The sequence below is a fragment of the Vreelandella maris genome (assembly GCF_013371085.1).
GTDB lineage: Bacteria > Pseudomonadota > Gammaproteobacteria > Pseudomonadales > Halomonadaceae > Vreelandella > Vreelandella maris.
Genome location: NZ_JABWCV010000024.1, coordinates 1 through 57671 on the forward strand (window position 1 = coordinate 1; position 57671 = coordinate 57671).

Sequence of the window (57671 nt, forward strand, 5' to 3'; positions counted from 1 at the left end):
CGATTCCTTTTGTGGAAGATACCGCCGTACCGCCGGAGCACTTGGCGGACTTTATTGCCGAATTTCGTGCCGCGCTGGATGCCAGAGGGCTCTCCTACGGGATGTTTGGCCATGTAGACGCGGGCGTACTCCATGTGCGCCCCGCCATCGATATGAAGGATCCCGAGCAGGAAAAACTGATTCGCGCGGTATCCGATGAGGTCGCGGCACTCACCCAAAAATATGGCGGGCTGCTTTGGGGCGAACACGGCAAGGGCGTGCGCTCTGAATACGCACCGACGTTTTTCGGCGAGCTCTACCCTAGCCTACAGCGGGTAAAAGCGGCGTTTGACCCATACAACCAGTTGAATCCGGGGAAGATCGCGACCCCTGCTGAAGAAGACAAGCTAATTGCCAAAGATAGCGATCCTGATTTATTAACAGTCGATGGCGTGCCCATGCGCGGCCAGTTTGATCGCACCATCGACGAGCGCGCATGGCAAGCCTACGACGCCGCGGTTTACTGCAACGGCAACGGCGCCTGCTACAACTACGATCTTGATGACCCCATGTGCCCTTCCTGGAAGGCAACGCGGGATCGTCGCCACTCGCCCAAAGGCCGCGCCAGCCTGATCCGCGAATGGCTGCGTCTTCAGACCCAGGCGGGCATTGACGTCGTCGAGGAGTCGCGCAAGAAGAAAGCCGAGGGCGGCTGGGGGTTTATTAAAAGCTTTCCGCTACGGGTGGCGAACACCCTCAGCCGCAAGCAGCACCACGACTACTCCCATGAAGTGTATGACGCCATGGCGGGCTGTTTGGCGTGTAAGTCCTGCGCGGGGCAGTGCCCGGTTAAGGTCAACGTCCCTCAGTTTCGTTCGCAGTTCTTGGAGGTCTACCACGGCCGCTACCTGCGCCCGCTGCGCGACTATGTGATTGGCGGCACCGAATTTATGCTGCCCACCCTGGCCAAGGCGGCGCCGCTGTATAACGCGGTAATTGGCCAACGTTGGGTAGAGCAGCTAATGCGCCGTACACTGGGCATGAGCGATTCCCCGGCGCTCTCGCGGGCCAGTGTGAAAAAGCAGTTGAAGGCCTGGGACGTCGCCGAGGCAACACCGCTCTCGCTGGCCCTGTTAACCGAACAGCAGCGCGCCAACAGCGTGATACTTGTGCAGGACGCCTTCACCACCCACTTTGAAGCCAAGCTGGTGATGGACGTGGTGGAGCTACTCTCGCGCCTCAATCTACGTGTGTTTGTGATGCCTTATTCGGCTAACGGCAAACCCCTCCAGGTACAGGGCTTCTTGGGCGCCTTCGAGCGCACCGCCGCCAAGCAGGCCGAGCGGCTACGCACCTTGGCCCGCTTTGATATCCCGCTGGTGGGCATCGATCCGGCGATGACGCTCACCTATCGCCAGGAGTACGTCAAAGCGTTAGGCCATGAAGCCGTGCCGGAGGTGCTGATGCTGCAGGAGTGGCTGGCGACCCGCATCAATACGCTAGCGCCCACCCCGCTTAAGCTAACCGACCCCGGCTTTAAGCTGCTCTCCCACTGCACCGAGAAAACCAACGCGCCGGGCAGCCCTAAAGCATGGCAGCAAGTGTTCTCGGCGTTTGGGTTAGAGCTTGAGCTGATGGCCACCGGCTGCTGCGGTATGTCAGGCACCTACGGCCACGAAACACGCAACGCCGCTACCTCCAAAACGATCTACGCCCAGTCGTGGCAGCCCCAGGTGGAAACCAAAGAAAACGCAGGCAAGCTACTGGCTACTGGATACTCCTGCCGCAGCCAGGTGAAGCGCTATTCGGCACAAAAACTACCTCACCCACTTCAAGCCCTATTGAAAGCCCTGAAGCAGCAGTGATGAGATTCCGGTAGTCAGGCTTGGTGCTGCTTGAGTTCAGCAATCAGAAAAAGAGCCTTTTCAGCGCCAAACCCGGATCGCTTTCGCGCATAAAGGCTTCGCCAACCAGGAACCCGTTAACGTTGTGGTCACGCATCAGCTCAACGTCATCGCGGGTATGAATACCCGATTCGGTAATCACCGTGACGCCTTCAGGAAAGCGTGGCAGCAGATCCAGCGTGGTATTGAGGCTGGTGTCAAAGGTGTGCAAATTGCGGTTGTTGATACCCACCAACTTTAGCTCCAGCGCCAAGGCGCGCTCCAGCTCGTCTGCATCGTGCACCTCTACCAACACATCCATTCCCAGTTGATTGGCCTGCTGGTGTAGATCACGCAGCTGTGAGTCATCCAAGGCGGCGACAATCAATAGGATGCAGTCGGCACCAATAGCTCGCGCTTCACTGACCTGATAACCGTGGGTGATAAAGTCTTTACGAATCACCGGTAGCGTACACACATCCCGCGCGGCAATCAGGTAGTCTTCGTGGCCCTGGAAGAAGTCGGCATCGGTGAGCACCGATAGACAGGCAGCGCCCCCTTGCGTATAGCTTTTGGCGATATCGGACGGGTGAAACTCTTCACGAATAACGCCTTTCGAGGGAGAGGCTTTTTTCACCTCGGCGATAATCGCCGGATCACCCGTTGCGATGCGCGTATTAAGCGCTTCAATAAAGCCACGCGGGGCGCTCTGCTTCTCTCCTAGCGCGAGCAGGTCTGATTCTGAGACCGCTTGGCGACGCTCAGCCACTTCTTGATCTTTGCGAGCCAGAATGCGCGTTAAAATAGTTGGCGTTGCCTGTTGAGTCATGTTGATCTCTTTTTTTAAAACTTATCTTGTTTAAGAACCTACTGCTTAAAAACGCTGGTGAAGTGCGAAAGCTCTTTCAATTTTTCGAGCGGCAGCTTGGAGGCTTGCGCGTCCTGGGCCACCATCACCCCCTCTTTTAAGGTATCCGCCACGCCCGAACAATAAAGTGCGGCCCCGGCGTTTAGCGCGACCATATCGGCGGCGGCGCCTTCACCGGAAAGCGCTGCCTTGACCAAGCGCAGGCTATCTTCGGCGCTATTGGCTTTCAGTGTTGCCAAGCTCTGGCGCTCAATGCCCAGCTCTTCGGGTGTAATGGTGTACTGGGTAATCTCACCCTCTTTTAGCTCGGCGACTAAGGTGGGGCCTGCCAGGGAGATTTCATCCAAACCATCGTCTGAATGGACCACCATCACATGACGGCTACCCAAGGTTTTAAGCACTTCGGCCATGAGCGGCACCAATTCTGCGGCGTAAACACCCAGCACCTGATTGGGGGCGCCAGCGGGATTAGTTAACGGCCCTAGAATATTAAACAGCGTGCGCACGCCCATTTCACGGCGGGGCCCAATCGCATAGCGCATGGCCGGGTGATGATTAGGGGCAAACATAAAGCCAACGCCCACCTGCTCGATGCAGCGCGCTACCTGGTCAGGCTTAAGATCCAGGTAAATACCCGCCACATCAAATAAGTCTGCACTACCGGATGACGACGAAACGCTGCGGTTACCGTGCTTGGCCACGTGTGCGCCAGCGGCAGCGGCAACAAAACTGGCAGCGGTGGAAACATTGAACAGGTTCGCGCCATCGCCACCGGTGCCGACAATATCGACAACGTTTTCAGCATGCAGCTCAACGCGCTTCATCAGCTCGCGCATGACCTGGGCAGCAGCGCTGATTTCAACGGCGCTTTCGCCCTTCATGGCAAGGCCCACCAGCAGGCCACCGATTTGCGCATCACTAGCATCGCCGGTCATGATTTGGCGCATCAAGGCGTGCATGGCATCGAAAGAGAGGTCTTCGCGGCGCATCACCGCATTAATCGCGTCTCGCATTTGCATGAGCAGAGGGGCCCCTAAAAAAGCGTGTGAAACCGGCCATCAGCCGCGTTTTAAAAAATTGGCCAATAGCTCATGGCCTTGGCGGGTAAGAATCGACTCGGGGTGAAACTGCACCCCTTCAATATCCAGCTCGCAGTGACGAAACCCCATGACTAAGCCGGGAGTAACGTCGTCATCGCCTGTCCAGGCAGTGACTTCCAAACAGTCAGGCAGGCTCGCTTTATCGACGACCAGAGAGTGATACCGGGTAACCTCAACAGGGTTATCCAACCCTTCAAATACACCTTGGTTCGCGTGTAGTACAGCAGAGGTTTTGCCGTGCATGACCTGTGGGGCGCGCACGACCTTGCCACCAAAGACCTGCCCAATCGCCTGATGGCCCAGGCAGACACCTAAAATAGGTAGCTTGCCAGCAAAATGTTCGATGGCGGCCATGGAGATACCTGCCTCGTTAGGCGTGCACGGCCCCGGCGATACCACCAAGTGCGTCGGCGCCAGTGCTTCAATCTGCTCAATAGTGATGTCGTCATTAAGGTAAGTGATTACTTTCGCGCCCAGCTCGCCTAGGTACTGGACGATGTTAAACGTGAAACTGTCGTAATTGTCTATCATCACCACTTTACGCGCTGGCTGATTCTGCGCTGACAGTTTCTGCCCCGACTGAGCTTGCGCCATTGCCCCACTTACTCCGTTGCGTCATTCAGATCACAGATGAAACCACTAATGACTTGATGATACCGCAACCGGGCGCTGCGTTGCAGGGGTTAAGTGCCGCGCCGGGCAGTAATGATCAGAAGCTCCCCCAGCGAGCTTACGAACCGCCCCATAAATGGGACTCACCAGCGGCGCACAGAAGAAACCGTTCGTTCAGTCATCAGGCACGCTATGCTTAGGAGTGTAAGACTATTAAGCATAGTGGCACTTTCCTTTAGAGGAAATCCAACCTTATACCTTACCTCGCTCGACCTGCCCGAAGATTGGTACTAGCAACGAACCACCGCAGTCTTTATTATCTACCGACATTTACGTTAGTTTACAATTAAGTTAGGAGCGTAAGATGACAAAGCGGGTTACCTGGATGTGTACGCTCTTATTTGTCGCATTGATCAGCACTGCGCCAGCCTATGCCAACACAACGCTACGCGTTATTGCCTCGTTTTCAGTCATGGAGGAGTTGGTCAAACGGGTGGCAGGAGACGCGGTCAGCGTCAATGTAATTGTTCCTGTGGGTGAAGACGTTCACCGCTGGGAGTTAACACCCCCCAATGTGCTTGCGTTAGAAGAGACCCATATCGTCTTTTATAACGGGTTGGGCTTAGAGCCTTGGATTCGTCATATTGAAGCGATGTCAGACGATCAGTTAACCCTCGTGGAAGTGGCGAAAAAGGCCGACTACGCGCCGCTGATGATCTCGACCGGGCAATATAAAGGCGAACCAGATCCGCACATGTGGATGGACCCCGCCGGCGCCGCCGCTTACATTGATGTGATTGCCGCCACGCTGGCCGAGCACCTGCCCAAGCAGGCAGATGTGTTTTATGCGCGCGCCGAAGAAGCTCGCAAAGCGCTGACTACTCTGAGCTCAGAGGTGAAAGAGCGGCTCGATGGTATCCCTCAAACCAACCGCACACTAATCACTAGTGAAGCAAGCTTTGGTTATTTCGCACGTGCTTTCTCATTTCAAGCCCAGGGAATATGGGGCGTTAATCATGAGACCCAAGGCAGTGCCCAGGCAATGGCCAAAATGAGCGAGCAACTTGCTGCAAAACGTCCCTCGGCACTCTTTTTTGAAAGCACGACACCCAGTATTCATATGGATGCTTTAGCTCGGGAGACTTCAATTCCACTCGCAGGGCCGCTGTATGTTGATTCACTGAGTCGCGCAGATGGCCCAGCTGCCAACTATTCGACCATGCTGCGTCATAACGCGGAGGTACTGCATACCGCTTTAGGTGGTGCAACGGCCGAGTAATCAGCCCTTTGCCATTACTCAATCGCTTTTGTCGTCTGGGAGGTGGTTGTCAGCAATTCTGTTAACGAAGAGAGCACTAGATCAGGGTGACTCTCTTCGATTGGCTCGCCGTGGTTGTAGCCGTACGGTAACGCTACGGTAGTAAAGCCTGCCGCTTTACCAGCAGCAATATCATGCCGGGAATCACCCACCATCACACACTCAGCGGCTGGAATCTGGCACATGTGGGCAGCATGCAACAGCGGCAGTGGATGAGGCTTTTTTTCAGCCAGTGAATCACCGCCCACCCAGAGTGCAAAATAGTCCAACAGTTCAAAGTGCTGTAAAAGCGGCTCAATAAAACGCTCAGGCTTATTGGTGATCAGTACCAGTGTCATTCCTTGCTGGTGCAGCCCCTGAAGCGCTTGCTGAACGCCTGGATAGAGCGTTGTGAGAGCATGGGGCGCGGCGCCATAGTAGTCCATAAAAGTATCATAGCCGCGCTGCTGGAGTGCGGGCGTGGGCGGTGTCTGTAACGCCCAGGTTAGGGCTCTTTCGACTAATACCGGCGCCCCATTGCCGACCCAATCACGCACCTCGGCTTCGCTTGGCTGGCGTAGATCAAGCGCCTTTAGAGCATGCGCCACCGCAGCGGCAAGATCAGGTACCGAATCAATCAACGTGCCATCCAAGTCGAACGCAATCAGCCGTTTACCCTGCAGTACTGAATGTAGTCCTGAATATCGTTCTGTAAATCGTATGGAATGCACCGTCACTGCCCTCTGCCTCATCGTGTTTAGAAAACTATCTTACCTGTTCAAGGTAAACCTTCGCATTAGTCAGAAGCGTAAGAAGCTTCTATGCTGGAGCTAACTTAGCCAAGGAGATAATGATGGCCATACCCAGGATTGTGATTGTCGGCGGTGGCGCGGGTGGGCTAGCTCTCGCTACGCGGCTAGGGCATACATTAGGCAAGCGTAAACGCGCAGAGATTGTGTTGCTGGATCGTAACACCACCCACGTTTGGAAGCCTTTGCTCCATGAACTGGCGACCGGTGTGCTTAATTCCAGTATGGACGAGGTGGATTATCGCGGACATTCGTCTGCTCACTTCTACCGTTATCAACGTGGTTCGCTGACGGGCGTGGACCGCCAGCAGCAAGTCCTACGTTTAGCCCCCGTTAAAGACGAAGATGGCGCTGAGGTACTGCCTGCACGCGAGTTAACCTATGACTACTTAGTGATGGCGTTGGGTAGTGTCTCCAATGACTTCGGCACGCCCGGCGTCGCCGAGCACTGCCACTTTATTGATTCGCCCCAGCAGGCCAAAGCGTTTCAGCGCGATATGATCAATACCTTCCTGCGCTATACCGACCCCACCCTGCGCCAGCATACCCAGTTGACTATTGGCATTGTGGGCGGTGGAGCCACAGGGGTAGAGCTTGCCGCCGAGCTATTTGATGCCTCGCGTATGCTCAATGCCTATGGCGTAACGGCGATAGATCATCAGCACATTAGCGTGCACTTGCTAGAAGCTGCGCCGCGCTTGCTGCCTGGGCTTTCTGAACGGGTCAGCCAGACCGTTAAAACAGAGCTTGAGAAAATGGGCGTCACTGTTCATACCGATACGGCGATCAAGGAAGCACAAGCGCATCGGCTGATTACCGACAACGGTGAGGAGATCCAGACGGATATTAATGTGTGGGCAGCGGGTATTAAAGCGCCGCCATTTCTAACCGAACTTGGCCTGACGACTAACAAGAAAAATCAGATCGAAGTGAAACGTAGCCTGCAAAGTGTCGACGATGAAAAAATATTCGCACTTGGCGACTGCGCCAGTTGCCCGATGGGAGACGAGGGTACCGTGCCGCCTCGCGCTCAAGCGGCGCATCAACAAGCCAAGTTATTAGCCAAAAACCTGGTTAACCTACTCGACGATAAGCCACTGCAGGATTTTCGCTACCGTGATCATGGCTCACTGGTCTCACTGGCGCGCTACGATGCAGTGGGTAATTTGATGCGTAGCGGAGCCTCCAAAGGTCTGTTTTTGGAAGGCTGGCTGGCACGCCAAGCGTACGCTTCGTTATATCGCACGCATCAGCTCTCTATTCATGGGGCGACAAAAACGGGGCTGTCATGGCTGGTGGATAAACTTAATAAGTATTTAAAACCGCGCATGAAATTACACTAAACAAACACCCCGTTAATTTTTTCTTGAAACGCAGTATTAAGCCGTCGCTAGCGCCGCCCGCAGTTGTTTGAGTACTGTGTCGTAACCGTGCGGGTCGCTGGCTTGGTGGGCACTGAAAATAGCAGAGCCTGCTACAAAGGTATCGGCGCCAGCGGCGGCAATCTCAGCAATGTTATCCACTTTTACCCCGCCGTCGATTTCCAAGCGGATATCATAGTGTGATGCATCAATGCGCGCCCGTGCCTCGCGCAACTTGTTCAGCGTACCAGGAATAAATGACTGGCCACCAAAGCCTGGGTTAACGCTCATCAGCAGTACCATATCGACTTTATCCATCACGTAGTCAAGATAAGAGAGCGGCGTCGCGGGATTAAACACTAAACCAGCCTTACAGCCACCATCGCGGATCAACTGCAGCGAACGGTCAACGTGCTCAGAGGCTTCAGGGTGAAAGGTGATGTAGCTGGCGCCCGCCTCAATAAAGTCGCTGATCATGCGGTCGACCGGTTTGACCATCAAATGCACATCAATGGGCGCCGTTACGCCGTGTTTACGCAGCGCTTTGCACACCATGGGGCCAATCGTGAGGTTAGGCACATAGTGATTATCCATTACATCGAAGTGCACCACATCGGCGCCTGCAGCCAGCACGTTATCCACCTCTTCACCCAACCGGGCAAAATCAGCTGATAAAATAGAGGGGGCAATGAGAAAATCATGCGCAGCGGTCATATTCCATTCCTGCTTATTAATCAGACGATGAGAGTAGCCACCCTCTATGCCGTTGAGCACTGGCGAGAGAGCAAAGCCAAACACCTATCTTATCAGAGCCGCTTATCAGAACCACACATCCGCAGCCTAACAGCGGCTGAGCTTAGTCATCACACGCATATTCTTAAATAGAATATAAAACATGATTGTAATTCCACATTGATCGTTTTAACCTTGCCGATATTGCGACATCCCTATTTGGCGATATTTTGCGCTTACTGATTGAAGGAGTTTCTCTATGGCCCTGCCCACCATTTTCCGCCGCAGCCTGATTGCCATTGCCCTTGGCGTTACGGTTAGTGGTTCCGCCGTTGCCCAGGAGCGTGAACTGCTCAATTCGTCCTACGATATCGCTCGTGAGCTGTTTGCCGCGATTAACCCTGAGTTTCAGGCGTGGTGGCAGGAAGAGCACGGTGAAGAGATTGCCATTAGCCAGTCACATGGCGGTTCTTCTGCACAGGCGCGTGCCATCCTGCAGGGCCTACGAGCCGATGTGGTGACCTTTAACCAGGTGACTGACGTACAAGTACTCGCGGATGCTGGGCTGGTAGCAGAAGATTGGCAAGACGCATTTGAGAACAATGCCTCGCCCTACTACTCCACTACCGCTTTCCTGGTGCGTAAAGGCAACCCAAAAGGCATCGAAAGCTGGGACGATCTAGTCCAAGAAGACGTAGAAATGGTCTTCCCTAACCCGAAAACCTCGGGTAATGGCCGCTACACCTACTTAGCTGCCTGGGGCTTTGCCGAGAACGAATTTGATGGCGATGAAGAGCAAATCGAAGAGTTCATGAGCACCTTCTTAGCCAACGTGGCGGTATTTGATACCGGCGGCCGTGGCGCGACGACCAGCTTTATTGAGCGAGAAATTGGCGATGTACTGATTAGCTTCGAGTCTGAAGTTAACAATATTCGTAGCGAGTACGGCAGCGACGATTACGAAGTGATCGTGCCCCCGGTCAGCATCCTGGCCGAGTTCCCCGTTGCCGTTGTCGGCGAAAACGCTGAGCGCAACGGCAACAGCGACTTGGCCCAAAGCTACCTTGAGTACCTCTACACCGAAGAGACTCAGCGCCTGCTGGCAGGCTTTAACTACCGGGTGCATAACGAAGCCGTGGTCGAAGAGTTTGCCGACCAGTTCCCGGAGACCGAATTACTCGAAGTAGACGACGTGTTTGGTAGCTGGGACGAGGTAATGGAGACTCACTTTGGCAGTGGCGGCCGACTCGACCAGTTACAGCGCCGCTAATATTCACCTATGAGCCAGCCTGAACTATGAGTCAACTCGCAACTTGGCGAACCGGCAGCACACGTGTGCTGCCGGGTTTTGGCCTTTCTATGGGTATCAGCGTGCTGTTTATCTCGCTGGTACTGCTCTTACCGATTACCGGCCTGTTCGGTCAGTTAGCGGGGCTTAGCTTCGCCGAATACTGGGCGATTATCACCGAAGGCCGGGTGGTCGCAAGCTATATGGTGACCATTGGCGCGGCAGCCGTCGCGGCCATTATCAATGCCATCTTTGGCCTGTTATTGGCCTGGGTGCTGGTGCGCTACGAGTTCCCTGGCAAGCGCTTACTGGATGCCTTGATGGATTTGCCCTTTGCGTTGCCCACCGCGGTGGCGGGCATTACCTTGGCAACGCTTTACGCCAGCAGCGGCTGGATGGGCCAGCTACTTGAACCGCTTGGTTTTCAGGTCGCCTATACCTGGGTGGGCATTGCGCTAGCCATGGCCTTTACCAGTATTCCGTTTGTAGTGCGTACCGTTCAACCAGTGCTTGAAGACTTGCCCGCTGAAGTCGATGAAGCCGCCATGTCGCTAGGGGCAACTGACGGTGTCGCCTTTCGTCGCGTGATCTTGCCGCATATCTGGCCTGCCTTAGTCACCGGAACCGGGCTTGCGTTTGTGCGCTCGTTAGGCGAGTTCGGGGCGATCATTTTTATCGCTGGCAATATGCCTTATGAAACAGAGATTACCGCGCTGATGATCTTCGTCAAGCTGCAAGAGTACGACTATGCGGGCGCATCGGCGATCGCTTCGGTCGTACTGTTCGTATCACTGGCGCTGCTACTGGCAATTAATGTTTGGCAGGGACGTTTTGTACGCCGCCTGCATGGAGGTAAGGGCTAATGCGCCGAATTGGTGATGCACCGGTTGTCCGGCGCCTGCTGATAGGAGCCGCCCTGGTACTGTCAGCACTTTTTTTGCTGCTGCCATTGGTGGCCATTTTTGCTCAGGCGTTTTCTGAGGGCGTCATGGTCTTCTGGGCCAATGTTAGCAATACCTTCACGCTGCATGCGATTGGCTTAACGCTGATGATTGCGCTACTCACTATCCCGGTGTGCTTGGTGTTTGGTGTGGCGCTGGCGTGGCTGGTAACACGCTTCAGTTTTCCCGGGCGACGCATTTTACAGACCCTGATCGATATTCCCTTTGCGGTCTCCCCCGTGGTGGCGGGTCTGATTTACTTGCTGCTGTATGGCCGCAACGGCTGGATCGGCACGTGGCTGGATGGCCACGATATTCAGCTGATGTTTGCCTGGCCGGGTATTCTGATGGTGACTATTTTTGTGACCTGCCCCTTTGTGGCTCGCGAACTTATCCCGTTGATGCAGGCCCAAGGCTCGCGTGAAGAAGAAGCGGCCGTGACGCTTGGCGCTTCCGGTTGGACGACATTTCGTCGCGTCACGCTACCCAACATTCGCTGGGCACTACTGTATGGCGTCATCCTCACCAATGCTCGTGCAGTCGGCGAATTCGGTGCCGTTTCGGTGGTCTCAGGTGCCATTCGCGGCCAGACCAATACACTGCCACTGCACCTTGAGCAGCTTTATCAGGATTACAACGCCGTAGGGGCTTTTGCCTGCGCGGCCTTACTCGCATTCATTGCCCTATTGACGCTCGCCGCGAAGGCTGGGCTGGAATGGCGCGCAGCGCGCCGGGAGGCATTTGCATGAGCATTCGCTTACACAACATCGCTAAGCACTTCGGCAATACCCAGGCATTAGAGCCAATCAATCTGGATATTCATGAAGGTGAGCTGGTCGGCCTGCTCGGCCCTTCGGGTTCAGGCAAAACCACCCTGCTGCGGATTATCGCCGGATTGGAAAATGCCGACCGTACCACCCAACCGGGTAAAATTCTGTTTGGCGACCGCGACGTGACCAACGTGCATGTACGCGACCGGCGGATTGGCTTTGTCTTCCAGCACTATGCGCTGTTCCGCCATATGAGCGTTTACGACAACGTGGCGTTTGGCCTGACCGTGCTCTCGCGCAAACGCCGCCCCAGCAGCGGTGAGATTCGTGCACGGGTGTTCAGGCTGCTTGAAATGGTCAAGCTGGAACATCTTGCCAACCGCTACCCCGCCCAACTTTCGGGCGGCCAGCAGCAGCGCGTGTCGTTGGCCCGCGCCTTAGCGGTGGAGCCTGAAGTATTGCTCTTGGACGAACCGTTTGGTGCCCTTGATGCCAAAGTACGCCAGGAGCTTCGCCGCTGGCTGCGTCATCTGCATGATGAGCTCAATTTCACCAGCGTCTTTGTAACTCACGATCAGGAAGAGGCACTGGAGCTTTCCGACCGCGTCGTGGTAATGAGCAATGGCCGTATAGAGCAGATCGACACCCCCGACGAGCTCTACCGCACGCCAGCAAATCGCTTTGTGTTTGAATTTTTAGGCGATGTCAACCACCTGGAAGGCAAAGTGAGTAACGGCGTATTGACCTGCGGCGATGCCTATTGGCACGTTGATCTGCCCGATGGTCATGAAGAGCTGTTGCTGCGCCCTCATGAAGTACGCCTGACCGAGCAGCCCACCTCGGAAAGCCATCTGCCGGTTACCATCACAGCGATTTCCCCGGTGGGCGCCGAAGTACGCGTGGAGCTAGAAGCCGACTGGCTGGCCCAGCCGTGGCTGGCAACCGTGCGCCACACTGACTTTGAACACTTGGCACTACGCCGGGGGCAACGCTTATTCGCCCATCCCCGTCACTGGCGCCGCTTCCCCAAAGTCACTGAGAAAACGACGGAGCAGACACGCGTCGCGTAACGTTTCAATAGCCGCCCCGTCCCGGGGCGGCTTGCGTAAATAACTACTCGGATTAGCTCAAAAGCGCATTTGCCTAAACGTGAGGCTCACCCGCGGCTCGATATCTTTCTTGGTTTTGGGCAGGCTATGTAACCAGTTCTTTTGCGTGGCGCCTTTCATAATCAACAGACTACCGTGCTCTAACGTAAGAGAGACACTCTCGCCTGTTACCTTATGTTTAAATGAAAACTTTCTTTCGCCGCCAAGCGTGAGCGCCCCGATTGATCCCTTTTCAACCAGATCCTTCTCGGCATCACTGTGCCAACTCATACCCTCATCCCCTGAGCTATAAAAATTACACAGGCATGAGTTAAAGGCATCTCCACAGTGGCTTTCCACCAACTGGTTCATATCGCGTAAAAAATCAGGCCATACCAACGCCGTTTTGGTATATCCAGAGTAGCTATATTTGACCGGTTCATCTGCATACCATGCCATCTTTCGCTTAGTGACAATCTCTTTACCGTAAATAAGCGCGCGATCATGCTCCCAGCTTAATTCGTTAATGCACTTGTTTAAGTACATGTCAGCGGTAGAAGCGTCTAGAATTTTGCCGTGGTAATAGGCTGCCCCGTCCTGCGGAAGCAAGTTGATTACCTTCATATCGTCATTTTCAAACAAATCGCTATTCGTCATTAACAGCGTCTCCTCTAAACCCGATGCATGAAGCCACGTTAATGGTGGCTAAGCAGCTATCCTCATGTCATTGTCAGGAGCTTGGCGAAGAAGCATTTTCGATCAATCCTGGCAGACTTGCATCGCCAGAACATACCGCCAGCGCGCTACCCGCGTTATACTGGCCTTTTAGCCATAGCGGAGGAAGACCATGCTTCGGCGTCACTTTTTACGGATTTCAGGTGTTCTGCTTGCCAGCGCCTGGCTAGCCGGTTGTACTAGCCCGCAGTACCTGCAACTCAGCCCTGAACGCAGCGCCCAGGTGCCCCAGGTTGGCTCCGGCCAGCAGGTTACGGTAATTGCTCAAGATGGGCGCGAAAGCGATATTATTGGCAATCGTGCTGGCGGCGGAATGTCCACCGCGCATATCACCGTGAGCAGTCACGAATTGATTCCGCGCTTACAGCAAGAAGCTGAGCGCGCCGTTAGCGATATGGGCTTTACACCCACGACAGAACAAGCCGAGGGGCGTCCGAGTTTGACGCTGGAACTTGCCAGTCTGAATTACGCACGTGGCGAGAGCGGCCAGCCATTGGTAGACGAAGCGCGTCTTGAAGGTGTCTTCCGCGCTATTGCACAAAATAAGGGCACTACTTATACCGGCACTTACACATCGCGCCGTACTCAGGGTTATGCGCTTAAACCCGACGCCGACAGTAATGCGCGCATGCTGAGCGATCTACTTAGCGATGGTATGAACCGTGCTTTTAGCGACCCTGAACTGGGCCAATTGCTCGCCCGCTAAGCTATTCCCTTGCACAAACCACATAAATGCGGGCTGCCCCTCTTAACTCTCTAGAGGCGCGGCCCGCGTCGTTCCAGCGCCCACACGCTCTCCGTGTAGCCGCGTTCATCGGGGCTGCCCTGTTCTAGAAATGTTAATGTGAAATTAGGGGCGAACAAGCTTTCAATTTCGCTGGCGGGGACACTATAGGGAGGCCCTGCATCACCCTCGTTGTGGGCCAAACTAATCAGCAGACCTTTGGCTCCGGGCGGTACCAGTTGAGCAAGATGAAAAGCATAGCGCTGGCGGGTTGCTGGCGGCAGCGCTATCAGTGAAGCGCGATCATAAAACGCCCCAATTTCTGCGGCCTGCTGAATATGTAGGTGAAAAAAGTCCCCACACCAGAGTTCAACATTGCCTTGACGGGAGACATTGAATCCTGCCTGGCGATAACGCGACACAGCCATACTACGCTGAGCCAAAAACTGCTCAATGGCTTCAGGGGCAAACTCAATACCCAACACCGGATATCCTTCATCTGCCAGCCAGCGCATATCCAGGCTCTTACCACACAGCGGCACAAGCACCTTGGTGCTTTTGGCAACACCAAGCGAGCCCCAATGGCGCAGTAGCGCCGGGTGCGCCTGCTGCAGATGAAAACCAATGCGCCCTTCTTGCCAGCGCTTGCGCCATTGATCACTCATTTTTTGCTACCTTGTCGTTGATCGCGCTATTAAAACCAACGGTCACGCTTTTTACGTCGACGTGGCAGATGCGGCACAATCAGGCCAACCAACAAGCCCGCGCCAGCCACACCACCGCCGTACATAAAGTAGCGCATCAACAGGTCTTCTTCCTGGGTTTCTAAGCGCGCCTGAAGCCCTCTTACCTGTTGGCGCGACTGTTCAGCTTGCCTGTCCAGCTCTTGATTACTCGCTTCAAGCTCGGCAATACGCCGTTCACGAACCTCAAGAGTTTCAGTCATTGAGGAAACACGCTGTTCCCAGGATTCATTGATGCCTTCAAGCTCAGCCGTTAACTCTTCGACTTGTGCCTCTAACGCGGGTAACTGCTCAACGGCACTGGGTGTTTCTTGCAGCTCATCACTCAAGACCCAGACCGCATTGCCATCGCTATTACGAACGCGGGTATAATTGCCACTGGTTTCAAGTACTTCCACCTGTTCGCCAGCATTTAGCGTACCAATAATGCGATAACCATCCGTCGGACCACTGCGCACGTAGGTACTTAACTCGTCGGTCACCCATGCCTGATTGTCGGATTGGGCGTTAGCATTAATGCTCGCCACACTTAGTAAAACGCCGGCCGCAGCGGCGTAATATCGAAAACGAATTTTATTTACCTGCATGACATCATGTCCTGATTTAAAACGCTGCAAGGCGGACGAAGCCAACAGCGCTTATCGCCTAACTTAGCGGTGCGCTTGTCTCATACGCTTACCCTTCTCCGCGCGGTGGCAACGAAAAGGGACGGGGGAACTCTGCTACCCGGGCATCAGTTTTAACCGCCTTCAATGGGCCTTCACGCTCTACTTCATCAATGCGCACGATAGCATTTAACGGTAGGTAGCTACGTTTGACGCCATCAAAGGTTCGCTGCAATTTTTCAGTCGCAGGGTCGACGACTACCCGTGAAGCATCGTCAAAGACAAACTCCTCGACTTCAATAAAGCCCCAAAGTTCGCTCTGAAAGATTTCTCGGACGTATAAATCCCAAATTTCACCCTGCTGGTGAACCACCACACGGTAGATCGGCTTGGCCGCCATCTTGGCCTATTCCTCTTGCCATTTGTACATTAAGTTGAACCGACTAGCTTACCATATTCCTACCGCTACGACTTAATGCGAAGCCTTTGGCGAGCGCTGCGTTAATGCTGCGGATAATGGGCTCATTAGCCGCCCCAGCCGCCCTCGTGTATGGTGGGCTGGGTGGTTTGGCAATTCTGTTCACTCACCAAGTAGGAGTCATCAACATGCAAAAGGATCCAAATAAGGGCTATATCGCTCTGCTCGGGTGGAGCCTCAATGCGATTGAAGCGGCTGAGAATTTTGACCGTCGCTACATTGTCGTTGCACCTGACTGGGCCGAAGAGTATTGCCAAAAACACGACATTCCCTATGTGCCTTGGAATTTCGAGCGCCTCAATGACCGCTCAATGGAAATCGCCGAGACACTCAAAGAAAAGGGTGTTGATGTCGCGATCCCTCTCTATGAAGAAACCGTAGAATGGGCTGGGGCCATCAACTCCGTACTGCTTGATAATCCACGTATTTATGGTCAATCGCTACTGCTTCGCGACAAGGCGTTAATGAAGCGCCGGGCCCAGCTAGGCGGTATCCGCGTCGGTATCTTTGAAGAAGCCCACGATAAAGAAGACGTGGTGCGCTTTTTGAAACGCGTCAACCAGACGCTGCTTAAGCTGGATGGTGACCCCAACGACCCCATTCACCTCAAGGCCTTCGATAAAGCGGGCTGCCTGGGCCACCGTGTTATTCGTACACCGGATGAAGTGGATACCATCCCGGACGAAGAGTTCCCGGTATTGATGGAATCCCACCTGGACGGCTGGGAGTTTGCTGTCGAAGCGTGGGTTCATGATGGCAAAATCGCCTTCTTGAACATCTCAGAATATGTCACGCTGGGTTACTCTGTATTTGTGCCTGCGTCTCCAGAACTTGAGATATACCGCGAACAGATCACTCAGCAAATTGAAAAGTTGATCAAGGCATTCGACATTGAGTTTGGTTTGATCCACCCCGAATACTTTGTCACCAGCGACGGTGAAATGTACTTTGGCGAAGTGGCGTATCGCCCGCCCGGTTTCAAAGTCTTCGAACTGTTAGAACGTGTTTACGGCTTCAATGCTTATCAAGCGTCAATGCTAGTGTTCGACCCGAAAACCACGAAAGAAGAAGTGGCCAAGTTTTTCCCGAAAGAAGTGGTCGATGCCGATGGCTTTGCCGGTTGCTTTGGCGTTTACCCACGCCGTCGTGTGGTCAGCCGTTTGGAAATTCCCGAAGAGACCGAAGATCACCCCTACTTTGAGTCTCATGAGCTAACCTCACCAGTAGAAGAAACCGTTACTAAACGTACCGCGTTTGGTACCCATTGGGGTCTGGTCTACTTTAAAGGCGAGGATGCGCATACCATACGCGACCTATTAAAACGCCAAGAAGACCTCGACTTCTATGTATAATCCCTGCTAACGCTGGGATAAGGAGTCACCGTGGAGACAGATCAAGTGACGTCTTCTCAAGAAGATAGCAAGCTCAATGGATTGTTGAGCAAATTTGATGACGCCGTGCGCCTGCTTAATCAGGCGCCCGCCTTCTCAAAGCCCGCCAAGCTGCCGCGTGTAATGGATACTGCGCGGCGAATATTACTTCAGGATGGCGGTTGTAAAGCACTGGAATCACGCGCACAAGCGTTTGAGGACGCCGGTGTATTTTTAGGTTCCGATTGGGAAACCCCCCAATACTTGGTGCCCACCTTGACGACTTTCTCGCTGAAAAGCGCAGATGCCAACGTGGTCGTTATTGAGTCATTAAGCGAACTGCGACTGCTCTCTGTCGCTAAAGGCGATTTTGTACACCCGCTGGTTTCTGCAGAGCATGCGCACCATTACCTTACTCAGGTCATGGCGATTAACTTATGGCTACTGTTCCTACCGCCCAGCGAGGCGGAGCGGGAAACCCAGGGGCGCCTGGCGACCATTCCGCGCCAGCTTTTCCAGCACTTAGCGGATCGAATCGGCTACGAACATATCGTCGATCAACTGATTGATGAGATTTGGCGCATTTTAAAGCAGCGTCCCATCCAGGTTGACTCGATCAAACAGATGATCACTCAGATAGCGCTGTGTCAGGCCAACCCAGCGATTGATCTTGGCGCCAGTGGTCAAGGTGCCGACCGTTTGGTCAGCTCGCTTTACGGGCCCACTCAGGCCTGCCGAGAAGATCCTGGTGTCGATGTTTATCGCAATCGATTGGAGCATATGGATCAGGCGGCGCTGCAGGCTGAATCCACGGGTTTTGCCAGAGCGATGCACGATACCGGGCTAGTTTCGCCCTACCACGCCGTGTTGCTACGCCACCTGCTTGAAGAGGGTGATCATTTACTCTCTGAAGCGTTGGGCTTGTCGTCTACCGGGCGGGATTGCTTACTCTGCTATCGTGAGCTGGTTCAAGCGTTGATTCGTGGTGGTGTTTATCCTGCTTCGTCGCAGGCGGTCTATGGCCTTGCGCTAATGCTCGAACGCGGCATTCTTTATCAGCCGCCGGTGGCGCCGGCCATGTGGCGTCAGCTTAATCTACCACTCTCGGAGTGGGCGCAGTCACGACTCACTATCGCCTATGGCGACACTGTCTCTCCCCGCGCACGGCTGATTGAAGGCGTGCTATGCATGCTGGGTCTGCCATTGGGCGTTGGACAGGGTAATAACCCTACCTGCCAATCGGCACGCGCCCTTTCCATGTGGGCCTACAATGATCCGGACTATCTGCTGCAGATGGTGGCGTGGGCAGCGCGTGATGACGAAATCATCATGCATTTCGAGGGCCAGGCCATCTCATCGATGGAGAGCCTTTCTGGCGTTGCGACTGAACTGCCGATGGATTTAGATCCCGTGTCGCTGATTGTCGTGCCTCACCTTGATCGCATTTATGCCGAAATGGGCCGACGCTGTATTGGTCGTGAGGGTGACCCTCACCGCTGGGTGAATCCTGAATTTCATGGCTGGTGGTCAGGACGTGGTTTCCGCATCAATGTCGATGTGGCCACTGGGCAACTAAGCGATGTGGATGATTTTGTACGCCACTTCTACGCCAGCTATCACCCCTACTACAATGGCAACCAACCGCTGATTCACCCCCAGCCGGCGGGCATTGCGGTCACCGATAGCGCAGCACGCTTTATTGGCTGGCACGCGATCACCATTTTGCGGGCCTCGCTCGACCCGTCTGATGTCATGCGGGTGTATTTCTATAACCCCAACAATGACAGTGGTCAGGATTGGGGCGATGGTGTCATTGTGAGTACGTCTGGCAACGGAGAGCGTTTTGGTGAGGCCTCGCTGCCTTTTGAACGCTTTGCATCACGCCTCTACATCTATCACTTCGATCCACTTGAGCATGGTGAAACCGTGTCAGTCACTAGCGACGAGCTGGACAGTGTGAAGTATTATCTGCATCGAAGCTGGGGGGCGTCGCGTCTACCGCCCACCGAACTACAGGCCGACCAAGGCCCTAATGCCCCACCGGATGTAGAATAAAAATCCTCATTAACCACACGTTCATTCATCATGATGCGATTAGATCAATTGTTGGTCAGCCAGGGGCTGGCCAACTCGCGCACCCGCGCCCAACGGCTTATTCGTCATGGCCGGATTCGTCTTGCAGATAACGGCAAAGCGTTAGTTAAAGCCTCCGAAAAATGGCCCGAAGAGACCCGCTTTGACGTGGAAGATGATCCCGAAGAGCGCTATGTCTCCCGCGCTGGCTTAAAGCTTGAAGCAGTACTGATTAGGTTACAGCTGCGCTTGGATGGTCATCGCGTGCTTGATGTTGGCCAATCCACCGGGGGCTTTACTGACTGCGCGCTGAGCTATGGTGCCCGCCATGTGATTGGTGTAGAAGTTGGCCATGGGCAGTTGGCCTCCGAACTACGTGGCGACCCACGGGTGACGTGCCTGGAAGGGTTAAATGCGCGCTACATGAGCAGCGATGAAGCACTAAAAAGCGTGCTTGCTATTCAACCCATCGATAGCGCCATTATGGATGTGTCATTTATCTCGCAAACGCTGATTCTGCCCGAAATTGCCGCCCTGCTGCCGCCGGAGGGGCAATTGATCTCGCTGGTTAAACCTCAGTTTGAGCTGAACGCAGAAGCTCTCGATAAACGCGGCGTGGTGCGTGACGCTAGCCGTTATAACGACGTTGAAGCCAATATTCGCAGCACCTGTCATGCCTGCGGATTTACGATACGCCACTGGCAGGAGAGCCCGATTACCGGCGGCGATGGCAATCGGGAGTTCCTCCTGCATGCTATAAAGGAATGTAATAAAAAGACTTGAAAAGAGTATCAAGTCGACGAAGGAGGCGTGAGCTGATTTGCGGACTGCACTTTGATAGCCTCGCCCTTATCAGGATGTAGCCATACGTCCATCTGCTCAAAGGCCACGCGTACGCCCGCCTCACGAAACAGTGCATCAACCCGACAGTTAATTTCATCGGCCGCAAACAGCCTGTCGAGCAGGTCGTTGACGAAAATACGCAGCTCAAAATTGAGGCTATGCTGCCCGTAGCTTAAACAGAAAACCTGAGGTTCTGGGTCCGCCAGCACGCGCGGGTTTTCATCTGCAGCTTTGCGCAGCAATTGATGCACCTTCGGCATGTCCGACCCATGAGCCACGCCGTAAGTCAGCACGACTCGGGTAATATTATCCGACAGCGACCAGTTGATTAGCTGATCAGTCACAAAGGTTTTATTGGGGATAATAATTTCTTTACGATCAAAATCAGTGACGGTCGTCGCCCGGATGCGGATACGGCTGACAGTACCGTGCAAATTACCAATCGTGATCGTGTCGCCAATACGAATTGGCCGCTCAAACAGAATGATCAAACCGGATATAAAGTTGGCGAAGATTTCCTGCAAACCAAACCCTAGACCCACACTCAGAGCGGCCACCAGCCACTGCAGTTTGTCCCAGGAAACGCCAAGGGTCGATAACCCCATCACAATCCCCGTGCCCACAATGGTGTAGGAGAGCAGCGAGCTAATGGCATAGGCGCTGCCCTGTTTCAATGACAGCCGAGATAGCACCATCACTTCTAACAGGCCAGGTAAGTTGCCCGCCATAATAAACGTAATAGCGACTATCAGCAGGGCAGCAAAGATGTCGGATATCGATAGCGCGTTATCAACCAGATCCCCCTCTTGCGCCTCCCATAGTGACACGTTGTCCAGATAGCCAAGCACTGAAAGCAAGTCTGCCCAGACCAAATAGAGCAGCGCACTAAAGCCAATCAACACAATCAGCTTGGAAATCCGCAGCGACTGGCTATTAATTTGCGCCATATCAAGCGGTGGCTCTTCGACAACTTCTAACCCACCTTCAGCGCCCTCCTGTACCTGAGCGCGACGGCGCGCCAGCGCACGACGATAGGCGAGTCGCCGCGCGGCTACTGCAAGGCTTCTCACCAAAGTGGCTTCCACCACTACCCACAGCCCCAGCAGGTAAAGGGTAATGGCAAACCGCCCCACTAATCGCAGTGCGGTGTATTCGTAACCCCAGATCACCAACCCCAGCAGCATCAACGGTACCGACGCCATCGCCAGCCCCAAAAACAAACGAAACAGACGCACGCCAAAAATGGGGATATGCGCCAGTATCAACTGCGTCAGCCACCAGCTCATGGCTATCAATCCAAGCGACAGTAATGCTAGCGCAACGGGGCGCATTGCTAACGGAGTCTCCATCTCACCCGACATAGCCGCAATGGCAATAACGGGCACCAAAGCAACCCCTAATCCGCCTAACAGTTGGCGTAACCGAGCGGTGTATTGAGGTGACCAGGCAAAATGGCGTTCTGCCACACCATCAGCAACCAACAGCCTGCGCCCCCATGCGACCACAGCCCAGCTCAATGCAAGCTGAAGCAGCGCCGGGGCAACGCTGTTTGCCAGCGGACCGACCGCGCCTAATAGCCCAATGCCAATGCCCGCTAACGCTAGCGGGCCTGAAAGCGCCAGCAGTGCGTTCATCAGTACCGCTTTAGGGGTATGCAACTGCGTATCGCTTTTCAAGCGGCCAATTTGTGAGTGCAGAGTGGCCAGGCGAGCCTTGATTGTTCGACGCAAACCCATCAGCACTAGGCCTAGCAACACTATCGGCGCGCCTTTAAGAATCTCCCAAGAGAGCCCTTGCCAACGGGTGGGCAAAATGGCGCGCCACTCTCCCTCTTGCCACTCTAAAAGTAAATTACGGGGCAGTTGACGCAGCCAGTTAAAGTCCAGCGGACGACTGTTAGCAACCCAAAATAGCTGTTCATCAATGGTTTCGCGCAGCTCACTGGTGGTCATTAATACCTGCTGTTGGTTCAGCTGTAGCTCGATCGCTGCACTCAACAAGCTTCCATAGGACTGCTCCAATTGCTCGACCAGCTCACGCCGTGACTGATAAAGACGAGAGAGTGAATCGACTAATCCTGGCGTCGCTTCTATGCCCGCTTCTGCTAGCCGCGTAGTCGCAAACTGCTCGCTTTGGCGTAACTGGTCACGCTGACGTACTAGATCAAATTGCTTCAAACGCAGATCAGCAATTTCATCCTGCAAATCGCGCCGTGCGGTTAATGGCGGGAGGGATTGGCGCTGCTCACGCAGAATACGCGACAGCAGTTGGCTTCCGCGTATGGCATCAATTTGCTCATTCAGGCTACGCTGTAGTTGGCGGACATGCTCCAACTGACGCTGGGCTTCAATATTCTCACGCACGATACTATTAGCGCGGTCGGTGGCCCGTAGCAGTTCAAGGCTTAACGTTTGGTTAGCTTGTTGGGCTTGCACCACCACTGGGTGGCCAGCGGCAATTAAGGGGTTATCCCGGGCAGCATCAGCAATCGCTTGCTCTGAGGCCAACCGCCGCTGTTGGTCTATCACTCCTTGCAGCATACTGAGCTGCTGCTCTTGATAATCAATCTGCAATATCAGTACATCACGGCGCTCCTGTGCCAATTCGCGCAGCCGACTATTCGCGCTGAGTTCACGCTGGTAAAAGCTCATTTCGCGGTCAGCAAGTGCGCGCTCAAGGCGCAGCTGTATAAGCCGTGCATCACTCAATGCCGAAAGTTGCCGATCTGCTAGCAAAGCCTCGCGCTCATCGTGTTGTCGGCGTAAACTCTCCACGCGCTGGAGGGTTTCAGCGATAGATTGTTGGGCACGCTCAGGGAGTGTTTGGGCAGCCAGTAGCTGGGAGTTCACTTCCGCTAGCTGGCTTTGCAGCTGTTGAAGCTCGACCACGGCCTCCGTTTGCAGTGTTTCCAGCTCGTCAAGGGGCCGGTCACTCAAACCAGCCACGGACAGTTGCTGTGACGCTTCTTCAGCTTCACTCAACTCACGCTGCAAACGAGTTAGTAATTCTGGAGCTTGCTCTACGCGCGTATCTAACGCGGCAAGGCGCTCATCGACAGAGGCGAGCCTTTCATAGGCATCAAGGGCAGCCTCCAAGGCTTCTTTATCGCTTGTTTGTTGGGCGGTCAATGCGCCCTCAAGCGCTTCCAACTGAGCAAGCCTTGATGCCAGCTCAGCCTGTTCGGGCACGCGTTCGAGCATGCTGGCCTGGAATGTGGCCTGTGCTGCGGCACTGCTAACAAAAAGCAGCAAGAATAAACACGTTACGATCCACTTACAGGTGCATCTCACCACGTTACTTATGCCTCGTTGACATCGAAAGCTCCGCAGACACGGATAATAAGGTTATTGTCAGACGTTCTGATAGCCAGCGCAATCAGAGGTGTTGACTTCCGCAGGCGGCGTGATAGAAACAACCATGGCATTTGCCTATTCATTCATTTTGCGAGCCACTTTAGATGGTTATCCGAAAACTACCGGTCACGAAATTATTGGTTCTGCTGAGTCTTGCTACGTTTAGTGCAAGTGCCTTCGCTGAGTCCCAACAAGAGATTGAGGCGCGTATCCGTGCCCTCAACGCTGAGCTATATGATCTACATCAACAGCTGCAGCAGGTAGAAAATCCCGAAGACGCCGCCCAAGGCGTGCCATTTGAGCAGTTGCCTGAAGAAGCTGCCAGAGAAGACTTGAGCGAGCGCCGTGAACTTGAGCAGGAATCAAGTCGAAACCCGTTTTCAATCACAACGCACCGCACCAATTATCTGTTTCCGGTTAGTTATAATGCGAACCAGAACCGCGAAAGCTTTCGCAATATCTCAGACGACAGCAAAATAGATAGCGTAGAGCTTAAGTTCCAGTTTAGCGCCAAGGTAAATCTAGCTGAGCAGGTGTTTGGCAACTACGGCGACGTCTTTTTTGGCTACACCCAGCGCAGCTGGTGGCAGGCCTACAATACCGATGCTTCATCGCCTTTCCGAGAAACCAACTACGAACCTGAAGTATTCATCGACTTTGACAATGCCTGGGAGGCGCTTGGCTGGGTGAACACCCGCAACCGAATCGCCCTTAATCATCAGTCTAATGGTCGCTCAGATCCTCTCTCTCGTAGCTGGAACCGGGTTTATCTTGAAAGTACGTTCCAGCGCGGTGACTGGGCTTTCACCCTGGCACCCCATTGGCGGATACCGGAATCCACAAAGGATGACGACAACCCAGATATCGAACGCTACATGGGGTACGGCGATATTCGCCTCGCCAAGCGCCTTAATAACAACCATGAAGTGAGTGGACAGCTGCGTGGCAACCCAAGCGCTGGCAATATAGGCACACAGATAGATTACAGCTGGCCTGCTTTCAACAGCTTGCGAGCACATGTACAGTATTACTATGGCTACGGCGAAAGCATGATTGATTACGATCATCGTGTGCATCGCTTAAGCCTGGGGTTCAGTTTAAATCCCTTATTTAGTGCCACAGGGCTGAACCGATAGGTGTAACTGCTTGTCTGTTGTCAGGTGGCTGCTATGCTTGTAGCAGCCCTCTCATTCATTCGTCAAAGGAAGACTTCATGGCCAAACGTCAGCAAACTTACTCTACGCAAGCCGATCAACTTAAAGATGATCTGCGCCATTTGAGCGAAACCGTTGAAGAACTCGTCAACGCGACCGCTAAAGATGCCAGCGGAGAGATGAACGATCTACGTACACGCGCCGAGCGCCGATTAAAAGATACCCGTGCGCGCCTTGAAGCTCGCGGCGAACGCCTCTATGACGACACGCGCGACTCACTGACACAGCAAGCAGATGCCTGCGACCGCTATGTTCATGAGAACCCCTGGACGAGTATTGGCATTGGTGCAGCAGCGGGTATGGTTGTGGGTATGCTGCTCGGTCGTCGCTAATGGCTTTGGGTCCAACCCAACGCGTCTTCTCTGCTGCCAAACGCTTACTAAAATCGCTGATCGCTAATAGCGAAACTCGCCTGCGTTTGGCGGTGTTTGAGTTGGAAGAAGAGCGTGCGCGGCTACTGGTTTTACTCCTTCTTGCAGGTGCGAGCTTACTGCTGCTGTTGCTGGGTATTGCCACACTGACAGCGCTGGTAGTGGTTCTGTTCTGGGATAGCTATCGCTTAACCGCCATCGCGATAAGCGCTGGGGTATTGATAGGCGCCAGTTTGTTACTAGCGTGGATCGCTGTTCGCCAGTCGAAGCGCCACTCTCTTTTGAAAGAAACACTCAAACAGCTTGCCGCAGATCGAGCACTGCTTGAGGAGCCAAGTGATGAAACCATCCGCAGACACCGCTAACCCGCCAACAAAGCCACTAAGCCGCGCTGAACGTAAAGCCCTGCTACTGGCGGAATTGGAGCAGCAGCGCGTGGATATTCTGGTCGATAGCGAATACCTGCAGCAAGCCGCCTCGCCCCTGGATAAAAACTGGCAAAGTTTCAAGCTGCCGCTTTACGCCGTCGGTGGTTTTGCCGCATTCAAACTAATGCGCCACCCAGGTGGAGCAATGGCGGCAGGTAGAAAAGTGCTTGCGGGCTATATGCTACTCAAGAAGCTTAAGTTATTAGCCAAAGTGGCTACTTAAGCCTGTTGCTAATACCCTGAGCGAGCGGCGTTGCCTAGCAAGACTGACCACAGGCTACGCCACTCGCCCATGCCCACTGAAAGTTATACCCACCGAGCTCGCCTGTAACATCCACTACTTCACCGATAAACCGCAGCTGTGGCAAGCCTTTCACTTCAAAGGTTTTGGATGATAGCGCGTCGGTATTGACTCCCCCCATGGTCACTTCAGCAGTGCGCCACCCTTCAGTACCTGCCGGTTTCAGTTGCCAAGCATTAAGCCTGCCAGCCCATTCGTCCAAGGCCTGATTGGCATATTGAGCGAGCGGCCGCGCAGGATCATGATCGGGATACCACTCAAGCAATGCTTGCGCCAAGCGCTTCGGAAAGCGTTCCGTCAGCCACGTAGAAAGTTGACGCTTGGGCGTTGCTTGACGCGCCTCACGCAGCGATTCCGCCACATCTTCACCGGGCAACAGATCAACGGTAAGGCTCTCCCCTGGCTGCCAAACGCTGGATACCTGCAGCATCGCGGGCCCAGACAGGCCGCGGTGGGTAAACAGCATAGGATCAACAAAGCGACGGCTGCCAGCACTGGCGACCACTGGTACGCTGACACCAGAAAGTGATGCTGCACGCGCTTTCCAGGTATCGCTAAGGGTGAACGGCACCAACCCCGGCCGAGTATCGAACACTTCCAAGCCAAATTGACGCGCTATGTCGTAACCAAATCCCGTCGCTCCCATACTCGGAATAGAAAGCCCCCCGCTGGCCACTACCACCACACCCGCATCAATTTTACCGATCGACGTCGACAGCCGCATGGCATTGCCCTGCTGTTCCACACGGGTAATCTGAGTACTGAGTTTTATTTCAGCCCCGGCCCACTCGCACTCGGTGAGTAGGGTGCGAACAATTTCCTTGGCGGAGGTTGCGCAGAACAGCTGCCCCGGCGTTTTCTCAACATGCTCAACGCCATGGCGCTCAACGAGCTCGACAAAGTGTTCTGGGCGGTAGCGCTTGAGCGCCGATATACAAAAGTAGGGATTTGAAGAGTAAAAATGCTGTGGCGTCGTGCCTAGATTGGTAAAGTTGCAGCGGCCGCCGCCGGACATCAGAATCTTCTTGCCCGCTTTGTTAGCATGATCAAGCACTAAGACCCGTTTACCGGCATAGCCCGCTTGCGCTGCGCACATTAACCCTGCGGCGCCAGCGCCAATAACAACGACATCATAGATCATAATGGGCAGTTCAAATTGGACGACATTCAGGGCGGCTCCGAGTGCAAAAAACAGGCATTCTACCAGGAGCATGCTTGATAAATTTTTATATTAAAAAAATACCCTGCATAATAAACGTATAACTATTTACAACACTGAGATCACTATGTCTTTACCGGTTCGACGACGACTGCTTCTGAAACTCGCGCTTGTCCCATTTGGCCTGCTGTTAACACAGGTGGCGTTTTCCCAATCGGCCCCGTCTGTCATCGGGACACGGGCAGAAATGACCACTTGGTCTGACCCTCTTGAAGCGCTGGGGACGCTGAGTGCCGATGAAAGCGTCACGCTTTCCACCACCGTCACGGAAATTGTCTCCGAGATCAATTTCCAGGACGGTGAACAGGTTGACGAGGGGCAACTGCTTATCCGACTAGAAGATGCCGAGGAGCAGGCGCAACTAAGGGCCTCGCAGGCACTACGCGAAGAGCGACGCAACGCCTCGAACCGTGCCACGCAGTTGCAAGACCGTAACCTGGCGGCCAGAGCAGACGTAGAAGATAGCCAGTCCCGCCTGCGTCAGGCAGAAGCCGACATTCAAGCCATTGAGGCCCAGTTGGCCAACTACCAAATAGAAGCTCCCTTCAGTGGTCGCGTTGGGTTTCGTAATATCAGCGTCGGTGCGCTGGTTACCCCAGGCACGGACTTGGTAACGCTCGATAAATTAGATGTTATGAAGCTGGACTTCAGCGTACCCGAGGTGTTTTTAGGCCGCCTTGCACCAGGATTAATGCTAAATGCCACCACCGCTGCCTTCCCAGACGATATTTTCAGCGGTGAAATTGCCACCATCGGTACCCGGGTCGACCCGGTGACACGCAGTATTAATGTCCGCGCCGAACTCGACAACTCTGACGGCCGGTTGCGCCCTGGCATGCTGATGGAAGTCGTCGTCCAGCAACACGTGCGCGACACTATTGTGATCCCTGAAGCCGCTATCGAACCCAGTGGAGACCGTCATTTTGTGATGCTTATCGAACAAAGTGATGGCACAACTCGCTTGGCACGCCGTGAAGTCGCGATTGGCGAGCGTCGCAATGGCGAGGTAGAAATTCTTGAGGGGCTGGCTGCCGATGAGTTAATTGTCGTTCACGGCCTGCAATTGGCCCGGGATGGACAAGAAGCCCGGTTGATCGGTATCACCGATGATGAAAAAGGTATTCGCGAGCTGCTGGAGGCTGACCGCTGATGCGCCTTTCGGATATCTCCGTTCAGCGGCCAGTGCTGGCGATGGTCATTGCAGCGCTGATTATTGCCTTTGGTCTCCTGGCGCTCAATCGCCTGCCGCTGCAGGAGTATCCCACCATTGACCCGCCGGTGGTCACTATCGACACCCGCTACCCAGGCGCCTCGGCCAGCGTGGTCGAAACGCGCATCACCCAGGTACTTGAGGATCGCATAGCCGGGGTGGAAGGCATCGAGCTGATTACTTCGCAAAGCGAGGATGGCCGCTCCCAGATTGAAATAGAATTCGGTATCGATATGGATATCAATGCCGCCGCCAATGATATTCGTGACCGAATTTCCGGCGCACTGCGCAACCTGCCCGACGATGCTGACAACCCCGAGGTGACCAAGGCCGACAGCAGTGAAGAGATAGTGGTGTGGCTCAGCCTTTCCGGTGAAGACTACTCCATTACCGAACTCACCGATTACGCTAACCGCTTTCTGGTCGACAGCCTTTCCGTGCAACCAGGCGTGGCACGGGTACGCGTTGGCGGTGGCAGCGACTACGCAATGCGGGTTTGGCTGGATCGCAATGCACTGGCTGCCCGAGGGCTTACCGTCGGCGATATCGAGGATGCCCTGCGGGCCGAAAACGTAGAGCTCCCGGCAGGCTCGATTGAATCTGTCGATCGCCAGTTTATCGTTCGCCTTCCCCGCAGCTTTGCCAGCGCTGACGACTTTCAGCGCCTTGCGATCAACTCGCCTCAAAACCAGAGCGAAAACGGCTACCTGGTGCGCCTTGCCGACGTAGCCCGAGTGGAGGTCGGTGCGGTAGAAGATCGCTCTGTCTTCCGCTCCAACGGTGTGCCCATGGTCGGGCTTGGCATGATCATGCAGTCCACGGCCAATGTCATCGAGCTTTCCGAGGCGGTGCAGGTAGAGCTTGAACGGCTGCAGGGCACGCTGCCGGAGGGAATGACGCTTAGCTTGAACTACGATGCCTCACTGTTCGTCTCCGGCGCGATTGATCAGGTCGTCATGACCCTATTTATCGCCATGGGCTTGGTAGTGGTGGTGATTTTCCTGTTCCTGGGAAACTTGCGCACTACCCTGGTACCCGCGGTAACAGTGCCCATTGCCGTTATTGGCGCGTTTACCGCCCTAGCCGCGATGAATTTTTCGATCAACCTGTTAACCCTGCTAGCGCTGGTGCTGGCCATTGGCCTGATTGTGGATGACGCCATCGTGGTGCTTGAGAACATCAATCGGCGTATGCACGACTACGGTGAAACACCGCTGGTCGCCGCCTTTCGCGGTACCCGGCAGATCGCCTTTGCGGTCATCGCCACCACGCTGGTATTGGTGGCTGTTTTTGTGCCCCTGAGTATGCTGCAGGGGGACATTGGCCGGCTCTTTTCCGAATTCGCGCTGACCATGGCCGCCGCAGTGGTGATCTCTACCCTACTCGCGTTGACACTTACGCCCATGATGGCGTCTAAAATTCTTAAGCCAGGCATGCACGATAGCCGCATTGGTAAAGCCGTACAGTGGCTGCTTAATGGCACCCAGCGCCGCTATCAGGCGACATTGGAGTGGATGCTCAAGATGCGCTGGCTGGTCGTCGCCATGTTCGTGCTGTTGATTGCGGCTACCGCCTGGCTGGCCACAGCACTGCCGAATGAATACACCCCACAGGAGGACCGCGGCAACTTTATCGTATTAGTGAATGGCCCTGAAGGCGCTACCTTCGATTACATGATGGATTATATGGATGAAATCGAAGCGCGTATGACACCGCTGATCGAGAGCGGCGAGCTGGAGCGTGTGGTAGTTCGTGCGCCGCGTGGCTACGGCAATATCGAGAATTTCAACAGCGGCTTTATTATCGTCAATATGGCTGATTGGGGCAGTCGCCGTAGCGCTTGGGAAATCATGGCCGACGTACGCCAGACACTGAGTACCCTACCCGGCGTACAAGCGTTCCCCGTCATGCGCCAGGGCTTTGGGCAACGCACCGAAAAACCGGTCCAGTTTGTACTGGGTGGCGGCACGTATGAGGAACTTGCCCGCTGGCGAGATATGTTGATCGACCATGTGCGTGAAAACAATCCGCGCTTAACAGCCCTGGAAAGCAACTACAACGAGACCCAACCGCAACTGCGGGTGGAGATCGACTACGAGCGTGCTGCCTCGTTAGGCGTTACCGTCTCGGAAATCGGCAGAACGCTGGAAGTGTTGTTGGGCGGTCGCAATGTCACTCGCTATGTGGATGAGGGTGAGGAGTACGATGTCATCCTGGAAGGTGACCGCGGTAGCCAGAACAGCCCCAGGGCACTGGATAACATTCAGGTTCGCTCGGCGCGCTCCGGTGAGCTGATTCCTCTGGCCAGCCTTGTCACGCTTTCCGACTTTGCTGGCGCCAGCACCTTGAATCGCTTTGACCGCATACGCGCTATTACCATTGAGGCTAATCTGGCAGATGGTTACCCACTCGGCGAAGCGTTGGCGTACCTAGAGGAGAGCGCTGCAGAGCTGCTGCCAGAAGAGGCACAAACCAATGTGGCAGGCGCATCACGCGACTTCCAGCAGGCTAGTGGCGCCACCGCCTTCCTGTTGATAATGGGCGCATTGGTGGTGTTTTTGGTACTCGCTGCCCAATTCGAGAGCCTAATCCACCCCTTTGTTATCATGCTCACGGTGCCACTGGCAATGAGCGGTGCCCTGCTTGCCCTATTGCTCACTGGACAGTCGTTGAACATCTACAGTCAAGTAGGTTTAGTGCTACTGATTGGCTTAGCCGCTAAAAACGGCATTCTGATTGTCGAGTTTGCCAATCAATTGCGTGACGAGGGGAAAGCGTTTCGAGCCGCATTGATTGAAGCCTCTGTGACACGCTTGAGACCTATCTTAATGACCGCCGTCACCACCATGGCCGGCGCCATTCCATTGATTATCTCGACAGGGCCGGGGGCCGAGTCGCGCTTGGTCATCGGTACCGTGATTATGGCGGGGGTCGGTTCAGCCACGCTGTTTACACTGTTTGTCGTGCCCGTGGCTTACGACCTGCTGGCACGCCATACGGGATCGCCAGGCGCAGTGAAGCGACAGCTCGAAGATGAAATCGCCAATGCCCCTTCCCATGAAGGCGCTTCAGGCAGGCAGTAAGTACCTCTCTAGTAAGTACCTATGCAGTCAGTACCAACGAAAAGGGCCTCCCGGTTAAACGGGAAGCCCTTGCTTTGAACTAGCATTGCTGCTGGCGGTTACTCACACTCGCCGAGGTACTCGCCTTCAATGACCGTGTTCATGCTCAGCTCGCCCATGGGCGACTGGGTCAGGATATCGACACTGCCTTCAATGCGCTCACCCATAAAACGCATTTCACCATCGATGGTCGCTTCGCCACCTTCAGCACGGCATACCATGCTGTAGCTAAGGCCGTCTGCGTTCAAATCCTGATCGAGCAGCTCACAGCCCTCTTCTTCTTCGATGAAGCCGAATTCAGCGCCCTCAAGTTCTTCCTGAGTAATGCACTGACGCTCGGTTTCCGTTTGATCCGGAATTTCCATTTCGCCGCTGACGCTGGTTTTGCTGACAAACTCCCACTCACCAGCGGTCACATTGGGGGTTTCAGCCAACGCGACCATCGGAAAGGCCACTAGGGCCGCTACTGCCATGTTACGTAACATCATCGCTACTCTCACTGCGTTGCTTTAGGAACCAGCGAATATCCTACCTGATTCAATCCTACGATGCCCTACCTGAGGGACACACTGCTACACTCACTTCCTTAGAAATGCTTGATTAAGCGCACTCCATCTAAAAGGAAGCCAACGATGCATGACGACGCCCTGGTCAATTATGACTTCCACTGCCCTTACTGCGATTCACCGCTGACCTTTCTCATTGATACGTCACAAAGCAGCCATGACACGTGGGAAGATTGCCACCAGTGCTGCGCGCCTATCCAGTTACAAGTTGTCGTTTCGCCGATGACCGGCGAACTCGATAGCGTAGTGGCCGGTCGCGACGACGACGTTCTATAGTTTGCATTAAACGTCTTGCAGGGCAGCCTTCCGCTTGGTTTCGTTGCGGCGCATAAAAAACCAAGCCAACAATGTTGCCAGGGATACGATCAGTATAATCAGCGTGGCAAGCGCATTAATCTTGGGTGATACGCCCATACGCACCGATGAAAACACCACCATCGGCAGCGTATTCGCTCCTGGGCCCGAGACAAAGCTGGCAATCACTAAGTCATCAAGTGAGAGCGTAAACGCCAGCAGCCAACCTGCCGCTAAAGCGGGCGTAATAATCGGTAGCGTGATGGAAAAGAAGGTTTTCACCGGCGGCGAGCCCAAGTCCATGGCCGCCTCTTCAATGGAGTGATCCACTTCGCGCAGGCGCGCTGCCACCACGACCGCGACATAGGCACTGCAAAACGTGGTGTGGGCAATCCAGATCGTCGCCATGCCACGGTCAGCGGGCCACCCGGTAATCTGCGCCATTTGCACAAACAACAGCAGCAGCGACAGACCGGTAATCACCTCGGGCATGACCAATGGGGCCGTCACCATGCTGGAGAGTGCCGTTTTACCCCGGAAATGGCCGTAGCGCGTCATCACAAAGGCCGCTACGGTGCCTAAGCAAACCGCCATGCTGGCAGCGAAAAATGCAATCCTCAGGCTCGTCCACACCGCCGATAGAATCTGCTCGTCACGAAATAGTTCACCGTACCATTGGGTAGAAAAGCCAGCCCACACGGTGACCAGTTTTGAGGCGTTAAACGAATACACCACCAACACAAACATCGGCAGGTAAAGAAACAGCAGGCCAAGCACCAGCATAACCGTTGAGAAGTTGATCCGTCGCAGGCTGCTCATGACGCTAGCTCCTTGGACTGATAGCGATGGAACCAGACAATCGGCACTAGTAAGAGCAGCAGCATCACCATGGCCAGCGCCGACGCCACGGGCCAGTCGCGGTTTAAGAAAAACTCCTCCCACAATACCTTACCGATCATTAATGTGTCCGGGCCGCCAAGCAACTCGGGAATCACGAACTCGCCTACCGCCGGGATAAACACTAGCATCGAACCGGCGATTATCCCCCCCATAGAGAGCGGCAAAGTAACTTTGATAAAGGTATTGATCTTGCGCGAACCCAGGTCAGCAGCGGCTTCCAATAACGAATTATCCATCCGGGTTAGGTGGGCATACAGCGGCAACACCATAAACGGCAAGTAGGCGTAAACGATACCAATCGTGACCGCAAACTGGGTATTCATCATGCGTAGTGGAGAATCGATCAGACCTATCCCTATCAGCAGGTTATTGATCAACCCGCTATTGCTTAAAATACCCATCCAGACGTAGACACGAATCAGAAACGACGTCCACGAAGGCAGCATGACCAGCAGCAGTAACAGCAGCTGCCAGCGAGCCGGTGCCCGCGCCATGGCATACGCCATTGGGTAGCCGATCAGCAGACAAGCCACCGTCGCTATGAACGCAGTTTTGACTGAGCCCCAATAGGCGGCAATATAAAGCGAATCTGAAAGGAGAAAGAGATAGTTGCCCAGGTTTAAAAAGACATGCAGCGTCTGGTCGGCATACTCAAGCAGTGGCCCGTAAGGCGGAATCGCAATCGCCGCCTCGGACAGGCTGATTTTGAGTACCAGCGCAAAAGGCAGCAAGAAAAACAGCGTTAACCAGACGAGCGGAAACGCAATCACTGCCCGCCGCCCCAGTTTCAAGCGTTTGAGCAGTGCTGAAGAACGAGATGGCTTCATTGAAGGCAGGCTCCTCGCAGTAGGAAAGGCACCACGCTAGCGGTTCAAGGCCCTAGCGATTCAGAACAATAGTGCTGTGATCTTCCCAGTGAACATAGACGCTGTCTTCCCAGGTTGGACGATCACCGCGGCGTTCCGTATTGGCCATGCTGACCTTGATCATCTGGCCCGACGGCGTGCGAACGTAGTAGAGCGAGAAGCCCCCCAGGTAGGCAATATCATCCACCTTGCCTTCCGCCCAGTTATATTCCGTGGTGGGCTTTTCACGGGTTAACCAGATTTTCTCGGGGCGTAGTGCGACCCACACCCGGCGATCCATCGCTTGGGTGGTTATCCCATGATCAATATAGATGGGGCGTTCAAGCGCAGGGGCGACGATGCGGCAGTGGTCGGCAGCATCCTCGATAATTTCCCCTTCAAACAGATTCACCGTACCGACGAACTCTGCCACCATGCGGCTTACCGGGCTTTCATAAATATCCACCGGCGAACCTACCTGCTCGATCCAGCCATCGGCCATGATCGCCACGCGGTCAGCCATGGTCATGGCTTCTTCCTGATCGTGCGTCACCATGATGCAGGTAACGCCTACCTGTTCGATGATCTCGACCACTTCCAGCTGCATTTCAGTGCGTAGTTTTTTATCCAGCGCCCCCATGGGCTCGTCCAGTAGCAGCAGTTTTGGCCGCTTGGCCAACGAGCGCGCCAGTGCCACCCGTTGACGTTGCCCGCCGGAAAGTTGATGCGGCTTGCGCTTGGCGAAGCGCTCCATGTGCACCAGCTTGAGCATTTGCGCAACACGGGCGTCGATATCCGCTTTGGGCAGTTTGTCCTGCTTTAAACCAAAGGCAATATTCTGGGCAACCGTCATATGCGGAAATAACGCATAAGACTGGAACATCATATTGATGGGCCGCTTGTGAGGTGGCATTGCGGTGATATTGACACCGTCTAGCAAAATGCGCCCTTCTGTTGGTGTCTCAAACCCTGCCAGCATCCGCAGCAAGGTTGATTTTCCCGATCCAGAACCACCTAATAACGCGAAGATTTCGCCGCGCTTAACCTGCAAATTGACATCATCCACCGCCAGCGCATCATCAAATCGTTTGCTTAAGCGTTTCACTTCCAGCACGACATCCTCGGCAAACCGTGGGGTTTTACCCAGAGGACGTGATCCAGAAGGAGTACTTGGCACAGCAGATGAAGGCTCGTTCGACAGGGGCGTAGTGACCATTCGCCACTCCCATCAAAAGGCCCGGCAACCCGGGCATTAATAAAGACGAACAGCGAGCCGGTGAGGGAATGCCTCTGGCTCGCCGTCGGATAAATGTCGGTTTAACGACCAGACTTTACACGATTCCAGATCCGTGTACGTGCGCGAAGCACATCTTGAGGCTTTTCAGCCTGTACGTACAGGTTTTGCATGACATCGGTGGTCGGGTAAATCGCCGGATCATTCAGGATTTCATCAGAGAGATATTCATTAGCCGCCGAGTTAGGGTTGGCATAACGTACATACTCGGTGATCTCGGCAGCAATTTCCGGGTCAAGAATGAAGTTGATAAATGCATGGGCGTTTTCAGTATTCGGCGCGTCAGCGGGCACCGCCATCATGTCGAACCAAAGGGCAGCGCCTTCTTTGGGAATGCTATAGCCAATAGAGAAGTCGCGTCCTGCTTCTTCAGCACGAGCAGCGGCCTGGAAAACATCACCGGAGTAGCCTGCGGCGACGCAAATATCGCCATTTGCCAGGTCAGACACATAGCGTGACGAGTGGAAATAGGTCATATCGTCGCGAACACTGGCAATCAGCTCACCCGCCGCTTCGATATCGTCAATATTTTCGCTGAGCGGGTCTAAGCCTAGATACGCCATGGCGGGTGACAACATCTCATCAGCGGAATCCAGCATTGACAAGCCACAGCCCGCCTCGCTCAGTGCGCCGGTTATTTCAGGATCAAACAACAGCGCCCAACTGTCCAAGGGGGCGTCGTCACCGAGGATTTCTTTTACCCGCTCAACGTTATAGCCGATCCCATTGGTGCCCCACATATAAGGGACCGAGTATTCGCTACCGGCGTCGATGGTTTCCAGGTTAGCCATCAGCTCCGGGTTAAGATTATCTAAATTGGGCAGTAACTCGTGGTTCAGTGGCTGGAACACGCCAGCTTTCACTTGGCGGGTAAAATAGTATGTGGATGGCACGACCACATCGTAACCGGAACGCCCGGCGAGCAATGCGGCATCAAGAATTTCATTACTGTCGTAAACGTCGTAGGTCACTTCAATGCCGGTACGCTCGGTGAATTTTTCCAGCGTTTCCGGGGCAATATAATCTGACCAGTTAAACACCCGCACCTCGTCGGCGTGGGCAGCGCTAGCCGCTGCGGCAAACGAAATGGCCGCAACGGCCGCGGAAAGTTTGTGGATGTTCCCCATTATCACTGCTCCTAATGTCAAAGCTCTATTTGTCTAAGCTCTATTAGCGACGTTTTTGAGCCACTCGTTTTTAGCTCTCGCTGTTAATAACGCTTGGCTACGGCTGTTTTGTGCCAGCTGGCCCACGGCTAACAATAGCGTAGGTCATAACGCTGACCGTGCGAATTTTGCGGTGCAGTGACGCCTACCGCAAGCCAATGTGAAAAATTCTTGTATTTTGCATCATCGGCCCCATTAACCAGCTAGTGCAACGACAACGGCCTAGCCAATAGAGAAATGCTATTGATGGCATGGCTATTCTTAATTTTAGCCATTAGTCGTTAGCCATTAGTATTATCAACAATTTCACATTATTCATTCACCAATCCTGGAGATTATCTGAATGTCATTGATCAACACTGAAGTTAAGCCGTTTAAAGCAACTGCCTATTTGAATGGCGAATTTGTTGATGTTACTGAAGCCGACATGCAGGGTCAGTGGTCCATCTTTTTCTTCTATCCCGCTGACTTCACCTTTGTTTGCCCGACTGAGCTTGGCGACTTAGCCGACAACTATGCTGAATTCAAAAAACTGGGCGTTGAAATCTACAGCGTTTCAACCGATACCCACTTTACTCACAAGGCATGGCACGACAGCTCTGACACCATCGGCAAACTTCAGTACCCGATGATTGCGGATCCGACGCTGCGCATTTCACGTAACTTTGAAGTCTTGATCGAAGAAGCTGGTCTTGCCGAGCGCGGCACCTTTGTTGTCGACCCCGACGGCAAAATCCAGATCGTCGAAATTAACGCAGGCAACATCGGTCGTAATGCCGAAGAACTGCTGCGCAAAGTGAAAGCCGCTCAATACGTTCGTGCCAACCCGAACGAAGTGTGCCCAGCCAAGTGGAAAGAAGGTGAAGAGACTCTCGCTCCTTCGCTGGATCTAGTAGGCAAAATCTAAACCGCTCGCGGTTTTCACGCCCTTGCTCTTTTTTGCTGCGCAAGTGCGTGCATGTTCAACGCCCGGGTTTCGCCCGGGCGTTCTGTTTTAAAGCTGTTATTAAACCTGTTGTTAAAACTGTTTTTTAAAACAGTTTTTAAAATGTTAATGATTAGCACCGTCACACACGTGTGTTCAATACGTCTGTTATCTGCGAGGAAGCTACTGTCATGCTGGACGCCAATTTAAAATCCCAGTTAAAAGCGTATCTGGAAAAAGTGACTCAGCCGTTCGAGATCGTTGCGTCCCTCGATGACGGTGCCAAGTCACAAGAGTTACTCGGTCTGTTGGAAGATATCAGCAGCCTGAGCGACAAGATTACCCTGCACAGCGATGGTCAGGATGCACGTACGCCATCGTTTGCGATCAACCGCCCCGGTGAAGAGACTGGCGTGGTGTTTGCAGGCATTCCTATGGGCCACGAGTTCACCTCGTTAGTGCTTGCTCTGCTGCACATTGGTGGTCATCCGCCTAAGACGTCTGACGAATTGCTTGATCAGGTTCGAGCATTAGATGGCGAGATGCTTTTCGAAACCTATTACTCGTTGTCGTGCCAGAACTGCCCGGACGTGGTTCAGGCACTCAATTTGATGGCCATCTTCAACCCAAACGTGCGCCACGTCGCTATTGACGGCGCGCTGTTTCAGGATGAAGTCGAGTCTAGGGAAATCATGTCGGTGCCGAGCGTCTATTTGAACGGCAAGCCGTTCGACCAGGGCCGTATGACGCTTGAACAGATTTTGGCCAAGGTTGATACCGGTGCCGCCGAACGCGATGCCAAAAAGCTGAGCGAAAAAGCCGCTTTCGATACACTCGTCATTGGTGGTGGCCCGGCAGGCGCTGCGGCGGCTATCTACTCGGCGCGCAAAGGCATCAATACCGGTGTTGCCGCTGAGCGCTTCGGTGGTCAGGTGGCGGACACCATGGGCATTGAAAACTTCATTTCGGTGTCACACACCGAAGGCTCGAAAATGGTCAGCGCGCTTGAAGAGCATGTCAAAGATTACGAAGTTGACGTCATGAACCTGCAGCTGGCTACTTCCTTTAAAGCCGCCGAGACAGAAGGCGGCCTACACGAAGTAACGTTTGAGTCCGGCGCTAAGCTGAAGAGCAAGACGCTAGTACTGGCGACCGGCGCCCGCTGGCGTGAGATGAACGTACCCGGCGAGCAGCAGTATCGCAACAAAGGGGTTGCCTACTGTCCTCACTGTGACGGTCCGTTGTTCAAAGGCAAGCGGGTAGCAGTCATTGGTGGCGGTAACTCTGGCGTAGAAGCGGCGATTGACTTGGCAGGCATTGTCGGCCACGTCACACTGGTAGAGTTTATGGGCGAGATGCGTGCTGATGCGGTGCTGCAGAAGAAGCTCAAGAGCCTGCCTAACGTTGATATCATTCTCAACGCACAATCGACCGAAGTCACCGGTGACGGCAGCCGTGTCAATGGCTTGAACTATAAAGACCGTACGACGGATGAGAGTAAATCCATCGCGTTAGAAGGTATTTTTGTTCAGATTGGTTTGGTACCTAACACCGAGTGGTTAAAAGGCTCACCGATCGAAATGACGCCGCGTGGTGAAATCATTGTCGATGCCCATGGCATGACATCCGTACCCGGCGTGTTTGCCGCAGGCGATGTGACCACCGTCCCCTACAAGCAGATCATTATCGCCATGGGTGAAGGTGCGAAAGCATCGCTCGGCGCTTTCGACTACTTGATTCGTAACTGACCGTGACGAAGAAAAGCCCGCTGACAAAATGTCCGCGGGCTTTTCTGTTGGGAAGTACCTTTAACTCGCGACCCGTTACGATACCCACGTACAATCTTTTAGGTATCCATTAAGATTTAGTTGGAATTTCCCCTAGCACCTCTGGAATCGTCATCTTTACATAGCGCCCTGGCGCAGGCTCAATCACTTTGAGTTCACCATCGCCAGGTTGGCGCGCAGGCACCATCTTTTCGCTATCGGCATAGCCATTATCAGTCATCCAAGACTGCCAGTGGGGCCACCAGGAGCCTTCATGAGGCGTTGCGTTTGCTAGCCATTCTTCATGCGTTTCCGGCAGCGCATCGTTCGTCCAGTAGCCGTACTTGTTTTTATGGGGCGGATTGACAATACCCGCGATATGGCCCGATCCGCCCAATACGAAGGTGACCGGCCCTTTAGGTAACAACGCCCCATAATAGGTACTGTTCCACTTGGCGATGTGGTCCTCTTTGGTGGATACGAAATAGCTGGGCGTGGAGACTTTACGCAGGTCTATTTTCACACCATCCAATTCAATACCGCCAGGCTCAACCAAGCGGTTCTCCAGGTACATATAGCGCAGGTACCAAGCGTGCGTCCCGGCAGGAAGATTGGTGCCATCCGTGTTCCAGTAAAGCAGGTCAAAGGCGGCAGGCGTTTCGCCCTTTAAATAATTATTGATGTAAAACGACCAAAACAGATCATTTTCACGCAGCAAGTTGAAGGTATAAGCCATTGAACGACCATCAAGATAGCCTTTCAACTGCAGCGTCTGCTCAATACCTTCTACCACTCGCTCATTTAGAAATACGCCGATATCGCCAGGATCACGAAAATCCTGCAGCGTCGCCATATAAGTAACCGACTTTACTTTGCGCCCACGGCGCGTGCTGGTGAGGTAGGCCACTGTAGAGGCGGCTAGTGTGCCTCCCACGCAATAGCTGAGTAGATTGACCGACTTCTCACCACAGGCCTGTTCGATGGCTTCCATCGCGCTGATGGGTCCCATCTGCATATAGTCGGCCCAGGTGATATCGCGCTGTTCAGGCCCAGGGTTACGCCAGGAGATTAGAAAGACTGTATGGCCTTGATCCACCAGCCACTTAACCATTGAGTTATCTTCGCGCAGGTCAAGGATGTAGTACTTATTGATCCACGGCGGCACCATTAGCAACGGCGTTTTAAAGGTTTTTTCTGTGGTGGGGGTGTACTGGATCAACTGGATCAATTCGTTTTCGTAGACCACAGCACCGGGCGTTACGGCGATATTTTCACCCACGCCAAAAGCGCCACGATCCGTCATGCGGACATTGATACCCTCGGCAGAATTCCCCAAGTCTTCGCGCAGGAGGGCTAATCCATCCACCAAGTTCTGGCCACGGGTTTCAAGCGTGAGGCGCATGACTTCAGGGTTGGTGCTCATAAAATTTGTCGGCGCCATCGCGTTGACCAACTGGCGCGCGTAAAACATTAGGTTACGCTTTTTAGTTTCGTCTAAGCCGCTTAGGCTTTCAACCAGCTCTTCCACCATCTGCGAAAACAGTAGGTACTGCTGCATGATAGCCATATAGTGCGGGTCTTGTGTCCACGCCTCGTCTTTAAAACGGCGGTCATTTTTGGCCGGCGTGATCAACGGGGTGACCTGCTCGCCAGCCATCCCTCGCATGGCTTGCTGCCACAACATCCACTGATCCTGCACCAACCGGGCCTGGGTTTCCCACAGCAGGGTAGGATTCTGCATCAGCGACTGTGCACCCGCTTCAAAGCTTTCGCGCATATCGCTATAAATGGAGTCGGCGGCTTCACTTGGTGCGATACGGGAAAGCAGATCCTGCATCAATCCTTGGTACTGCTCACCGATCTCTTTGAGCTGATTATTCCACTCTTCAAGCTCTGCTTGAGATAACCCTTCAGGTAAGCCCTTGGCTATTTCATCGGCTAGCCCTTGAGAAAGACCTTGGGTTAGCCCTTGAGAAAGCCCTGATGATAATGCCTGGAACGGATTGTGCCACGCTGACTGCATACTAACTCTCCCTACGCCCTCTCCAGGCGCACCGACCACTTTGACCAAGACCAAGCTGTTATATAGCTGAGTTTTTAATACGATAAAGTTTTTATACGATAAGGCTTCGATATGACAAGGTTTTATCGTTGCAACGTTTTAAATGCATCGCGGCGCCCTAAGGCGCCGCGATGATGTCGTCACTCAGCTTTTGCGCGATGAGTGACTGGAGGCTTTCGCAGGCTGCTCCCCTTTCGCAGTAGCCTTGGCTTGGTCGGACATTTGCTGCCCGGCTTCACTGAACATCTTTTCCATTTCAGACTTAAACTGCAGGCTCATTTCGCTCATCACCCGCGCATCTTCCTGCATCTGCTGGGAAAGTTCGTTCATCATCTCGGCTTGCTTGGTGCCGAAATCACGCAGGCTTTCTGCGTCTTGAATTTCAGTGGCGCTACGAATGCGCTCAGTACCCATCTGGCTGTAGCGCTTCATGGCTTCCAGCTGATACTGGGTCATTTTTTCCATATTGTTGAGCATCAGCGAATTAATTTTTCGCATGGGCTCAAACATCTGCTTAGTTTGGGCGTTAAAGGCGTCCATCATATTGTCTTGCATAGTGTCTGCTCCTGTATCGTTCCTTGGCATGAGCCTTGGAGTGACTCACCGTAATGTAGCTCTGCTGCACTGCAAAAAGAGTAATCTTTGGCATGCTGCATTGCAACAGTGGTGTGATTTCAGTATCACCGTGCAAGCCTGAACCGCTTTGCCATATTACTCTGCCCTACCTCAACAGGTGGAAAACCACCTGTTAAGCTAATGCGCGTTAACTGCTTGCTTCAATCTATGTGTCGCTGCTTCTTGTTTCAGAACGGGAACGTGACGATGCCGTTGACTTTGCTTTGCTGGAAGTAGCGCTTTCCGCATTGCTTTTAGAGTTAGTCCCCCCCCTCTTCTCATCATCATTGCTGTGAGCCGAAGAAGCGCTGGCGCTGCCCGCTTGCCGCAACATATCGAGCATCATTTGCTGGTAGGTGCCGAAGTTAGCTAGCCCTTGAGAAAGCCCTTGCTGCATCATCGGTTGCTGCAGGAAAGGGCGCATTAGGCTCATAGGGTCATAGCCTTCCACCCCAGACTCCATCTGCCGCTGAATATTCTCTAGCAGATTTTTCTGGAAAGCTTCGACATCAGGCAGCCCCAATGATTGGCGAAATTCATCGGGGGTAAGATCAAACTCAACATTAATCTTCATAGGCGGCTCCTGCACTGTTTTTCATGACGACTGCTCATGCATTTGTTTTGTTTGAGTGTAGCAGCGAACTGCAAACCTCACCGTGATGCGTTATCGCTGAGTTAAACGCGGTGTATCAACGCTGACATCGCCATTCTGGCCACGCTGACGCAGCCAGTGATCCAACAGCGTAATCGCCATCATCGCCTCAGCAATGGGCGTTGCGCGAATCCCTACGCAGGGGTCGTGGCGTCCTTTAGTCACCACCTCGACTGCCTGACCATGAATATCGATAGAGCGGCCCGGCGTAGTAATGCTGGAAGTGGGCTTCAGCGCTAAGCGCGCTACAATCGGCTGCCCGCTAGAGATACCACCGAGCACGCCGCCTGCGTGGTTGGAAAGAAAGCCCTCTGGCGTCATCTCATCACGATGCTCGCTGCCACGCTGGGCGATACAGTCAAACCCTGCGCCAATCTCAATCCCTTTTACCGCATTGATACTCATCAAAGCATGCGCCAGATCAGCATCCAGGCGGTCAAAGACGGGTTCACCCAGCCCTACCGGCACGCCGTCAGCAATCACGGTGATCTCAGCACCTACCGAATCCTGGTCGCGGCGCAGCTGATCCATATAGGCTTCCAGTTCAGCGACGCGCTCCGGGTCGGGGCAGAAAAACGCATTTTGGCCCACCGACTCCCACTGTTTGAACTCAATCTTGATGGGGCCCAGCTGACTCATATAGCCACGAATCTGCACCCCTTGGGCAGCCAAATACTTCTTGGCAATCGCCCCTGCAGCCACCCGCATAGCGGTTTCACGGGCGCTGGAGCGCCCTCCACCACGATAGTCCCGGTGGCCATACTTATGGTGGTAGGTGTAATCCGCATGGGCAGGTCGGAACTGCTCTTTGATTTTTGAATAATCGTTAGAGCGCTGATCGGTGTTCTCAATTAGCAGCCCGATTGAGGTGCCGGTGGTTTTGCCTTCAAACACCCCGGAAAGAATGCGCACCTGATCAGGCTCTTTACGCTGGGTGGTATGCCGCGAGCTGCCCGGCCTGCGGCGATCCAGATCATGTTGCAAATCAGCTTCACACAACGGCAGCCCGGGCGGGCAGCCATCAACGATCGCGCCGAGCGCAGGGCCGTGGCTCTCACCGAAGGTGGTGACGGTAAATAGTTTGCCAAACGTATTGCCAGACATGGCGGTTAGTTCCTCACACGAAAGACGCCGCATGGGCGTCGAGTTCAGCGGCGCTCAGGGCGAATACGCCCTGGCCGCCACGCTCGAATTCAAGCCACAGGAAGGGGACGTCGGGAAACGCCGCTTCCACATGGCGATCGGAGTTGCCGACTTCTACGATCAGCCAGCCCTCTTCCGTTAAGTGTTCCCGCGCCTCGCGCAAAATGCGCCGCACTATATCCAAGCCATCGCTGCCAGCGCCCAGCGCTAACGATGGCTCATGGCGGAATTCAGCGGGCATGGTGGCAAGGTCGCGGGCATCGACATAGGGCGGGTTAGAAACGATCAAATCAAAGCGTCGGCCTTCTAAGCCGCTGAATACATCCGATTCGACGGCACGTACCCGGTCGCCCACATCGTGGCGGGTAATATTTTGCCGTGCGACAGCTAAGGCATCCTGACTGATATCGGCAAGCGCCACTTCACAGGTCGGCAAATAGAGAGCCGTCGCAATGCCGATACAGCCGGAACCGGTGCATAAATCCAGCACACTGGCAGGCGGCTCTTCAGGAAACCAGGCGGCAAAGCCGTCTTCAATCAGCTCGGCAATGGGCGAGCGAGGGATGAGCACGCGTTCATCGACGTTAAACGGATGGCCGGCAAAAAAGCTCTCGCCCAATAAATAGGGAAGCGGACGGCGGGTGGTAACACGTTCCCGCGCTAGGGCAATAATGCGCTGACGTTCAACGGGCAGTAGCCGCGCCTCTAGCACACCGGGATCGATGTTCCACGGCAAGTGCAGCGCGCCTAAGCAGAGTGCCACCGCCTCATCCCAGGCAGAATCGGTACCATGGCCGTAGTGCAGGCCCGCCAGATAAAACTCGCTGGAGACCCAGCGCAGATAGTCGCGTAGGGTAAAGAGCTGGCTCACCAGCAACGACTCCGACAGAGATAGGGTTGAGTGAGAATGCTCAACGTTTAGATGCGTGGTCACAGCGGCTCCTGGTTGACGATAATGATGAATAAAGCCGATAAAGCCTTATTCATGCAACGAATAAAAAGATTGTACCTTTCACGCCGCCCGGTTCACAGCAACGCTGAGCCCGCTATACTGTGCTTCTTTAACTGCTCTACTCTTTTCGGCCACCATTCTCGACCACCCGAGCTTGATATGACGCGACACCGCCACCTGCCCAATGATGATGATATTAGTGCCTTCCGCGATGCGTTAAAGGCCGCGGGCGTGCGCCGTATCGCTACTAACCAGGCCGATCCAGGCAAACCTAAAATTGACGGCAAGGCCCATGAGGCTAGACGCCATGCGGCTGTTGAAAGCAATACGCCTCAGTCCAGCGGGCGCACCTCTGATGGCCGGGTGGAGGCCGTGCGCCCTTCTGAGTATTTAGAGTTTTGTGTGCCGGATTTACCATGGCGTACTTTTAGCCAACTAAAACGTGGGCAAACGGCGTGGCAAGCGGGACTTGATATGCACGGCTATACGCTAGAAGAGGCGCGTGCGGAGTTGGAGAGTTTTTTGCGCGACGCCGCCAGCCAAGGCTTGCGCTGCGTACTGGTAGTGCATGGCAAAGCATGGGGCACCACGTCCGACTTCCCTGTGCTTAAAAGCCATACCAATGCCTGGTTGCGTGAGTGGCCCGGTGTACTGGCTTTTTGCTCCGCTATCGATATCGATGGTGGCACCGGTGCGGTGTATATATTGCTGCGCAAGCGGGGCCAGTAGCCATTACTCGGTAGCGTCGGAAGCGATACTCGGCATGCGCCGCTCAAGCGCTTCGTCAGCCAAATGTCTACCCAATCGAATCAAGTCTCTACCCCGGTGGAATTCATAGGTGCTGCAGACCGTTTTAGGTATTTCGATAAGCACATCTGGCGGATACCCGGCCACTTTATACTTGGCCAGGGCCGCCTGAGTAATATCAAACGACTCTAAAATCATATCGAGCTTGCTCCACTCGCGCCTACCTCGCGCCTCAGTGGTTTCCTGTAGCTCATCGCCCTCTCCGGCTACCCCCTCCCCATTAGCGCCCAGCCCCGCCCACAGTTTTCGCGTAGCGGCGCGCACATCCCCCATCCAGTTACTCATATTTTGATCGCGATCAATCTCTTTTTTACTACGGCTATCGACGGTTTCCTCTTCCTTAGGCAGCAATTCCTCTAATGTGACCGGCAGTGGGCTATGCGCGGTCACGTTGACGGCTACCACAAAATCCGCTTGATGAGCCGCTACCACAGGCATGATCGGCAGCGGATTAAGCAACCCGCCATCCACCAACACCTGATCACCCAAATGCACGGGCGTTATTACTCCCGGCACGGCAATTGAAGCGCGAATCGCTTGTAATAAGGGGCCATTTTGAAACCACACTTCCCGCTGGCGAACCAGATCCGTTGCCACCGTTGTCACTGGAATCGCGAGGTTTTCAATTAATATATCGCCCACCAGCGCTTCCAGCTTGCTCATGATCTTGCTGGCACGCATCGCACCCATGGGGCTCCAGGTCACGTCGACCAGTTTAAGTACATCCAGATAGTCAAGGTTGCACACCCAATCGCGGTATTCAGGCAGCTTGCCTGCCGCGTAAATACCACCGATCAGCGCGCCCATCGAGCATCCTGATACGGCGATGATGTCAAAGCCCCGCGCCTCAAGTGCTTCAATTACCCCAATATGCGCATAGCCGCGCGCACCGCCGCTGCCCAACACCAGAGCGACCTTGTTCCCACTACTGACATGCACCAATTCGTTCATACTGCCATCCATCGCTAGGCCTTATCGCTCTTAACCCTGTCGCTCGTAACCCTGTCGCTCATAACCCAATGAGCGCTGATTACTGCAGAGACTTGCGCTACGGCGCGGGGCTCCAGATGCAAATGATGGCCACCATTAAGCACGTGGCGGGTCAATTCCTTGACTGCTTGCCGCGCCTGAACCGCCCAGGCACGTTCACACAGAATCCCTTGCTCCCCTTCAACCAATAGCACTGGAGCGCTAATTTCCGCCAGCAATGACAACACCTGTTCGGGCGTGAAGCGCACCAACGAAGGCTTCAGCAAGCGACTGTCGGTGCGCATTTGCACATGGCCATCGGCGGTGGGCTGGGTGTTGCGCTCCACTAGCGGTGTGGCCGTAATGGTATCCACCGGCGTGACACCTCCGGCAACACGTGCAGCGATGGCACTCTCGATATCCGGGTAGCGCGGCGCGCGGGAAAGTGGCCGACGGTGGGCTATCAGTCCTTTGCGCAGTTGGCTGGCGGTCTCTTCAATGGGCGTATTGAGCGCCCCCAGCCCGTCAATCAACGTTAGCCGCTCAACGCGCTCCGGCATCGCAGCAGCAAGCAGGCAGGCCACTGCGGCGCCCATGGAGTGGGCCAACACGCTAACTTGGTTAAGGCCGAGGTCTTCCATGGCATCCAACACATCGTGGCAGTAGCCCCATAGCGCATAGTCACTGCCTTGTGGTAAGTGCGCCGACTGGCCATGACCACGAAAATCCAGCGCTACTATGCGAATACCGAGCTTTTCCACCAGCAGGGGAGCTAAGCGTGAAAAGCTGGCCGCATTATCCAGCCAGCCGTGCAGAGCCAGCCAAACCGGGGCATCAGCGCGCCCCCAACTAAGGGCGGCCAAGCGACCCTGGGAAAAAGAAAGCGGCTGCGGCGCAACGCTGCGTGCAGCCGTAGATTCGGTGTGGGGCATAATCAACGATCCTGAACAAACGGCAACGTCATAAGGCAAGCAAGATGACGACGTAAGCGACAAACGTTACCATGCCCGGCGTAATGCTTCCGCCACTTTTACCTCCACACTCATTTGGTGCCATTATGAAACCACACCGCGATACCCGCGCTCGTAATCTGGTCTTTTTTGTTGCTGTCATTAGCGCCCTGGTGGTCGGTTTCTGGCTCGCAAAATAGGTTCAAGCCTCACCGAGTAGCCCCAGGCTGGCCGCTGGTGCTTGGCGACGTAATCCCCGTGAGAGTGCATGACCTATCACGCCAATCAGCACAGCACCGCCAATGGGAAGGAATACCCATAGTCCCACATGAAGGCGCGGGGTTAGATCCAACAAAAAGATGTACAGCGCAGCCGTGGTTAGTTCGGCCAGCACCGCGCCCATCAACCCACTGGCAAAGCCCAACAACGCGTATTCAGCGCCCTGCACCCTTGAAATCATTTTACTGCCTGCACCAAATACGCGTAATAGGCCGCTTTCATGGGCACGCACCGGCAAGCTTGCGGTCAGTGCGGCATACAGTACGCTTACCCCTGCCAACAGGACCAATGCAAGCACTAACTCCACCGCCCGCGTAACCTGGCCGAGTACATCTCGCACCTGACCTAAAATGGCGTCCACGTTAAGCAACGAGACACCGGGAAAGTCGGTGATCAGCTCACGGATCAGCCCCTGCTCCGTTTCCGGCAAATGGAAGGCCGTAATGTAGCTATGACCGAACTGCTCCAGCACTCCCGGTGGGAAAATAACGAAGAAGTTAGGCTGAAAGCTGTCCCAGTTTAGGCTGCGTAGGCTGGTGATTTGGGTAGTAATCTCATCGCTACCCACTGAAAAGGTCATCTCATCACCAATGCCCAAACCGAGCCTTTCGGCCAGCCCATCTTCTACTGAAATGGGCACGGGTGCTGCCTGCCGCGTTGCCTCAACGGCGCTCATCCAGCCTTGGCCTTCACTGCCCTCTTCATTACCCTCCTCACTGTTAGCGTCGCCTCCCAACTGGGCTGGCGAGAACCACTCACCGGCCACCACAGCATTGCCTTCGGGCACTTCAGATTGCCACGTCAGATTGAGCTCCCGGCGCAGCGAGTTATCACCACGGGCGTCAGGCGGCACGGCGTCTCCAGGCGGCTGACCATTAATCGAAATCACTCGCCCACGCACCATTGGGTAGAGGGTGCTTTGGGTTTCTACACGCGGCGAAACTGCCGCATCGAAAGGATCACGTTCAGAAGGCTGAATATTAATGGCAAAGTAGTTAGGGGTATTGTCAGGCAATTGATCCTGCCAAGTGCTAAGCAGATCTCCCCGCACCAGTACAATCATCGCCATGGCAAAGAAAGTCACCGAAAAGGCCAGTAATTGGCCTAGGCCCGCTTGGCGACGCCGTGCAAGCTGGCGGCCACCTAAGCGGAGCGCCTGAGACCACTCACTACTCCCTGAAAATCGCTGTACGACGCGCAACAAACCGCTTAGCAGCAGCGCACTAATCATCCACAGCACACCGAGCAGAGCCGCCCCACCAATCAACAGCGCAATCGCCAGCGGCAGGCTACCCGAGTAGAGCCACAGCAGCCCGCCAAACACTAGGCTTGCCACGCCCACCACCAGCCAGGCCGAAGGCGGCAGCGGATCTAATTCGCGACGCAGCACTTTTAATGCGCTCACGCGTTTGATACGCAGCAGGGTTGGCCCAGCAAACCCCACCAGCACGGCAAGAGCCGTAAATACGCCTAATCCCAACGGCATAAGACCAGGCGGCGGTAGCGTCATGGGTAAGAAACTCACCAACAGCCAGATAAGAACCGCTTGGCCAATCAGCCCAAGCAGCGCCCCAATCACTGCGGCTACCAGCGCCAAACCCATTAGCTGAAGCGAAAAAATCGTCACTAGTTGCCGCTGGCTGGCGCCAAAGCAGCGCAACAGTGCGGCGGTATCCAGGTGGCGCTCCACATAACGGCGAGTCGACATCGCCACTGCCACGCCCGCCAACAGTACCGCTGCTAAACCGGCCAGCCCCAGATAGCTCTCTGCACGCTGCAAGGCATTGCCAAGTTGGGGGCGATCAACGCGGACATCCCGTACCTCTACTCCATCGCGGCGTAGCTCAGCAAGCAGGCCTTGCACTTGTTCAAGCGCTTCCGGCGGGCCTGCAGCCAGGATTTCAAACTCAATCCGCGAGCCTTCTTGAACAAGGCCGGTGGCTTCGACATCGGCGGTATTGATCATCAAACGTGGATTAAAATTACTGAAACCGCCGGACTGGTCCGCTTCGCGTTCAATGATCCCTGTTATCTCAAGTTCAGTCTGGCCCACTTGGACCCGGTCCCCCAGTTCTATCTCAACCAGCTCTATCAAGCGTGGGTCAGCCCATGCTTCACCAGGGGCTGGACCAGACGCTATTTGTTCGGTGCCATTGCCAAAATCGACGGAAGAGGCGCCGTAATGAGGGTAGACCTCATCCACGGCTTTTATGCTAGCCGGTTGAAAACGTCCATCGCGGCTAATCATTGATACCAGATCGACTTGGTCACTCAGTACGAAACCTGCATTTTCAAGGCGTTCTCGCAGCTCCTCTGAAAACGGGTCACGCTGCTCTAGCACTAGATCGCCACCCAGCATCTGGCCCGCCTGGCGCTCTAAGCCGCGCTCTAGGCGATCAAGGAAAAACGCAATCATGGTGGAAGCTGCGACCGCCAATACCAGGGCGATAAACAGCGCACGTACATCCGCAGCTCGCAGGTCTCGCCTGAGGCTGCGCATGGCCAGGCGCCAATTCACATCACTCATTGCGTGCCCTCGTCAATCGGAGCCGCGGTGGGTACAAACGCTTCTAATTTTCCATGATCTAATCGTAGGCAGCGATCACAGCGGCGCGCCAGAGCATGGTCGTGAGTCACTAAAATCAGCGTGGTGCCTGCTTCCCGGTTTAGGGTGAAGAGCAGATCAATGATTTGCGCGCCGGTGTCGGGGTCCAAATTACCGGTAGGTTCATCGGCAAACACCAGCTCGGGGTCGGTAACGAAAGCACGGGCTACGGCAACGCGCTGCTGCTCACCACCGGAAAGTTGTTTGGGTAAGTGATTCACTCGCTCGCCAAGCCCAACACGCTCCAACCACTGAGCAGCGGTTTGTGTCTCCCCTGCACGCGGTGAGAGTTCGAGGGGTAACATGACGTTCTCAAGCGCGCTCAAGGTGGGCAGCAGTTGGAAGTTCTGGAAAACAAAGCCCACTCGCCCAGCGCGTAGCGCAGCTCGCCCATCTTCATCCAAGCGGCTCAGCGCATGGCCGAAGAGGGTTAGCTCACCGTCGCTTGGAGTATCAAGGCCAGCCAGTAGCCCTAGTAGGGTTGATTTTCCCGCGCCGCTCTTGCCTAGAATCGCCACACTTTCACCTGCCGCCACGCTTAGCGATAGGTCGTGTAAGATAGTTAGTGAGCGTTCACCGCTCGTCACTTTTTTAGACAGCTTGTCGGCATGCAGAACGGGATGCCTAACGGCACCTTGTGGAATATCGCTTAACGCTTGGTTGTCGTTATCAGGCTGGCGTTCACTGCGAGGTGACTCGCTCGACATTGATATACCCGTAGCAGTACTGGCAGTTTTATCTGAGGGGCTTTGATTTGAAGAACTTGGATTTGAAGGGCTTTGATTTAAGGAGTAAGACATGAAGCGTGGCATCCCTGTGGCATGGCATGGACTGAACCGCATGGTAACCGGATGGCTGGTGTTGCTGATAGTCACCTTTGCCTCGGTGCCTATCAACGCAGCGCCTACCAATACCGAACAGTCACCCAGCCTATTAGTGATGGGCGATAGTTTAAGCGCCGCCTACGGTATTGAGCGTGAAGAGGGTTGGGTGAGCCTGCTGGCAGAGCGTTTAGAAGGCGAGGTGAACGTCATTAACGCCAGCATTAGCGGTGAAACCACATCCGGAGGTCTACAACGATTCTCTGATATTCTCGGACAACAGCAGCCGGATATTGTTCTACTGGAATTAGGCGGCAATGACGGTTTGCGCGGTCTGGCACCCAATCAAATGCAGGCGAACTTAGCCAGCATGATTGAGCAGAGCCAAGAGGCAGGTGCACAAGTACTGCTACTAGGGATCGATATACCGCCCAACTATGGCCAAGCGTACCGGGACGCCTTTACCGGGGTTTTCCACTCGCTGGCTGAAAAGTACGACATTTCTCTAGTGCCTTTCTTGCTGGAGGATATCGCCCTAAACGACGCGCTTATGCAAAGTGACGGCATTCACCCTACCGCCGATGCGCAGCCGATTATCCTCGACAATGTGTGGCCCGAGCTTGAACCGCTGATTGAGCCCCTGGTTGAGGGGCAGTTAGAGACAACGCATCAGGCAGCGGTTCAGTAAGCCCACCCTTTTGACTGAGAGATGTAGCACTTCACCACGCCAGCTTGTAATCTTAAGGCCTATTTGACAGTTACGAATGGCGGCTCATGCCTGCATCTTCTGATCACAGCCCTGCTACTTTTTCGCGTCGACAGTTCTTAACAACGGTCGGCGCGCTTTGCTTGGGCCTAGGGCTGGGCATTCATCCAACACCTGCATCAGCATTCGACCCTCAGCGCCTTCGTCAAAGCATGCAGCAACAGTATGGTCAGGCTGGCCTAGCCGTATTAGAAGAGTGGCTTGCTCTACTTCAACAGCTACAGAACCAAAATGTTCAAGCCAAGCTGCGCGGGGTTAATGACTTCTTCAATCGCCGCATCCGATGGGTCGATGATATTCGTATTTGGGGGGAGGAAGACTTCTGGGCCACGCCCTTGGAAGCCATGGGTAAAGGCCAGGGCGATTGTGAGGACTACTCCATTGCTAAATACATTACCCTCAAACAATTGAGTGTTACCAGTCAGTATCTACGTATGATTTATGTCCGCGCGCGCATTGGACGCAGTCAAATTACCCAAGCCCACATGGTGCTGGGCTACTACTCGACACCGGATGCAGAACCATTGGTACTGGATAATATTGTCCCTTCTATTACCCCTGCCTCTCAGCGTACAGATCTCGATCCACTGTTTAGTTTTAACAGTGAAGGGCTTTGGGCTGGCGGCTCATCTGAATCTCGCGCCGACCCGCTCGCTCGGCTCTCACGCTGGCGCAGCGTCATCGAACGTATGCAAACCCAGGGTTTCATTTAAGAGGAATTGGCACGATGTCACTTATAAAACAACTTTGGCTCGCCATTATCGCCCTGCTTCTGCTGTCGTTCGTGGGCAGTCTTACCATCAGCATTACCACCAGTCGCGATTATATTGAGCAGGAAGTGCGTATTAAGAATGCCGATAATGCAAACGCACTGGCGCTTTCCATGAGTCAGCTCGATAAAGAGCTGGTGACGTTAGAGCTGTTGATAGCGGCTCAATTTGATACCGGCTACTACCGTCAAATTACCCTGCGTGATACCGATGGAAGTGTACTGATCGAGCGCGTTTCCGACACCTATACCGGCGACGTACCAGTCTGGTTTCGTCAGTTGGTTGAGTTTGATGTGCCTAGCGGCACCGCCACCATTCAAGACGGCTGGCGGCAGTTCGGTACGCTGGAACTTGATAGCCAGCACAGCTTTGCTTATGCCTCGCTTTGGCGGAGCACGCTCGAACTGGCCGCCTGGTTTTTGCTAGCCGGAGCCATTAGCCTGGCAATTGCTACTATGGTGGTTCGTGGCATTAAACACCCCCTTTCGCGTGTCGTTGCACAGGCACAAGATATAAGCGCACGGCGTTTTACCACCATTGAAGAGCCACGCACGCTGGAACTGCGTCAAGTTACCCAGGCGATGAACATACTGTCTGCCAATGTTCATCAGATGCTGAGTCACGAAAGCCATAAACTAGATGAATTGCGCCGCCACTTACAGCACGACCGAGTCACCGGTGCGCTCAACCGCGATGTATTTATGGGTAAGCTTTCGTCTCAGTTAAGCAGCGATGGTGCTCGCGCTACCGGCATGCTGGTGATGGTGCGCGTTCAAGAACTAGAGACACTTAACGAGCAGCTCGGCTACGCCGGCACCGACCAACTATTAGTGACGCTGGTTACCCAGCTGGGGCAACTGGACAATGTCTCGTCAGAACCCGTAGTAGGTCGCCTGAACGGTAGTGACTTTATCTTTATGCTACCGCTGGTGGATGATGTAGAAGAACTTAGAATTCAGGTGATGGCAGCCTTAGTTGAGGTAACCGCCACAGTGCCCGATGTGGAGGTATATTTACCGACTGCGATTGTGCCTTATGCACCGCATGATGAACGCGCCATACTGCTAGCCACGCTGGATGATGCGTTGGCACAAGCCGAAAGCCTAACGTCCTTTGAACAGGTAGTGGTGCGTCAGCGTGAACGTGTCTCGCTTTACAGCAGCCACGCGGAATGGCGCGCAGCGCTGGAAACCGCCATTCAAGCGGGCCCAGAGTTGGCTTATTTCCCGGTAGTCGACGCCCACGGCGATATCCTTCACTACGAATGCCCTGCCCGATTACAGTTAGCGGGGAAATGGCACACCGCTGGCGTATTCATTCCCTGGGTCACCCGCTTTGATATGGAGCCTGCGCTTGATCTAGCGGTAGTCAAAAAGGCGCTGCTCACCCTTCAAACCGACCTTAAGCCAGTGGGGATCAATCTCTCTGCAGCATCGATCACCAACACCCAGTTTGTGAACAACTTGCGGAACTTGCTTGTTTCTCAACCACTGCTGGCTAAACAGCTCTGTTTCGAAGTGCCCGCCACCCTTAGCACCCATGCAATAGGCAGCTTGCGAGGGCTATGTGCTGCCTTACGCCCGCTTGGATGCACGTTTGGTATAGAGCACGTGGGGGCAGAATTTACTAAGCTCGCTGACCTGCACGATGTGGGGCTTGCTTACTTAAAAATGGATAGCAGTCTTATCCACCAACTGCATGCTTCACATGAGCAGCAAACCATCGTGCGTGGCATGGCCACGCTATGCCACTCACTCGGCATTCAGGTCATTGGGGAAGGTGTTGCTGATGATGACGAGCTTGTTTGTTTGTTCCGTGTCGGTGTCGATGGCGCAACCGGTCCAGGCATACACTACGCATAAGCCTCACGTAGGAATTGAGGCTCGAGGTAACTTCTTGGCGGCGGCGCTGTTTCGTTGAGTTAACTAAATAGTGTCGCTGTCACCGCCCAATAAATCGACGTTGTTTTTAACCCGCAACGACTTACGCTCCATTACTTTGGCCTGTGCCGCTTCCGGCAGATCAGTGAAGGTGATGATTCCCTTCTCCAGCAGCACTTCCAGAATATCTTCAACAACCCGCACAAACGCCAAGTCAGATGCTAGAAAATGCGCCGACGACTCCGGCTGGTCGGCTAGAAAAGCCACTACCTCAGGTGAATCGGGTGCGATCGTTTCGCTGCATTCAGACGTTGGCTCTTTGCTGAGCATAACGATCTCGCCGGACGGAGTGCGTTTGGTGTAGAGCATGTGACTTTCCTCTGTAAGTAAACTCGCTCAAGTATTGCGGAAGGTAATTAATACACTGATGCAACAAGGCCGCCCGATGGGCGGCCTTGTGGGTTTGCTAGGCATTATTACTCTGTTTTGGGAGTATCCTGTAGTAATGACTGGAGGAAATCAGATGAACTTTGACTGCCCATATCTGCGCCATTCAACACGATATGTTGATCTGCATTCTCACCATTTTTACCCAAGTCACCTTTAGTACTGATATTGAGTACCGTTTCACCTTCGCCATCAGTACCAACTTGGATGAACTGCTCAATATCATCATCCATATCAGGCAACAGTTCTGAAATATCCAGCTTATCGCCTTCATCTGCATTGACGTCCCTGACGGTATCAGTGGCAGGATTCTCCTCCGTGCCCTGATCAGCAAACTCCCACTTGAAGGTATCAGCGCCTGCGCCGCCATAGAGCTGGTCGTTGCCTTCTCCGCCGATAAGTGTGTCAGCGGATGAAATATTATCTAATGGGACTCCATTCTCACCCACTTCTGTGGCAGTCGCTTTAGCAACCAAACTGAAGTCACCGTCACCCGCTGACACCGTTAGCGTTAGATTGACATCTGCTAATGAGTCTTCACCATTGTTACTGATCAGCCAGTAGTCACTCTTTTCGGTAATAGTCACATTGCTATTCTCATTAACCGTGAGAGTCGCATCTTTAGGAACTCCTGTAAGCGTGATATCCGAGAGCACCTCACTGCCATCAGTATCAACCAGTTCGGCAGAGAGGGTGATATCGTAGGCTACTTTAGTGTCATTATCCACTAAGCCAGGATAGCCCAGATAATCGCCTTTAGAAGTTACCACACCAGCTAGCTGGTTAGATCCACTGATAACGTTTACATTTTTATCAGTTTCAATATTCCAATTATCATTATGATTAGCATAATTATGCCACTCATGCGGCACGATCCCACCAACCTTGTATTCTACGCCAGGATTCTGAACGAGGAAAATAAAGTCTGCTGAATTACCTTCTCCGGCATTGCCCTTTACTGCATTCATACTCTTAAAAATGTGTTCTTCTCCGTTGTTATCATTCTTGATATCAGAGTACCCACTATTTTCATTCAATAAGAAAACATCTGTTTTAGCACTTCCATCAGTATTCCCCTTGGAGTATTTCGTAAAATTACTTAAGCCAACATAATCTGAGCTATTTTTTAAAATAGATTGAATATCTCCATCAGTTAGATCTTTGACAGTTTTAAAATCGTCAGTGTCTTTGTAACCCTTACTAGCGTTTGTGTACCAAACTTGGACATTATGTCCGATAGCGAAAATTTCTCCATCTTTCACATCGAAACCATAGCCATCAGAAGATTGGCTACCACCATTCACCTGGGTAATTTCACTTCCCTCTGAAACATCCAAGGTAACGGTGGGTGCATCCGCTACCGGAATAATATTCACAGCGAGGATCGCTTCTTTACCCTCTACATCGCCTTCCATTGGCTTAAAGGTAATGTGGGCGTAATCCGCCTCCTTGTTTCCGACCTCATTGCCCTCATAGCCATCGAAGCCAGATGCATCAACTGCGGGTATAAATACCAAATTACCGTCTTCAGTATCAGATTCGGTTATTTCCTGATCATCAGATACGTCGTTACCATTAAGCTGTAATGTACCGTTATTGCCAACATCTGTTATGCGGATACTGTTTGTGTTTTCTGAGACTTTGAAGTCTTTCCAGTTAATTGCTAGCCCACCCTCTTGATCTTCAAGACCTTCTACAATCCCACCGTCTGCCTGCGGCGCCTCCGTATCATCTGGTTCGCCCGAGTAGGTATTTAAGTTAACAGTAATCGTATTGCTATCGCCATCTCCATCGGTAGCTTTGACATCAAAGTTAACATCCTCCGCCATTTCCTGATATTGGAGGAAGTCCCACGTGCCGGTATTACCAGTCAACTTGATTTCAAAAACCTTACCGCTGTCATTAATCGCCACCAAAGTGTGTTGATCATCTTTGAGAGTTAACTTGTATTCGCTGTCTTCCGGTTTCAGCAGCTCATACCCAGCGATGCCATCGGCAGAACTAGCATCGACTTTTCCAGTCGCGCTGCCAATTGGCTGTTGCTCGTCTGGATCACCCAGAAACTCTATCGATTCAAGGGCAAAGTCACTGTTTTGATCGCCTGTACCACCCAAATTATCGACAGCTACAAAACGCACCTCATCAAACCCTCCAGGCACCGAGATGAGATCCTGAGTGTAAAAATCGCCGGCATCACTGCTGGCAACAACACTCTCTTCTTTACCTACCTTATCACCGTCACGATAAAAGACCATTTCAGCCTGCTCATTAGCACTATCAAACTGAGTATCTTTAGTAAACAAATCAGTTAATTTTGCTTTAAGACCAAAGGCTAGATAACCCTCGTCGAGCTTGAATATCAACTCCTCGAAATTATTATCGCTTCGGTAATCTATTTCATAATCTAATTGCTCTAATTGAGGACTTACCCCAGAACTTTTAACTGAAAGTCCATTATTAGATTGATTGACGGTAGCGGCATTTTCGCCTGAGGCATCGTTAAGGCCTTTTACGGAAATAGTAAAGTTATGATCCTGTAAATTTTCTCCATTGGAAAAGCCAAACGCTCCCTTCATAACCTTGACTATGTCATCAGCGTCAGTATTGACCTTATACCCACCCTCAGGGGCAGACTGTGAAATCTCAACACCGTCATCTTCAATAGTGATATTGAAGCTAC

51 protein-coding genes (1 of these 51 running past the window's edge) are annotated in these 57671 nt (G+C 53.8%); 24 read left to right on the forward strand and 27 right to left on the reverse strand.

Going from position 1 to position 57671, the window contains the following annotated elements; translation table 11 throughout:
- Positions 1-1844: FAD-linked oxidase C-terminal domain-containing protein (locus tag HUO07_RS16955; RefSeq protein WP_281362669.1), on the forward strand; the 1844-nt coding region annotated here is incomplete at its 5' end.
- A gap of 43 nt (positions 1845-1887) precedes the next feature.
- On the opposite strand, the gene trpC is transcribed toward HUO07_RS16955, so the two are convergent.
- Genes trpC through HUO07_RS16970 form a run of 3 tightly spaced genes read right to left on the reverse strand, consistent with a single transcriptional unit; the run spans position 1888 to position 4424 of the window.
- Entirely contained in the window at positions 1888-2691 is an 804-nt protein-coding gene (gene trpC / locus HUO07_RS16960; RefSeq protein ID WP_176304543.1) for an indole-3-glycerol phosphate synthase TrpC, read from the reverse strand.
- Between the two features lie 38 nt (positions 2692-2729).
- Complete coding sequence (gene trpD, locus HUO07_RS16965) at positions 2730-3749, reverse strand: anthranilate phosphoribosyltransferase (RefSeq protein WP_176304544.1); 1020 nt, start codon at positions 3747-3749, stop codon at positions 2730-2732.
- A gap of 39 nt (positions 3750-3788) precedes the next feature.
- Positions 3789-4424: an anthranilate synthase component II gene (locus HUO07_RS16970; protein WP_176304545.1), complete on the reverse strand. Its 636-nt coding sequence runs from the start codon at positions 4422-4424 to the stop codon at positions 3789-3791.
- Positions 4425-4806: 382 nt separating this feature from the next.
- On the opposite strand from HUO07_RS16970, the gene HUO07_RS16975 reads away from it, so the two are divergent.
- Entirely contained in the window at positions 4807-5721 is a 915-nt protein-coding gene (locus HUO07_RS16975) for a metal ABC transporter substrate-binding protein (protein ID WP_176304546.1), read from the forward strand.
- Positions 5722-5735: 14 nt separating this feature from the next.
- Here HUO07_RS16975 and HUO07_RS16980 read toward each other — a convergent pair whose 3' ends face one another.
- Positions 5736-6491 (reverse strand): phosphoglycolate phosphatase, encoded by a 756-nt coding sequence (locus HUO07_RS16980; protein WP_176304547.1) that lies wholly within the window; start codon positions 6489-6491, stop codon positions 5736-5738.
- Between the two features lie 101 nt (positions 6492-6592).
- Between HUO07_RS16980 and HUO07_RS16985 the strand changes: the two genes are divergently transcribed.
- The gene (locus HUO07_RS16985) at positions 6593-7891 is read left to right on the forward strand and encodes an NAD(P)/FAD-dependent oxidoreductase (RefSeq protein WP_176304548.1); all 1299 of its coding nucleotides are present in this window, start codon (positions 6593-6595) and stop codon (positions 7889-7891) included.
- A 36-nt stretch (positions 7892-7927) separates the two neighbouring features.
- On the opposite strand, the gene rpe is transcribed toward HUO07_RS16985, so the two are convergent.
- On the reverse strand, positions 7928-8623 hold the full coding sequence (rpe, locus tag HUO07_RS16990) for a ribulose-phosphate 3-epimerase (RefSeq protein ID WP_101147858.1): 696 nt from the start codon (positions 8621-8623) through the stop codon (positions 7928-7930).
- Positions 8624-8900: 277 nt separating this feature from the next.
- Here rpe and cysP point away from each other — a divergent pair, with 277 nt between their 5' ends.
- Genes cysP through HUO07_RS17010 form a run of 4 tightly spaced genes read left to right on the forward strand, consistent with a single transcriptional unit; the run spans position 8901 to position 12710 of the window.
- Positions 8901-9911 (forward strand): thiosulfate ABC transporter substrate-binding protein CysP, encoded by a 1011-nt coding sequence (cysP, locus tag HUO07_RS16995; RefSeq protein WP_176304549.1) that lies wholly within the window; start codon positions 8901-8903, stop codon positions 9909-9911.
- Between the two features lie 26 nt (positions 9912-9937).
- On the forward strand, positions 9938-10792 hold the full coding sequence (gene cysT, locus HUO07_RS17000; RefSeq protein WP_008959571.1) for a sulfate ABC transporter permease subunit CysT: 855 nt from the start codon (positions 9938-9940) through the stop codon (positions 10790-10792).
- A complete protein-coding gene (gene cysW, locus HUO07_RS17005; RefSeq protein WP_008959572.1) occupies positions 10792-11619 on the forward strand; it encodes a sulfate ABC transporter permease subunit CysW in 828 nt (275 codons plus the stop codon). Before cysT ends, cysW begins: the two co-directional genes overlap by 1 nt.
- The gene (locus HUO07_RS17010) at positions 11616-12710 is read left to right on the forward strand and encodes a sulfate/molybdate ABC transporter ATP-binding protein (protein ID WP_008959573.1); all 1095 of its coding nucleotides are present in this window, start codon (positions 11616-11618) and stop codon (positions 12708-12710) included. Before cysW ends, HUO07_RS17010 begins: the two co-directional genes overlap by 4 nt.
- A 57-nt stretch (positions 12711-12767) precedes the next feature.
- Here the strand turns inward: HUO07_RS17010 and HUO07_RS17015 are convergent, their stop codons facing one another.
- Positions 12768-13385: an alpha-ketoglutarate-dependent dioxygenase AlkB family protein gene (locus HUO07_RS17015; RefSeq protein ID WP_176304550.1), complete on the reverse strand. Its 618-nt coding sequence runs from the start codon at positions 13383-13385 to the stop codon at positions 12768-12770.
- Between the two features lie 190 nt (positions 13386-13575).
- Between HUO07_RS17015 and HUO07_RS17020 the strand changes: the two genes are divergently transcribed.
- On the forward strand, positions 13576-14169 hold the full coding sequence (locus HUO07_RS17020; protein WP_008959576.1) for a YajG family lipoprotein: 594 nt from the start codon (positions 13576-13578) through the stop codon (positions 14167-14169).
- 50 nt (positions 14170-14219) lie between these two features.
- Here HUO07_RS17020 and HUO07_RS17025 read toward each other — a convergent pair whose 3' ends face one another.
- From HUO07_RS17025 to HUO07_RS17035, 3 genes are all read right to left on the reverse strand, one after another.
- Positions 14220-14852, reverse strand: coding sequence for a class I SAM-dependent methyltransferase (locus HUO07_RS17025; RefSeq protein ID WP_176304551.1), 633 nt, complete (start codon positions 14850-14852; stop codon positions 14220-14222).
- Positions 14853-14881: 29 nt separating this feature from the next.
- Positions 14882-15517, reverse strand: coding sequence for a TIGR04211 family SH3 domain-containing protein (locus HUO07_RS17030; RefSeq protein ID WP_176304552.1), 636 nt, complete (start codon positions 15515-15517; stop codon positions 14882-14884).
- An 88-nt stretch (positions 15518-15605) separates the two neighbouring features.
- Positions 15606-15935, reverse strand: a complete 330-nt coding sequence (locus tag HUO07_RS17035) for a DUF1820 family protein (RefSeq protein WP_008959579.1) — start codon at positions 15933-15935, stop codon at positions 15606-15608.
- Between the two features lie 206 nt (positions 15936-16141).
- On the opposite strand from HUO07_RS17035, the gene HUO07_RS17040 reads away from it, so the two are divergent.
- The 3 genes from HUO07_RS17040 to HUO07_RS17050 are packed head-to-tail and all read left to right on the forward strand — an operon-like array spanning position 16142 to position 20239.
- Positions 16142-17365: an ATP-grasp domain-containing protein gene (locus HUO07_RS17040; protein WP_176304553.1), complete on the forward strand. Its 1224-nt coding sequence runs from the start codon at positions 16142-16144 to the stop codon at positions 17363-17365.
- 30 nt (positions 17366-17395) lie between these two features.
- Entirely contained in the window at positions 17396-19438 is a 2043-nt protein-coding gene (locus HUO07_RS17045) for a hypothetical protein (RefSeq protein ID WP_176304554.1), read from the forward strand.
- A 30-nt stretch (positions 19439-19468) separates the two neighbouring features.
- A complete protein-coding gene (locus HUO07_RS17050) occupies positions 19469-20239 on the forward strand; it encodes a TlyA family RNA methyltransferase (RefSeq protein WP_176304555.1) in 771 nt (256 codons plus the stop codon).
- Between the two features lie 8 nt (positions 20240-20247).
- On the opposite strand, the gene mscK is transcribed toward HUO07_RS17050, so the two are convergent.
- A complete protein-coding gene (mscK, locus tag HUO07_RS17055; RefSeq protein WP_176304556.1) occupies positions 20248-23550 on the reverse strand; it encodes a mechanosensitive channel MscK in 3303 nt (1100 codons plus the stop codon).
- Between the two features lie 206 nt (positions 23551-23756).
- On the opposite strand from mscK, the gene HUO07_RS17060 reads away from it, so the two are divergent.
- From HUO07_RS17060 to HUO07_RS17075, 4 genes are all read left to right on the forward strand, one after another.
- Positions 23757-24788 carry a phospholipase A gene (locus HUO07_RS17060; protein WP_176304557.1) on the forward strand — a complete coding sequence of 344 codons (1032 nt, stop codon included), beginning with the start codon at positions 23757-23759 and terminating at the stop codon, positions 24786-24788.
- Positions 24789-24865: 77 nt separating this feature from the next.
- Positions 24866-25198 (forward strand): ElaB/YgaM/YqjD family protein, encoded by a 333-nt coding sequence (locus HUO07_RS17065; RefSeq protein WP_176304558.1) that lies wholly within the window; start codon positions 24866-24868, stop codon positions 25196-25198.
- Entirely contained in the window at positions 25198-25602 is a 405-nt protein-coding gene (locus HUO07_RS17070; protein ID WP_008959586.1) for a phage holin family protein, read from the forward strand. Before HUO07_RS17065 ends, HUO07_RS17070 begins: the two co-directional genes overlap by 1 nt.
- Positions 25577-25888 carry a YqjK-like family protein gene (locus tag HUO07_RS17075; protein ID WP_101147848.1) on the forward strand — a complete coding sequence of 104 codons (312 nt, stop codon included), beginning with the start codon at positions 25577-25579 and terminating at the stop codon, positions 25886-25888. Before HUO07_RS17070 ends, HUO07_RS17075 begins: the two co-directional genes overlap by 26 nt.
- A gap of 34 nt (positions 25889-25922) precedes the next feature.
- Here the strand turns inward: HUO07_RS17075 and HUO07_RS17080 are convergent, their stop codons facing one another.
- Complete coding sequence (locus HUO07_RS17080; protein WP_176304579.1) at positions 25923-27107, reverse strand: BaiN/RdsA family NAD(P)/FAD-dependent oxidoreductase; 1185 nt, start codon at positions 27105-27107, stop codon at positions 25923-25925.
- Positions 27108-27252: 145 nt separating this feature from the next.
- Between HUO07_RS17080 and HUO07_RS17085 the strand changes: the two genes are divergently transcribed.
- Positions 27253-28335, forward strand: a complete 1083-nt coding sequence (locus tag HUO07_RS17085) for an efflux RND transporter periplasmic adaptor subunit (RefSeq protein WP_176304559.1) — start codon at positions 27253-27255, stop codon at positions 28333-28335.
- Entirely contained in the window at positions 28335-31478 is a 3144-nt protein-coding gene (locus HUO07_RS17090; protein ID WP_176304560.1) for an efflux RND transporter permease subunit, read from the forward strand. The genes HUO07_RS17085 and HUO07_RS17090 overlap by 1 nt, the downstream gene beginning before the upstream one ends.
- Before the next feature lie 98 nt (positions 31479-31576).
- On the opposite strand, the gene HUO07_RS17095 is transcribed toward HUO07_RS17090, so the two are convergent.
- Positions 31577-32005, reverse strand: a complete 429-nt coding sequence (locus HUO07_RS17095) for a DUF3617 domain-containing protein (protein WP_008959591.1) — start codon at positions 32003-32005, stop codon at positions 31577-31579.
- A gap of 144 nt (positions 32006-32149) precedes the next feature.
- On the opposite strand from HUO07_RS17095, the gene HUO07_RS17100 reads away from it, so the two are divergent.
- Positions 32150-32359, forward strand: coding sequence for a zinc ribbon domain-containing protein (locus HUO07_RS17100; RefSeq protein WP_101147844.1), 210 nt, complete (start codon positions 32150-32152; stop codon positions 32357-32359).
- A 6-nt stretch (positions 32360-32365) separates the two neighbouring features.
- Here the strand turns inward: HUO07_RS17100 and HUO07_RS17105 are convergent, their stop codons facing one another.
- From HUO07_RS17105 to HUO07_RS17120, 4 genes are all read right to left on the reverse strand, one after another.
- On the reverse strand, positions 32366-33196 hold the full coding sequence (locus HUO07_RS17105) for an ABC transporter permease subunit (RefSeq protein ID WP_176304561.1): 831 nt from the start codon (positions 33194-33196) through the stop codon (positions 32366-32368).
- Complete coding sequence (locus tag HUO07_RS17110; protein ID WP_176304562.1) at positions 33193-34104, reverse strand: ABC transporter permease subunit; 912 nt, start codon at positions 34102-34104, stop codon at positions 33193-33195. The genes HUO07_RS17105 and HUO07_RS17110 overlap by 4 nt, the downstream gene beginning before the upstream one ends.
- 52 nt (positions 34105-34156) lie before the next feature.
- Positions 34157-35338 carry an ABC transporter ATP-binding protein gene (locus HUO07_RS17115; RefSeq protein WP_176304563.1) on the reverse strand — a complete coding sequence of 394 codons (1182 nt, stop codon included), beginning with the start codon at positions 35336-35338 and terminating at the stop codon, positions 34157-34159.
- 101 nt (positions 35339-35439) lie between these two features.
- The gene (locus HUO07_RS17120; RefSeq protein WP_008959596.1) at positions 35440-36543 is read right to left on the reverse strand and encodes a polyamine ABC transporter substrate-binding protein; all 1104 of its coding nucleotides are present in this window, start codon (positions 36541-36543) and stop codon (positions 35440-35442) included.
- Between the two features lie 388 nt (positions 36544-36931).
- On the opposite strand from HUO07_RS17120, the gene ahpC reads away from it, so the two are divergent.
- The gene (gene ahpC / locus HUO07_RS17125; RefSeq protein WP_431313221.1) at positions 36932-37489 is read left to right on the forward strand and encodes an alkyl hydroperoxide reductase subunit C; all 558 of its coding nucleotides are present in this window, start codon (positions 36932-36934) and stop codon (positions 37487-37489) included.
- 209 nt (positions 37490-37698) lie between these two features.
- A complete protein-coding gene (gene ahpF / locus HUO07_RS17130; protein WP_176304564.1) occupies positions 37699-39255 on the forward strand; it encodes an alkyl hydroperoxide reductase subunit F in 1557 nt (518 codons plus the stop codon).
- A gap of 109 nt (positions 39256-39364) precedes the next feature.
- Here ahpF and phaC read toward each other — a convergent pair whose 3' ends face one another.
- The 5 genes from phaC to prmB form a co-directional block, all read right to left on the reverse strand.
- A complete protein-coding gene (phaC, locus tag HUO07_RS17135) occupies positions 39365-41296 on the reverse strand; it encodes a class I poly(R)-hydroxyalkanoic acid synthase (RefSeq protein ID WP_176304565.1) in 1932 nt (643 codons plus the stop codon).
- Positions 41297-41479: 183 nt separating this feature from the next.
- The gene (locus HUO07_RS17140) at positions 41480-41890 is read right to left on the reverse strand and encodes a phasin family protein (protein WP_176304566.1); all 411 of its coding nucleotides are present in this window, start codon (positions 41888-41890) and stop codon (positions 41480-41482) included.
- 226 nt (positions 41891-42116) lie between these two features.
- Entirely contained in the window at positions 42117-42524 is a 408-nt protein-coding gene (locus HUO07_RS17145) for a hypothetical protein (RefSeq protein WP_176304567.1), read from the reverse strand.
- Between the two features lie 90 nt (positions 42525-42614).
- Positions 42615-43706 carry a chorismate synthase gene (aroC, locus tag HUO07_RS17150; protein WP_176304568.1) on the reverse strand — a complete coding sequence of 364 codons (1092 nt, stop codon included), beginning with the start codon at positions 43704-43706 and terminating at the stop codon, positions 42615-42617.
- Positions 43707-43719: 13 nt separating this feature from the next.
- Positions 43720-44679, reverse strand: a complete 960-nt coding sequence (gene prmB / locus HUO07_RS17155) for a 50S ribosomal protein L3 N(5)-glutamine methyltransferase (RefSeq protein ID WP_176304569.1) — start codon at positions 44677-44679, stop codon at positions 43720-43722.
- Between the two features lie 177 nt (positions 44680-44856).
- On the opposite strand from prmB, the gene HUO07_RS17160 reads away from it, so the two are divergent.
- Complete coding sequence (locus tag HUO07_RS17160) at positions 44857-45426, forward strand: Smr/MutS family protein (RefSeq protein WP_176304570.1); 570 nt, start codon at positions 44857-44859, stop codon at positions 45424-45426.
- Positions 45427-45429: 3 nt separating this feature from the next.
- On the opposite strand, the gene HUO07_RS17165 is transcribed toward HUO07_RS17160, so the two are convergent.
- The 4 genes from HUO07_RS17165 to HUO07_RS17180 all read right to left on the reverse strand — a co-directional run bounded on the left by HUO07_RS17165 (position 45430) and on the right by HUO07_RS17180 (position 51014).
- Entirely contained in the window at positions 45430-46455 is a 1026-nt protein-coding gene (locus HUO07_RS17165) for a patatin-like phospholipase family protein (RefSeq protein WP_176304571.1), read from the reverse strand.
- Between the two features lie 14 nt (positions 46456-46469).
- The gene (locus tag HUO07_RS17170; protein ID WP_176304572.1) at positions 46470-47405 is read right to left on the reverse strand and encodes an alpha/beta fold hydrolase; all 936 of its coding nucleotides are present in this window, start codon (positions 47403-47405) and stop codon (positions 46470-46472) included.
- Between the two features lie 220 nt (positions 47406-47625).
- On the reverse strand, positions 47626-50229 hold the full coding sequence (locus HUO07_RS17175) for an ABC transporter permease (protein ID WP_176304573.1): 2604 nt from the start codon (positions 50227-50229) through the stop codon (positions 47626-47628).
- On the reverse strand, positions 50226-51014 hold the full coding sequence (locus tag HUO07_RS17180) for an ABC transporter ATP-binding protein (RefSeq protein ID WP_246286763.1): 789 nt from the start codon (positions 51012-51014) through the stop codon (positions 50226-50228). The genes HUO07_RS17175 and HUO07_RS17180 overlap by 4 nt, the downstream gene beginning before the upstream one ends.
- Before the next feature lie 91 nt (positions 51015-51105).
- Here HUO07_RS17180 and HUO07_RS17185 point away from each other — a divergent pair, with 91 nt between their 5' ends.
- The 3 genes from HUO07_RS17185 to HUO07_RS17195 all read left to right on the forward strand — a co-directional run bounded on the left by HUO07_RS17185 (position 51106) and on the right by HUO07_RS17195 (position 54526).
- On the forward strand, positions 51106-51816 hold the full coding sequence (locus HUO07_RS17185; protein ID WP_176304574.1) for an arylesterase: 711 nt from the start codon (positions 51106-51108) through the stop codon (positions 51814-51816).
- Positions 51817-51902: 86 nt separating this feature from the next.
- A complete protein-coding gene (locus HUO07_RS17190) occupies positions 51903-52607 on the forward strand; it encodes a transglutaminase-like cysteine peptidase (protein WP_176304575.1) in 705 nt (234 codons plus the stop codon).
- 14 nt (positions 52608-52621) lie between these two features.
- On the forward strand, positions 52622-54526 hold the full coding sequence (locus HUO07_RS17195; RefSeq protein ID WP_176304576.1) for a bifunctional diguanylate cyclase/phosphodiesterase: 1905 nt from the start codon (positions 52622-52624) through the stop codon (positions 54524-54526).
- A gap of 63 nt (positions 54527-54589) precedes the next feature.
- Here the strand turns inward: HUO07_RS17195 and HUO07_RS17200 are convergent, their stop codons facing one another.
- Positions 54590-54913 carry a tryptophan synthase subunit beta like protein gene (locus tag HUO07_RS17200; protein WP_176304577.1) on the reverse strand — a complete coding sequence of 108 codons (324 nt, stop codon included), beginning with the start codon at positions 54911-54913 and terminating at the stop codon, positions 54590-54592.
- 107 nt (positions 54914-55020) lie between these two features.
- Positions 55021-57671, reverse strand: part of the annotated coding region (locus HUO07_RS17205; RefSeq protein WP_176304578.1) for a type I secretion C-terminal target domain-containing protein (this coding region is incomplete at its 5' end). 669 nt of the annotated region lie beyond the right edge of the window; 2651 of its 3320 annotated nt are in view.

Bases quoted from the DNA above. Each gene is read 5' to 3' on its own strand.
- HUO07_RS17050 (WP_176304555.1), top strand. From the start codon at position 19,469: ATGATGCGATTAGATCAATTGTTGGTCAGCCAGGGGCTGGCCAACTCG.
- HUO07_RS17160 (WP_176304570.1), top strand. From the start codon at position 44,857: ATGACGCGACACCGCCACCTGCCCAATGATGATGATATTAGTGCCTTC.
- HUO07_RS17175 (WP_176304573.1), bottom strand. From the start codon at position 50,229: ATGAGTGATGTGAATTGGCGCCTGGCCATGCGCAGCCTCAGGCGAGAC.
- HUO07_RS17025 (WP_176304551.1), bottom strand. From the start codon at position 14,852: ATGAGTGATCAATGGCGCAAGCGCTGGCAAGAAGGGCGCATTGGTTTT.
- HUO07_RS16980 (WP_176304547.1), bottom strand. From the start codon at position 6,491: ATGAGGCAGAGGGCAGTGACGGTGCATTCCATACGATTTACAGAACGA.
- HUO07_RS17095 (WP_008959591.1), bottom strand. From the start codon at position 32,005: ATGATGTTACGTAACATGGCAGTAGCGGCCCTAGTGGCCTTTCCGATG.
- HUO07_RS17010 (WP_008959573.1), top strand. From the start codon at position 11,616: ATGAGCATTCGCTTACACAACATCGCTAAGCACTTCGGCAATACCCAG.
- HUO07_RS17070 (WP_008959586.1), top strand. From the start codon at position 25,198: ATGGCTTTGGGTCCAACCCAACGCGTCTTCTCTGCTGCCAAACGCTTA.
- HUO07_RS17020 (WP_008959576.1), top strand. From the start codon at position 13,576: ATGCTTCGGCGTCACTTTTTACGGATTTCAGGTGTTCTGCTTGCCAGC.
- HUO07_RS17090 (WP_176304560.1), top strand. From the start codon at position 28,335: ATGCGCCTTTCGGATATCTCCGTTCAGCGGCCAGTGCTGGCGATGGTC.
- trpD (WP_176304544.1), bottom strand. From the start codon at position 3,749: ATGCAAATGCGAGACGCGATTAATGCGGTGATGCGCCGCGAAGACCTC.
- HUO07_RS17105 (WP_176304561.1), bottom strand. From the start codon at position 33,196: ATGAGCAGCCTGCGACGGATCAACTTCTCAACGGTTATGCTGGTGCTT.
- HUO07_RS17145 (WP_176304567.1), bottom strand. From the start codon at position 42,524: ATGAAGATTAATGTTGAGTTTGATCTTACCCCCGATGAATTTCGCCAA.
- HUO07_RS17180 (WP_246286763.1), bottom strand. From the start codon at position 51,014: ATGTCGAGCGAGTCACCTCGCAGTGAACGCCAGCCTGATAACGACAAC.
- HUO07_RS17015 (WP_176304550.1), bottom strand. From the start codon at position 13,385: ATGACGAATAGCGATTTGTTTGAAAATGACGATATGAAGGTAATCAAC.
- HUO07_RS17140 (WP_176304566.1), bottom strand. From the start codon at position 41,890: ATGCAAGACAATATGATGGACGCCTTTAACGCCCAAACTAAGCAGATG.
- HUO07_RS17195 (WP_176304576.1), top strand. From the start codon at position 52,622: ATGTCACTTATAAAACAACTTTGGCTCGCCATTATCGCCCTGCTTCTG.
- HUO07_RS17075 (WP_101147848.1), top strand. From the start codon at position 25,577: ATGAAACCATCCGCAGACACCGCTAACCCGCCAACAAAGCCACTAAGC.
- HUO07_RS17115 (WP_176304563.1), bottom strand. From the start codon at position 35,338: ATGGTCACTACGCCCCTGTCGAACGAGCCTTCATCTGCTGTGCCAAGT.
- HUO07_RS17200 (WP_176304577.1), bottom strand. From the start codon at position 54,913: ATGCTCTACACCAAACGCACTCCGTCCGGCGAGATCGTTATGCTCAGC.
- HUO07_RS17085 (WP_176304559.1), top strand. From the start codon at position 27,253: ATGTCTTTACCGGTTCGACGACGACTGCTTCTGAAACTCGCGCTTGTC.
- HUO07_RS17030 (WP_176304552.1), bottom strand. From the start codon at position 15,517: ATGCAGGTAAATAAAATTCGTTTTCGATATTACGCCGCTGCGGCCGGC.
- phaC (WP_176304565.1), bottom strand. From the start codon at position 41,296: ATGCAGTCAGCGTGGCACAATCCGTTCCAGGCATTATCATCAGGGCTT.
- rpe (WP_101147858.1), bottom strand. From the start codon at position 8,623: ATGACCGCTGCGCATGATTTTCTCATTGCCCCCTCTATTTTATCAGCT.
- HUO07_RS17065 (WP_176304558.1), top strand. From the start codon at position 24,866: ATGGCCAAACGTCAGCAAACTTACTCTACGCAAGCCGATCAACTTAAA.
- HUO07_RS17165 (WP_176304571.1), bottom strand. From the start codon at position 46,455: ATGAACGAATTGGTGCATGTCAGTAGTGGGAACAAGGTCGCTCTGGTG.
- HUO07_RS17190 (WP_176304575.1), top strand. From the start codon at position 51,903: ATGCCTGCATCTTCTGATCACAGCCCTGCTACTTTTTCGCGTCGACAG.
- HUO07_RS16975 (WP_176304546.1), top strand. From the start codon at position 4,807: ATGACAAAGCGGGTTACCTGGATGTGTACGCTCTTATTTGTCGCATTG.
- HUO07_RS16970 (WP_176304545.1), bottom strand. From the start codon at position 4,424: ATGGCGCAAGCTCAGTCGGGGCAGAAACTGTCAGCGCAGAATCAGCCA.
- aroC (WP_176304568.1), bottom strand. From the start codon at position 43,706: ATGTCTGGCAATACGTTTGGCAAACTATTTACCGTCACCACCTTCGGT.
- HUO07_RS17100 (WP_101147844.1), top strand. From the start codon at position 32,150: ATGCATGACGACGCCCTGGTCAATTATGACTTCCACTGCCCTTACTGC.
- cysT (WP_008959571.1), top strand. From the start codon at position 9,938: ATGAGTCAACTCGCAACTTGGCGAACCGGCAGCACACGTGTGCTGCCG.
- cysW (WP_008959572.1), top strand. From the start codon at position 10,792: ATGCGCCGAATTGGTGATGCACCGGTTGTCCGGCGCCTGCTGATAGGA.
- trpC (WP_176304543.1), bottom strand. From the start codon at position 2,691: ATGACTCAACAGGCAACGCCAACTATTTTAACGCGCATTCTGGCTCGC.
- cysP (WP_176304549.1), top strand. From the start codon at position 8,901: ATGGCCCTGCCCACCATTTTCCGCCGCAGCCTGATTGCCATTGCCCTT.
- HUO07_RS17080 (WP_176304579.1), bottom strand. From the start codon at position 27,107: ATGATCTATGATGTCGTTGTTATTGGCGCTGGCGCCGCAGGGTTAATG.
- HUO07_RS17060 (WP_176304557.1), top strand. From the start codon at position 23,757: ATGGTTATCCGAAAACTACCGGTCACGAAATTATTGGTTCTGCTGAGT.
- HUO07_RS17120 (WP_008959596.1), bottom strand. From the start codon at position 36,543: ATGGGGAACATCCACAAACTTTCCGCGGCCGTTGCGGCCATTTCGTTT.
- HUO07_RS17035 (WP_008959579.1), bottom strand. From the start codon at position 15,935: ATGGCGGCCAAGCCGATCTACCGTGTGGTGGTTCACCAGCAGGGTGAA.
- HUO07_RS17040 (WP_176304553.1), top strand. From the start codon at position 16,142: ATGCAAAAGGATCCAAATAAGGGCTATATCGCTCTGCTCGGGTGGAGC.
- HUO07_RS17170 (WP_176304572.1), bottom strand. From the start codon at position 47,405: ATGCCCCACACCGAATCTACGGCTGCACGCAGCGTTGCGCCGCAGCCG.
- HUO07_RS17110 (WP_176304562.1), bottom strand. From the start codon at position 34,104: ATGAAGCCATCTCGTTCTTCAGCACTGCTCAAACGCTTGAAACTGGGG.
- HUO07_RS17185 (WP_176304574.1), top strand. From the start codon at position 51,106: ATGAAGCGTGGCATCCCTGTGGCATGGCATGGACTGAACCGCATGGTA.
- HUO07_RS16985 (WP_176304548.1), top strand. From the start codon at position 6,593: ATGGCCATACCCAGGATTGTGATTGTCGGCGGTGGCGCGGGTGGGCTA.
- ahpF (WP_176304564.1), top strand. From the start codon at position 37,699: ATGCTGGACGCCAATTTAAAATCCCAGTTAAAAGCGTATCTGGAAAAA.